This window comes from Micrococcus sp. 093350064-1 (genome assembly GCF_053627955.1).
In genome coordinates this window covers 167,887-223,555 of sequence record NZ_JBSEYU010000002.1, presented here as the reverse complement: position 1 = coordinate 223,555, position 55,669 = coordinate 167,887, and the positions used below count along the sequence as shown (strand labels likewise).

Sequence of the window (55,669 nt, the reverse complement as noted above, 5' to 3'; positions counted from 1 at the left end):
CGCCGAGGTCATGGGCCGCCACGTCGGCTGGATCGCCCTGCACTCGGGCATGGCCGCCGGCGCCCACGCGATCCTCATCCCCGAGGTCCGCACCCCGATGTCCCAGGTCGCCGAGTGGGTGCAGCAGGTCCACGACCGCGGTCGCTCCCCGCTGGTCGTGGTGGCGGAGGGCTTCGTCCCCGAGGGCCACGACGACCCGCTGGCCGAGGCCGGCGTCGAGGCGTCCGGCCGGCCGCGTCTGGGCGGCATCGGCGAGTGGGTGACCCGCGAGATCGAGGAGATGACGGGCATCGAGACGCGCAGCACCATCCTGGGCCACATCCAGCGCGGCGGCGCCCCCACCGCCACGGACCGCGTGCTCTCCACGCGCTTCGGCATGGGCGCCGTCGACCTCGTCGCGCAGCGCCGCTGGGGACAGATGGTGGCGGCCAACGGCACGGAGATCATCTCCATCCCCATGAGCGCCGCCCTCAAGGGCCTCAAGAAGGTGCCGGTCTCGCGCTACGACGAGGCGAAGATCCTGTTCGGCCGGTGAGACCCGACCACCCCGCCGTCGGCGTGCTGGCCCTCGGGCTGGCGCGTCGGCTCGGCCTGCCCGACACCGCGCTGCTGCCCGGCGACGCCCCGGCGGCGGGCGCCGAGCCGCGCCGCATCGAGGTGGTCCGGCCGGATGGGGCCGAGGCGGAGGTGCTGGCCCTGCCCTGGGCCACCGTCGTGGCGGGGCCGGCGTGGTTCACGCGTGCCTGCCGCGGCGTGCCCGCCGAGGCGCTGGGCGTGGAGTCGGCCCTGCTGCGGACGGCGGTGCGGGCCGCCGCCGGGGAGGCGGTGCGCTCGCGTGGCGAGTTCACGCTCTACGCGACCGAGGAACCGCCGCCGGTCGACCCCTCGCGCACCGTCGCCGTGTCCGACGACCCCGCCCACGTCCACGCCGTGGTCGCGCAGGCCCCCGCAGACGACATGGCCGAGGCGGGTGTCCCCTCCTGGGAGTCCTCGGTCGCGCTCGTTCCCGACGACGGCGCGGGACGGGCGATCGAAGCCGCGGTGGCGGCGGCGGGGCATCGCGTGACGGGCGGCGTGCTGGCCTCGCTGGGCACCCTCACCCCACCGCGGCTGCGCGGTCGTGGGCTCGGCCGCTACGCGGTGGCCGTGGCGATGGACCGGGCGGCGCTGGAGGGGCTGCTGCCGTTCGCCGAGGTGCTGGCGGGCCACACAGCCGCGCACCACGTGGCGATCGCCGTCGGGCTGGAGGCGGCGGGCACGCGGACCGTCCTCGCGCTGGACTGAGCCGGCGAGTCGGTCAGCGCAGGCGGCCCACGCCGCGCGGTCGGCCGACGACCTGCCCGGCGTCCGGGGACACGAGCGGCTCCTGGCTCGCGGCGATCCAGCCGCCCTCGGCGGCACCGTCCTCGCCGGGAGCGTCCTCGCGGACCAGCAGCTCGGCGTCCACGGGCACCGTGCGCTTGAGCAGCGCCAGGGCGACGGCGCCCGCCTCATGGTGCTGGGCCGCGGCGGTGACCGTCCCCACCGGACGGGCGGCGGCGCGGGCCTCGGGCGTGTCCTCGGCCGGCCGGAGGATCACGGGGGCACCGTGCTCGGGGAGCGCGTGGACGGAGCCGTCCAGGAGCAGGCGGGTGAGGCGGCGGGGCGGGCGGCCCAGGTTGTGCACGCGCGCCACGGTCTCCTGACCGCGGTAGCAGCCCTTCTCGAGGTGCACGGCGGTGCGCAGCAGGTCCAGCTCGTGCGGGATCGCGCGGTCGTCCACGTCGAGGGCCCGGCGGGGGCGGCCGGCCTCGATGCGCAGCGCCTCGGCCGCCGTCGTGCCCGCCAGGGACCAGCCCGCGAGCACGCCCGTGCCGAGCGCGCGGACGGTGGCCTCGAGGTCGGCCCGGGTGATGAGGTACTCGCGCCAGGACCAGTCCGCACCCGGGTGGGTCGCCGGATCCGGATCGGCCGTGTAGGCCCAGCCGCCCGCCCCGACGCGCGGCCACGGGTCCAGCCACACGGTGCGGTCCTCCCAGCCGGGCACGGGCGCGGTGGCGCCCACGACGGCGACCGCCCCGGTGTGGTCCCGCAGCGTGACGTCGTGGGAGAAGCGCATCGAGGTGAGCCACGCGGCCAGGCCCGGGCCGTCCTCGCGGTCCGTGACGAGCCAGGCCGCGGTACCGTCCTCGAGCAGGTGGGCGGCGTGCTCGATCCGCCCCTGCACGTCGAGGAAGAGGATCTCGGTGCTCGTGCCGGGGGGCAGCGTCTCGACGTGCTGCGTGCCGAGCGTGTGCAGCCAGCTCAGCCGGTCCGGGCCGGACACGGAGAGCACGGCCCGGTGGGAGAGGTCGACCAGGGCGCGGCCCCGGGCGAGGGCGCGCTGCTCTGGCAGGGGGCGACCGTAGTGCGCGGCGACGCCGGCGTCCGGGCCGCGGCCCTCGACGGCGCCGCCGGCCGGCCCCTGCGGCTCGGCCACGGCCAGGTCCAGCAGCGGGCTGCGGGAGGTCGTCACGACTGCTCCCCGCGAGCCCCGCGAGGACGCTCGGCCCCCGGAGCGAGCCGACCCTCGGCCGCGCTCGGCATGCGGTCCAGGATGGCGGAGGCGTGCGCCTCGAGCTCGGCGCCCGCGGCGTCCGCGACGTCCCAGCGCCAGAACAGCTGCCCGTTCACGAGACCGGCCATGCGGGTGGCCCGGTGGTACGGGCCGGCGGCGGAGCCACGCAGGACCGCGTCCGTGGCCAGCTGCAGCTGCGGGCCCTTGATGCGGCCGTAGTACAGCTCGGACAGCGAGCCCGGATGCGTGATGGTGGCGGTCAGGCCGAAGCCCTCGTCACCGGCGCGCAGCCGCTCGACGTCCTCGGCGGAGCGGAACGCGGGGACGATGTCCGCCGGGCGCATGCCGGGGCCGACGTCGCCGTCGCGCCGCGCCCGGTCCACCTGCCAGAAGCCGGACTCCACGGTCAGCGGACGCAGCAGCGTGCCGTCCGCCTCGCACAGCCACGACTCGGCGCGGTACTCCACGAACGGCAGACCGTGCTCGGTGAAGTCCACCCGCTGATAGAAGATCTCGGTCCCGGCGGAGCCGTCGCCGAGGCGGCCCTGGCCCTCCCAGCTGCCGATGAGCCAGGACAGGGGCGCGAGCTCGGGGGTGAGGTCGTACGGGAGTTCAGTCGCCATGGCAGATCACGGCGCGGCCCGACAGCGGGCCGCGCGTCCTCAGCGCTGGCCCTTGAAGAGGCCGCTGATGACGACCGCGGCGACGGCGGCCATGCCCAGGCCGGCCAGGACCACGAGGGCCAGGAAGAAGATCTCGAGCGCAAGAAGGGTATCCATGCGGGACATCCTACCGAGCGGGCCCGACCTGTCAGGCCAGGAAGCCCACCATGACGTGCGCCACCACGCCGGCCGCGCCCACGGGCGCCAACGCGAGGGCGTAACCCGCCCGGCGCGGGCGCAGGGTGGTGCCCACCGGCCGGTCCTCGGGTCGCGGCCGCGACGACGGCGCCGTGGCGGCGGTCAGGGACACCAGCACGGCCACCGCGAGCGCCGCGGCCGTGACGGCCGGCCGGTCCCGGGCGCCCACGCCGGCCAGCGCCGAGACGGGCCAGGCGAGCACCGTGCCGAGGGGGATGACGACGAGCGCCAGGACTCCCGGCCGGCCCTGCATCCACGGGGTGAGGCCGACGAGGGAGACCGCGGCCACCGTGACCGCCAGCGTGATGACCAGCCCGGCGACCGCAGGGGTGTCGGTCCAGCGTGAGACGGCCACCCAGCACGCCGTCACGACGGCCATGAACGCCCCGCCCATCGTGGCGACGGTGGACTCGAGGCGCAGCGGCCGGCCGGTCCCGCGCACCAGCTGGACGACGAACGAGGCCATGGTGCTCCAGGCGACGACGACGGCGAGCGGCTCGAAGAGCGTCCAGGCCCCGCTGTGGCCGTCCTCGAGCGGCGGCCACAGCAGCATGAGCAGCACCGCGATGCCCCCGGCGACGGCCAGGGTGACGCTGAGCGAGAGGCGCGCGGGCGCCCCCATCTGCCGCGGCCAGCCCCAGGCGATGACCAGGATCACGACGGCGGCGGCGAGGGCGGCGGGGACCGGGCCCAGCAACGCGGCACCGCCCAGGACGAGGGCGGCGACGGCCGCACTCAGGGCCATGGACAAGCGCATCACCTGCCCCATCCTGCCAGGTGCGCACCGGCTGGGCCCTGGGCGGGCGACGGCGGGGCGCACCTCGCGGGCCACCGTCCTCCTTCCGTAGGGTGGCCGGCATGGCCGAACACCCCACCCCCACGACCTCCGACGCCGACGGCATGCCGCGCGTCGTCACCCCGCGCCCGGAGGAGGCGAGCGCCGTCCTGGACCTGGCCGACCGTGCCGGGGCGGCGGACGGCCATCCCCCGCTCTCGGACCAGACGCGCGTGCTGCTCGCCCGCGGCGGGCAGCTCTGGTGGGGGGCCACCCGGGGCACGGACGGGGCGATCGACGGGGCGGCCGTGCTCGTGCCGGAGGGCGCGGCGGCCGTGCTCGAGCTCGTCGTCGATCCGACCGCACGCCGCACCGGACGGGGGACCGTCCTGGCCGACGCCGCGGCCGCCGCGGTCCGGGACCTGGCGCGGGAGGCGACCACGAGCGTCTGGGCCCACGGCATGCTCCCGGGGGCGGTCCGGCTCGCCCGGCGGCACGGCCTCGAGCCCGTCCGCGAGCTGCGCCGGATGCGCCTGTCGCACGCGGCGCTCGCCGCCCTGCCGGAGGTGCGGCTCGCCGACGGGGTGGCCCTGCGCGGCTTCGTCCCCGGCCAGGACGAGCAGGCCTGGCTGGACGTGAACGCCGCCGCCTTCGCGGACCACCCCGAACAGGGCAGCCTGACCCGCGCCGACCTCGACGACCGCATGGCGGAGGACTGGTTCGACGCCGACGGCCTCCTGCTCGCCGCCCGCGAGGCGGACGGGCGGCTGCTCGGCTTCCACTGGACGAAGGTGGAGCCGGATGCCGGAGCCGACGGCCCGCGCGTCGGGGAGGTGTACGCCGTGGGCGTCTCCCCCGACGCCCAGGGCCTCGGCCTCGGTCGGGCCCTGACGCTGGCGGGGCTGCACCGGATGGCGGAACAGGGAGTCGACGTCGTGGACCTGTACGTGGACGCGGACAACACGGCCGCCGTCGCGCTCTACGCGTCCCTCGGCTTCGAGCTGTTCGCCGCCGACGCCCAGTACCGCCGCCCCTGAGACCCTCGGGCGGGGGCCGGCCGGGCACATCCCGGCGGCCTCGTATCCTGGTGTGGCCGGCCCCCGCGGGGTCGGCCACGCCCCGTGCCCTGCCCCAGCAGTCGTCGCGGCCGCCGCACCCCGAGAGGAACCCGCCCCATGCCCTCGTCCCACGCCGACCGCGTCGCCCGCTGGTCCACGGAGGACCGTGTCTCGGAAGGCCCCCGCGCCGAGGTGCTGGCCGCCGGCATGCTGCCGTGGCGCCGCGTGCCCGGCGGCCTCGAGGTGATGGTGATCCACCGGCCCCGCTACGACGACTGGTCGTGGCCCAAGGGCAAGCTCGATCCGGGTGAGACCCTGCCGGAGTGCGCGGTGCGCGAGCTGCGCGAGGAGGTCGGCCTCGAGCTGCGGCCGGGCATCCCGCTGTGCGTGACGGCGTACGAGGTGCCCGGCAAGCGGGGCGCACGTCAGAGCAAGGAGGTCTGGTACTGGGCCGCCGAGGTCGACGGCCAGCGCGCCCTCCCCGACGGCGACGAGGTGGACGAGGTCCGCTGGGTCGGGCCGGACGAGGCCCGGCGGCTGCTGACGAACGACTCGGATCACGAACCGCTCGACCTGCTGCTGCGTGCCGCCTCCCGGGGGCGCCTGCGGACCGTGCCGCTGCTGGTGCTGCGCCACGCCAAGGCCAAGCCCCGCTCCTCGTGGTCCCGCGCCGAGCAGGAGCGCCCGCTGGCGGCGACGGGCCGGCGGCAGGCGCTCGCCGTCGAGGGCCTCGTGTCGGCCTGGCGGCCGGAGCGGCTGGTCTCCTCCCCGTGGCGCCGCTGCGTGGAGACGCTGGCCCCGCTCGTGAAGTCCAGCCGGCTGCCGCTGAAGACCAAGGGCGCGTTCACGGAGACCACGGCCCGGGAGAAGCCCAAGAAGACCCGCAAGGTGATGGCCGAGCTCATGGGCCGCTCCCGGCCGCTGGTCGTGTGCACGCACCGGCCGGTGCTGCCGACCCTGTTCGAGGTGGTCGAGGACGCGGCCGCCGGCCAGGCGGACCGCGTGCTGCGGGCCCTGCCGACCGAGGATCCGTGGCTGCGGCCCGGCGCTGTGCTGGTGGCGCACCGCGCGCTCGACCTCGACGGCGACGTGGTGGCCGTCGAGGTCTACGACCCCTGGGACGACTGAGCCGCCCGCGCCGGCCTCGGCCCGCACGACCGGGCCACCGTTGAGCGGGCCCGCCCCCGGCCCTAGGCTCGGGTCATGGAGAACACCGCCGCCCAGAGCCAGCCCGAGAAGATCGTCCACGAGCGCCTCACGGTGACCCGGGACCCGGACCGTCAGCGCTTCGAGCTGCGCCAGGACGGGACCTTCATCGGGTTCCTCGGCTACGACCAGGAGACCGTGCGCGGCGCGGACGGCGAGGACACCGTGGTCCTGCGCCTGCAGCACACCATCATCGACGAGCAGTTCGGCCGCCGCGGTTATGCCCGCGCCCTCGTGACCATGGTCCTGGACCGGCTGCGCGCGGAGGGTGACCGGATCGTGCCCGAGTGCTCCTACGTGGAGGACTACCTGCGCCGCTACCCCGAGTACCAGGACATGGTCTTCCACGGCTGACCGGGGGCGGGGCCCTGCCCTGCCGGTACCCGCCTCCGCCGGGCCGTCGACGACGCTCAGCGCGTCCGCTCGGATCGCTAGAGTGGGCCGGGTGAGCATCCCCACCCCCTACGAGGACCTCCTCGCCGACGTGATGGCCCACGGGGCCGTCAAGACGGACCGGACCGGCACGGGCACGCGCAGCGTGTTCGGCCGCCAGCTGCGCTTCGACCTGGCCGAGTCCTTCCCGCTGATCACGACCAAGCGCGTGCACTTCAAGTCGGTCGCGCTCGAGCTGCTGTGGTTCCTGCGCGGGGACTCGAACGTGCGGTGGCTCCAGGAGCGCGGCGTGCGGATCTGGAACGAGTGGGCGGACGAGGACGGCGAGCTCGGCCCCGTCTACGGCGTGCAGTGGCGCTCGTGGCCCACCCCGGACGGGGGCCACATCGACCAGATCGCCAAGGTCGTGGAGCAGATCCGGACGAACCCCGACTCGCGCCGGCACATCGTCACCGCGTGGAACCCCGCCGAGGTGGACGAGATGGCGTTGCCGCCGTGCCACGCGCTGTTCCAGTTCTACGTCTCCCCCGGTCAGGACGGCGCCCCCGGGCGGCTCTCATGCCAGCTCTACCAGCGCTCGGCGGACCTGTTCCTCGGCGTGCCGTTCAACATCGCCTCGTACGCGCTGCTCACGGTGATGGTCGCGCAGCAGACCGGGCTGACTCCCGGCGAGTTCGTGTGGACCGGCGGGGACGTGCACATCTACGCGAACCACGAGGAGCAGGTGCGCGAGCAGCTCTCCCGCGAGCCGTACCCGTACCCGCGGCTGCGGCTGCGGCGCACCCCCGCGTCGATCTTCGACTACGACTACGAGGACTTCGAGGTCCTCGACTACCGTCACCACCCCACCATCACGGCGCCGATCGCCGTCTGAGCCGAGGATGCGCAGCGACCCCATGAGCCGGGCCACCCGTCCCACCGAGCCCGTGATCGCCATGATCTGGGCCCAGACCCCCGAGCGCGTCATCGGTCGCGACGGCACCATGCCGTGGCACGTCCCGGAGGACCTCGCGCACTTCCGGGCCCACACGCACGGCCACCCCGTGATCATGGGCCGGCGCACGTGGGAGTCGTTCCCGGCGCGCTTCCGCCCGCTGCCCGGGCGCACGAACATCGTGGTCTCCCGCACCCTGACGGCCACCGAGGAGGCCGGCGCGGAGCTGCGGGCCGCGGGCGCCGTCGTCGTGCCGGACTTCGGGGCGGCCCTGGCCGCCGCGGCCGAGGCCGACGGCTGTGACACCGTGTGGGTGATCGGCGGGGCGACGCTCTACGAGCAGGCCCTCGACGTGGCCTCGCGCGCCGAGGTGACCGTGATCGACGCCGACGTCGACGGCGACACGCACGCCCCGCTGCTCGACGCCCGCTGGCGGCGCACCGCCGTCGAGCCCGCCCCCGACGCGTGGCTGGACTCCGCCTCCGGCCCGCGCCACCGCTTCGAACGATGGGAACGCGACTGACATGGCCCCGACCGACTCCGACCAGCGTCTGCTCTCCCCGCAGGCGGTCACGTTCCTCGCGCTCGTCGCCCTGCCCGTGCTGGCGTTCGTGTGCGCCGTGTTCGGGCTGATCCTCGTGCTGCAGGGCAAGACCATCGCCGGCCTGGTGTTCCTGCTCGTGCTGACCCAGGTGTTCGCCGTGGGCGGTCTCATCGCGTGGAACAAGCGGAAGCGCGCGCAGCAGGGCCGCTAGCCTGGAGGGCATGACTTCCGCTGCCCCCGCATCTGTGAACGCCCCCGACACGGCCGCCGTGCCCACCGTGGGCCTGGTCGGCTGGCGCGGCATGGTGGGGTCCGTCCTCCTGCAGCGCATGGTCGAGGAGGGTGACTTCGCCCGCGTCCATCCGGTCTTCTTCTCCACGTCCAACGCCGGCGGCCCCGCGCCCGTGCTCGAGGGCATGGCCGGCGACCCGGGCGTGCTCCAGGACGCGTACGACGTGGACGCGCTCACGGCCCTGCCCGTGATCCTCACCGCGCAGGGCGGGGACTACACGCAGGCCGTGTACCCGAAGCTGCGCGCCGCCGGCTGGGACGGCATCTGGATCGACGCCGCCTCCACCCTGCGCATGGCGGACACCTCCGTGATCGCGCTGGACCCCGTGAACCGCGACGTGATCGACGCCGCCCTGGCGAACGGGACGAAGGACTTCATCGGCGGCAACTGCACCGTCTCCTGCATGCTCATGGGCCTGGGGGGCCTGTTCAAGGCGGGCCTGGTCGAGTGGGGCACCGCCATGACCTATCAGGCGGCCTCCGGCGGCGGTGCCCGGCACATGCGCGAGCTGCTCACCCAGTACGCGGAGCTGGGCGGCGCGGTGCGGGCCGAGCTGGCCGATCCGGCGTCGGCGATCCTCGAGATCGACCGGAAGGTGATCGAGCTGCAGCGCGACGGCCTGGACTCGACGCAGTTCGGCGTGCCGCTGGGCGGCTCGCTGATCCCCTGGATCGACTCCGACCTGGGCGACGGCGTCTCCCGCGAGGAGCGCAAGGCCTACGACGAGACCAACAAGGTGCTCGGACTGACCGGGGCGGACCGGATCCCGTTCGACTCGCTGTGCGTGCGGATCGGCGCCATGCGCTCCCACTCGCAGGCCCTCACCCTCAAGCTCACCCAGGACGTGCCGCTGGACGAGGTCGCGCAGATCATCGCCGCGGACAACGAGTGGGTGCAGGTGGTGCCGAACACCAAGGAGGCCACGGTCACCGACCTGACCCCGATCGCCGCGACCGGCACCCTGCAAATCCCCGTCGGCCGGCTGCGCAAGCTCAACATGGGTCCCGAGTACCTCTCCGCGTTCACCGTCGGCGACCAGCTGCTGTGGGGTGCGGCCGAGCCCGTGCGCCGCATGCTGATGATCGCCACCGGCAACCTCTGAGCCGCGACGCCGGCGCCGAGGCGCCCACCCGGCCCCGCTCCGGCCCACGTTTTCGTTCGGGAAACGGCGGGTGTTCGGGCGTCGTCGTTCGGGAAACGGCGCCCGTCCCGCTGGCGGGCGCCGTTTCCCGAACGAAAACGCTCCTGGGGGCGCCGTTTCCCGAACGAAAGTGAGGGGTCAGAGGCTGGTGCCGATGATCATCGGCTCGGGGTGCAGCTCGACGCCGAAGCGTTCGCGCACGCCGTCGCGCACGGTGCGCGCGATCGTCAGGACGTCCTCGGTGGTCGCGTCGCCGCGGTTGGTCATGGCGAGGGTGTGCTTCGTGGACACCGACGCGCGGCCCCCGGCCAGGCCGGTGCCGTCGGCTCCGCGGCCGTCCGGCCCGCCCTCGCGGGGGGCGACCTCGGGCAGCCCGAAGCCCTTCGCGAAGCCCGCGCGATCGATCAGCCAGGCCGCCGAGAGCTTCACGAGCGGCGTCCCGTCCTCGGCCTCCCCGGCAGCGAACGCCGGGGCGCCCTCGGGCAGGGAAGCACGCATGGACGCGGGCACGATCGGGTTCGTGAAGTAGCTGCCCGTGGACCACGTGTCCGGGTCCGCCGGGTCGGACACCATCCCCTTGGCGGCGCGCAGGGCCAGCACCTCGCGGCGGACCACCGCGAGCGGGGCATGGGCGTCCTCCTCGACGTCGAGCGCGGCCGCCAGCTGCCCGTAGCGGACCGGCGCGGTCGGCTCGGCGTCGGAGGAGGCGCGGCGCAGCCGCAGGTCGATCGAGAGCACGATCCACCGGGGACTCGGCGCGCCGGTCTCCAGCATGGAGCGCTTGATGACGGAGTCGCGGTAGCCGAAGCGCAGGTCCGCCGGCGTCAGCTCGACGACGTCGCCCGCCTCCCGGTCCCACGCGCGCAGGGCGACGAGCACCTGCGAGACGTCCGCGCCGTAGGCGCCGACGTTCTGCACGGGCGTCGCGCCAGCCGAGCCCGGGATGCCCGAGAGCGCCTCGATCCCGCCGAGCCCGTGCGCCACGGTCCATGCGACGGCGTCGTCCCACGGGTGGCCCGCCGCGACCCGCACGACGACGGCCTCCCCCTCGTGGCCCGCGGGCCGGGCCCCGTCGCCGGCGGGCGGCGTCTCGCCCTCGCCGGGCACCGGCCCGTCCAGCAGGCGGATGCCCTCGAAGGCCAGCCGCACGACGGTGCCGGGGAAGCCGGCGTCCGCCATGAGGGTGTTGGAACCGCCGCCGAGGACGAACAGGGGCTCGCCCGCCGTGTCGGCGGCGCGCACGGCCTCGATCGCCTCGGCCTCGGTGCGCGCGGTGACCCACGCGCGCGCAGGCCCGCCGACGCGGGTGGTGGTGTGGTCCGCCAGCCGCTCGCTCACGCGCTCTCCCCCGCGGGGTCGGCCAGGCGCACCACGGCCTGCGCCTTGGTCAGCACGCGCGGCTTCGCCGCGTCCGGGTTGGTGACGTTCAGGTCGATCCGCACCGTCCCGGCGGCCTCGTCCACGACGCCGACCGTGCCGACGACCTCGAGCGTCGCGCCGGGGACGGGCGCGCCGTCGTCGTCCGTGCGCCCCGTGGTGTCCGCGACGGGCACCATGCCGGTGAAGCGGGTCTGGTAGTCGACGACGGCCCCCGGGTCGCCCGCCCAGTCCGAGACGAGCTGCACGGCCGCGCCCATGGTGAGCATCCCGTGGGCGATGACGCCGGGCAGGCCGACGTGCTCGGCGAACGTCGGGGACCAGTGGATCGGGTTGCGGTCGCCGGAGGCGCCCGCGTAGGCGACGAGGTCGGCGCGGGTGAACGTGACGGTGCGCGTGCCGACCACCTCGCCCCGGGCGAGGTCGGACAGGCGGGGGGCGGTGCTCATCAGGACTCCTCTCCCCGGACCAGCAGGGTGGACGTGACGGTGGAGACGGCCGCGCCGTCCAGATCCGCGATCTCGGTGACGGTGGTGACCATGCGGTTGCCGCCGAGGGACTTCACGGCCTCGACCCGCACGGTCGCCACGACCTCGTCCCCGGCCACCAGCGGCCGGTGGTGGACGAAGCGCTCGTCCGCGTGGACCACACGCGAGAAGTCGATCCCCAGCTCGGGATCGGCGACGACGGCGGCCTCGGCGCGCTGGGCGATGACGACGGCGAAGGTCGGTGGGGCGACCAGGTCGGCGTACCCCAGGGCCCGGGCGGCCGCGACGTCGTGGTGCGCGGGATGCTGGGCCTGCACGGCCTCGGCGAAGGCGCGGACCGCCTCCCGGCCGACCTGGAAGGGGGGCGCGGGCGGATAGCTCCGCCCGACGACGTCGGGGTTCACGCTCAACTCGGGCCTCCTGCGGGACGGTTCTCGACTGCCGTCCAGCCTAACGGCCGGGGCGCCGCTCCCCCTGCCGGCGGGCGGCCTGGCGGAAGCGCACGAGCTGGGCGGACAGGTGCACGGCGACGCCCGCGCCGAGCACGCCCAGGGCGGTGCCGGAGACGGCGAGGCGTCCGGTGGTCCCGCCGACGACCGCCAGCACGATGCCGACGAGGAACAGCGCGGAGCCGGTCAGCACGAGGGTCCGGTACAGCCGGGAGCCGTGCTCCCACGGGGAGACGAAGCCGCGGGGCGCGGTGGTGCCGCGGGCGGGCTGGCGGGCGGGGCGACGCGTGGACATGCCCGCCAGGCTACCGGGGCGACGGACGGGCCCCGGAACGCGAAAGGACCCGGCCCCTCCGAGGAGGTGACCGGGTCCGTCCGATTCCGTAGCGGCGGGGGGACTCGATCCCCCGACCTCACGATTATGAGTCGTGCGCTCTAACCAGCTGAGCTACGCCGCCACGACACGAGAACGCCCGCACTCACGGTTTTCACGCCGCGAGGGCGGGCTCTCATGTCAGAGCCCCGACCGGGAATCGATCCCGGGACCTCCATCTTACCAAGATGGCGCTCTACCACTGAGCTATCGGGGCAACGAGGTGAGACTCTACCAGGGCCCCGGGGCCCATGCAAAATCGGCCCCGGTCACGGCCTCCGGCGGGGTCCGCACCCCGGCCGGATCAGCGGCGGGCGCCCCGATCCGAGCGCTCCTGGGCGCCCCAGCGGGGCTTGCGGCCGCCGGGGCGTCCCCCGCGGTCGCCGCGGAAGCCGCGGTCGTCCCGGTCCTTGCGGAAGCCGCCACGATCCTCGCGGGAGCCGCGGTCGTCCCGGTCCTTGCGGTACCCGCCGCGCTGGCCGCCGTCGCGGTCCCCGCGGAAGCCGCCGCGCTCGCCGCGCTCGCCGCGGTCCTTGCAGAAGCCGCCGCGGCGCTCACCGCGGTCCTCGCCGTCGCGCTCGGCGCGGGTCGGGCGGCCGGTGTCCTTGCGCAGGCCGAGGCGACGGCCGTTGATCTCGGCGTTGGCCGCGGCCTCGAGCTGGGCCGAGGTCAGGTCTGCCGGCAGCTCGACGAGCGAGTGGTTGCCACGCAGGTCGATCGCGCCGATGGCCGAGGCGGGCAGGCCCACCTCGTTCGCCAGCGCGCCCACGATGTTGCCCGGCCGCACACGGTCCTGGTGGCCGACGGCGATCCAGTACGTCGCGTTGCCGGCCGCGGGCTCCCGGGCCGGGCCACGCGAGCCGCGGCCGTCGCTCGCGCCGCGCTCACGGCCGCCGTCGCGCCCACCCTCGCGACCGCCGTCGCGGTCCTTGCGGCCCCGGCCGCCGCCGGACGGGATCTCCTGTTCGCGGGCCAGCAGCGGGCGGCCGCCCTGGGCCATCATGCCCAGCGCGGCGGCCACACGCGCCGGCTCGACCTCGTGCTCGTCGACGTACGCGGCGACGATCTCACCGAACACCGCCAGCTCCTCCTCCGAGGCGCGCTCGAGGGTGCGGGTGATGCCGTCGGCGAAGCGGCGCTTGCGGGCCGCGTTGACGTCGGCGACGGAGGGCACGGCCATCTCCTCGACCTGCTGGCGGGTGGTCCGCTCGATCTGCTTGAGCAGGAAGCGCTCGCGCGGGGTCATGAAGAGCACGGCGTCGCCCTGCCGGCCGGCGCGGCCGGTGCGGCCGATGCGGTGCACGTAGGACTCCGCGTCCTGCGGAATGTCGTAGTTGACCACGAGCGAGATGCGCTCGACGTCGAGGCCGCGGGCGGCGACGTCGGTGGCCACGAGGATGTCCACGCGGCCGGCCTTCAGGTCCTCGACGGTCTTCTCGCGCTGCTTCTGGGCGATGTCACCGGAGATGGCCACGGCCTTGAACCCGGCGCGCGTGAGCTTCTGGGCGAGCTCCTCGGTGCCGGCACGGGTGCGCACGAAGGCGATCACGCCCTCGTGGTCCTCGGTCTCGAGGATGCGGGTCATGGCCTCGAGCTTGTACTGGTGGCCCACCTGCAGGTAGCGCTGGCGGATGGTGGCGGACGTCGTGGACTGGCGGGACACGGCCACCTCCTCCGGGGAGTTCAGGTACTGCGCGGAGATGCGGCGGATGGCCGGCGGCATGGTGGCCGAGAACAGCGCGGTCTGCTTCGTGTCCGGGGTGGAGGCGAGGATGCGGTCCACCTCCTCCGCGAAGCCCATGCGCAGCATCTCGTCCGCCTCGTCCAGCACGAGGGTCTGCAGGTCGGAGAGGTCCAGCGAGCCGCGCTCGAGGTGGTCGATCACGCGGCCCGGCGTGCCGACGACGACCTGCGCGCCCCGCCGCAGTCCGGCCAGCTGCGGGCCGTACGGGGAGCCGCCGTAGACCGCGAGCACGGAGACGTCGTCGAGATGCTTGGCGTAGCTGTCGAAGGCGTCGGCCACCTGGAGGGCGAGCTCGCGGGTCGGGGCGAGCGCGAGCACCTGCGGGGTGTCCGCGCGCCCGGTCACGTCCGTGGTCTCGGCGAGGCGGGACAGGGCCGGCAGCGCGAACGCGCCGGTCTTGCCGGTGCCGGTCTGGGCCAGGCCCACGACGTCGCGGCCGTCCAGCAGCAGCGGGATGGTCGCCTCCTGGATCGGCGAGGGGCGGGTGTAGCCCAGGTCCTCGACGGCGGCCAGCACGCGGGCGTCCAGGCCGAGGTCCAGGAAGGTGGGGCCGGCGGGCTCGGCCGGGGCCTCGGGGGCGGCGGGCTCGGCGGCGTCGACCTGCGGGACGGTCCCGGTGGCCTCCAGCTCCGCCCCGGCGAGCTCGGGGGCGACCTCGGCGGTGGTCTGGGGATCGAGGATGTCGGACATGGGTCCTCCTGTGGGGATGCGCGGGCGCACGCCGGAGGACGTCGGTCGCGGGTCGACGTCGTGGGGCGCAGGGGCCAGCTGGGTCAGATGATTCCGTCCACCCGGCAGCCCCCGAGGGCCACGACGTTCGTGACCCGCACACACATCTGCACAGACATCTGCAGTCCGGCGTGGCACACGCGTCCACGCTCATTCATCACAGGGGGAGAGACCGGATCCGGTCCGCCCAGTCTACGCCACCGGATCCCGGGCCGGGCTGTGCCCTCGGACACCCCGGTCGCTCACCGGCCGGGGCGATAGGCTCGGCAGGTGCCCCAGAACAGCGAAGACCGCCCCCTCGCCCGCGGGCTCGGCCGGGCCGCCGGCCGCGCCGCCCAGTCCTTCCGGGAGAATCAGCGGGCCGACGACGCACGGCTGCGCGCCGAGCGCGCCCGCCTCACCGCCGAGGACGAGGAGCGCCTGGAACGGCGCCGCGCGGACCGCGAGCGCGACCTGGTCGCGCGGGACGCGGCCGAGTCCGACGCCGGCCTCGTCCACCCGCTCCTGAAGGTCGCGCGCCTCTACTGGCTCGCGGTCACCGTGGTGCTGATCGGCATCGCGGGCGCGTTCCTCTGGAACGGGGCCCGCGCACAGGACAGCGGCGAGCCCGTCATCGATCCGCTCACCGGCATGGAGTCGGTGGGCGTGCTGGGCGGCGCGACGGGGCAGTTCACGATGGGCACCGCCGTCGCCCTGCTGGCCGCGGCGTCCCTGTGGGGCTGGATCGGTCTGCTGCGCCGCCGTCGTTCGGCGATCGGGACCCTGACGTTCATCGCCGTCCTGCTGGCCGCCCCCGCGTTCCTGCGGGCCAACGGCCTGCTGATCATCCTCGCCGTCGTGATGCTCCTGGGCGCCGCGCTCGTCTGGCTGCCGCCCGTGCGCTCGCGCGTGCGGCGCTGAGCCCGCGCGTCCCGCCCCCGCCGCCGGGCGGCGGCGCCGCTCAGTCCTCCACGGGACGGGCGGAGGCGACGACGGGCCGGGCCGTGGCGAGGTCGTACTCCATGACCTGACGGCCGCCGATCCACACGCGCAGGGCCCGCTGCATGACATCGAGCGGGTCGCCGGACCAGAGCACCAGGTCGGCATCCTTGCCCACCTCGAGGGAGCCGATGCGGTCGTCCAGCCCCAGCACGCGCGCGGGATGCAGGGTGATGGCGCGCAGGGCGGTCTCCCGGTCCAGGCCCTCCTTCACCGACAGCGCCGCCTGGTAGACGAGGAAGTCGATGGGCACCACCGGGTGGTCGGTGATGATGCTGATCTCGACGCCGGCCCGCGCCAGACGGCCCGGGTTGCGCATCGAGCGGCCCCGCAGCTCCGGCTTGGACTTGGTGGTGAACAGCGGGCCGATCAGCACCGGCACGCCGCGGGCCGCGAGCTGGTCGGCCAGCGGGTGCGCCTCGGTGCCGTGGTCCAGGACGAGGTCGTAGCCGAACTCGTCGGCCAGGCGCAGGGCGGTGGCGACTCCGTCGGTGCGGTGGCAGTGCTGGCGCCAGGGGATCGTGCGCTCCAGGACGAGGGCGAGGGCGTCGAGGTGGGGGTCGCGGGTGAAGGGCTTGTCCTCGCGCTCGGCCTCCGCGCGGCGGGCCATGTAGCCCTGCGCCCGCAGGAACGCCTCGCGGATCACGAGGGCGGTGCCCAGCCGCGTGGACGGGGTGCGGCCCTTCTCCTTGTAGACGTTCTTGGGGTTCTCGCCGAGGGCGGACTTCACGCCCGAGGGACTGCGCAGCACCATCTCGTCCACGGTGCGTCCGTGGGTGTGCAGCGCCACCGCCTGGCCGCCGATCGGGTTGCCCGAGCCGGGGTTCACGTTCACGGTGGTCACCCCGCCGGCCAGGGCGTCCTTCCAGCCCGGCTCGTTCGGGTCGACGGCGTCGATCGCCCGCACCCCGGCCATCACCGGGTCCGTCATCTCGTTGACGTCCGCGGTCGCCCCGACCTCGCCCTCGGCATGCATGCCGAGGTGGACGTGGGCGTCCACGAAGCCGGGCAGCAGCCAGCGTCCCTCGCAGTCCACGACGTCGGCGCCGTCGGGCGCCTCGACGTCGGGGCCGAGCGCGGTGATCCGGCCGTCCTCGACGAGCAGGGCGCCGTCGAACGGCTCGGCGGCGACGGGGACGACATGGGCGTTGACGAAGGCGGTGAGGGTCATGCCCGTCACACTACGCCGCCGGGTGCTCCCCACCCGTGCGCTAGACCTCTGACGGACGTCGGCGGGTCAGAGGCTGTCCAGAGCCCGCTCCAGGTCCGCCACGAGGTCCTCGGCGTCCTCGATGCCCACCGACAGGCGCAGCAGGTCGTCCGGGACGGCCAGCTCCGTGCCGGCCACGGACGCGTGGGTCATCTCCGCCGGGTAGTTCATCAGCGACTCGATGCCGCCCAGGGACTCGGCGAGCTGGAACAGGCGGGTCGACTCGGCCACGCGGCGGGCCGCCTCGGCGCCGCCGGCCAGGCGCAGCGAGACCATGCCGCCGAAACCGCGCATCTGCCGCTGCGCGAGCTCATGGCCGGGGTGGTCCGGCAGCCCCGGGTAGAGCACCTGGGAGACCGCGGCGCGGCCGGTGAGCGACTCGGCGACCGCCTGGGCGTTGGCCTGGTGACGGTCCATGCGCACCCCGAGCGTCTTGAGGCCGCGCGTGGTCAGGTACGCGTCCAGGGGTCCGTTCACGGCCCCCGCCGCGAACTGCTGGAACTTCACCTGCTCGGCGAGTGCGGCGTCCGGGATCACGAGCGCCCCGCCGATCACGTCCGAGTGGCCCCCGATGTACTTCGTGGTGGAGTGCACCACCACGTCCGCGCCGAGGGCGATCGGGGACTGCAGGTACGGCGTCGCGAAGGTGTTGTCCACCACGAGCAGGGCGCCGTGCGCGTGGGCCGCCTCGGCGACCGCGGCGACGTCGGAGATCTTCATCATCGGGTTGGACGGGGTCTCCAGCCACACCATGACCGGCCCCGCGGCGGCGGCGCGCTCGACGGCGGCGGCGACCTGCTCGGCGTCCCCCATGTCCACGACGACGTGCTCCACGCCCCACGGGGCGAGCACGCGGGAGATGAGGCGGTAGGAGCCGCCGTACACGTCGTTGCCGAGCACGATCGTCATGCCCGGCCGGCCCGCGCCCATGATCAGCGCGGTCTCCGCGGCCAGGCCGGAGGCGAACGTGAGGCCGGTGGCCCGGGGGGCGCCGGACTCGTCGACGCCGGCCTCGAGCGCGGCCAGCTGCTCCTGCAGCGCGTCCCGGGTGGGGTTGGTGCCGCGGCCGTAGTCGTAGCCGCGCCGCAGCTCGCCGACGGCCGTGGGCGCGTAGGTGCTCGAGAGGTGGATCGGCGGGACGACGGCGCCGAACACCTCGTCCAGGTGCTGGCCCGCGTGCACGGCGCGCGTGCCGAAGCCTCCCCCCTGGGGGTGGGCGGCGGCGTCTTCGGCGCCGGTGTCGGGGGTGGTGGCGTGCGGGTCCTCGTGGACGTTCTGCTCGGTCATCTCGGGAGCCTCCTCGGAGAGATCGGGTCGGGTGGGGCGGGCGCGGCCGGTGCGGCCGGCCTCAGGCGGTGACGTGGGCGAGGACGTCGTGCAGGGTGACGACGCCCTGGACGCGGCCGGCCTCGAGCACCAGCAGCACGGGGTCCTGGGCGAGGCGCCGGGCCACGGCGCGCAGCGGGGTGCGCGCCCCCAGGCAGGGCAGCACGGGGCCCATGACGTCGGCCACGGGGGTCTGCGCGGTGGCCCGCCCCTCAGCGAGGGCGTCCGCGAGCGCGGCGGAGGAGACGGTGCCGCGGACCTCGCCGATCCGCAGGTCGTGCCGGGGCTCGAGGATCACGGGCAGGGCGTCGACGCCGTACCGGTTCATGGTCGCCACGGCGTCCGCCACCGAGGTGGTCGGGGCCGCGGTGACGAGGGTGGGCACGGAGCCCGGGAACAGGTCGGCCTTCTCGGTCAGCAGCTCCCCCGCCGTCGCGGACCAGCGGTCGGCCTCGGCGGGGGCGCCCGCGCGGGTCGCCGGCTCGGCGTCGGCGTGCTCGAGCACCTCGACGGGCGTGCCGGCCCCGCCGGCGGCCCCCGTGGCGCCGTCGTCGTCCATCTGCGGGACCGCCGAGCGGGTGCGCCCGCGCGCCCACGCCGGCAGCACGGTCTCGCGGACGTCGTAGTCGAAGCCGCGCTCGTCCATCCACGGGTCGTTGAAGATCTTGGCGAGGTAGCCGCGGCCCGAGTCGGGCAGCACGATCACCATGACGTCCTCCGGGCCGAGCTCGCGGGCGGCGCGCAGGCCGGCGACGACGGCCAGGCCGGAGGAGCCGCCCACGAGCAGGCCCTCCTCGGCGGCGAGGCGGCGGGTCATGGCCAGGGCCTCGGCGTCCTCGACGGCGATGACCTCGTCCGGGACCGCGGGGTCGTAGTTGTCCACCCACATGTCCTCGCCGACGCCCTCGACGAAGTAGGGCCGGCCGGCGCCGCCGGAGTACACCGAGCCGCTGGGGTCCGCGCCGATCACGCGGACCGGACCGGACGGGCGGTCCGCCGAGACCTCCTTGAGGTAGCGGCCGGTGCCCGTGATGGTGCCGCCCGTGCCGGCGCCCATCACGACGTGGGTGACGCGGCCGGCCGTGTCCTCCCAGATCTCGGGGCCGGTGGTCTCGTAGTGGGAGGCCGGGGCGGCGGGGTTGAAGAACTGGTTGGGCTGATAGGCCCCGGGGATCTCCCGCACGAGGCGGTCGGCGACCCCGTAGTAGGACTCCTCGGACGTCGGGTCCACGGCGGTGGGCGTGACGACGAGCTCGGCGCCGTACGCGCTGAGCACGTCCCGCTTCTCCTGACCCACCTTGTCCGGGGTGACGAACACGGTGCGGTAGCCCTTGAGCTGCGAGACCAGGGCCAGCCCCACGCCCGTGTTGCCCGAGGTGGGCTCCACGACGGTGCCGCCCGGGCCGAGCAGGCCCTCGCGCTCGGCCTCCTCGATCATCTTCAGCGCGATGCGGTCCTTCACGGAGCCGCCGGGGTTCAGGTACTCGACCTTCACCAGGACGGTGGCCTCGATGCCCTCCGTCACGGAGTGCAGCTTCACGAGCGGGGTGTGCCCGATCAGCTCGAGGACGTTCTCGGCGTACTGCATGGGCTGCGCAGGGGTGGGCGCGGGGGTCTTTTCACTCACGCACCCCACGCTACGCCAGGGGCCGGACGCCGAAGGAGGGCTCCGGACACGCGGGGCAACGCCCGGCGTGCGCGCCGTCACGGCCGACGTCGTCCTGTCCGGGCCCGGGTGTACGGTGCGGGCATGACCGCCCCGGACGCCGAGCGCCGCGTGCGCGTGCCCGTCCCCGTGGACGTCGCGCTCACCCTGCGCCCCCTGCAGCGCGGTGCGGCCGACCCCACGGTCCGCGCCACACCGCAGGGCGTCTGGCTCACTCTGCGCTCCCCCGCCCCGGACGTGGCGTCGGACGGCCCGGGCCGGCCGACGTCGTTGCTGGTCTCCGGCGTCCGGGAGGCCGCAGGGGGCGGCACCGCGGTGACGGCCCGCGCGTGGGGCGCGGGCGCGAGCGCCGCCGTCGCCGGCGTGGAACGCCTGCTCGGCCTGCACGACGACGGCTGGGAAGCCTTCGACGCCCTGCTGCGGCCGGACTCCGGCGCGCCCGCGCTGCCGCCGCACGTGCGCGAGGCGCGGCGGATGCGGGCCGGGCTGCGGCTGCCGGCGGCGGGCGCGCTGTCCCGGCAGCTGCTCACCGCCGTGCTCGAGCAGAAGGTCACCCACGACCAGGCGCGGCACGGCTGGCGCACCCTCGTGCGGCTGGCCGCCCGGATCGACGACGACGGGCCCGCCCCCGGCCCGGTGCCGCCGGGGATGCTGCCGCCGCCGACCCCGGCCGCCGTCCTGCGGATCCCCTCGTGGGACTGGCATGCGCGGGCCTGGGTGCAGCCCTCCCAGTCGCGGACCATGCTGGAGGTCGCCCGGCGGGCCGCGAGCATCGACCGGCTCGGCGACGCGGTCGCCCCCGGGGACACGGCCGGGGTGGCCGCGCTGGCCCGGCGCCTGGAGTCGGTGCCCGGGATCGGGCCGTGGACCACGGCCGAGGCGCTGCAGCGCAGCCACGGGGCGGCGGACCTCGTCTCCGTGGGCGACTACCACCTGGCGCAGTACGTGGGGCAGGTCCTCACGGGACGCCGGACCGACGACGCCGGGATGCTCCGCCTGCTCGCGCCATGGGCCGGGCACCGGCAGCGGGTGGTGCGGATGATCGGGCTCTCCGGAGAGCGCAAGCAGGCGTTCGGGCCCAAGCTCGCCCCGGCCGACCACCGCGCCCACTGACGCGACGCCGGGCCGGCCGAGGCCGTGCCGGCGCGTCCGCGCGACCCCTCCGCTCCTGCACAGGCCGCTGCTCCCGGCGTGTCCTCCCCAGCCCCGGCCGGGTCCGGCCGGCCGCCCGCCCCGGGTTCCTAGCGTGGGCGATGCCGCTCCGACCGGTGCGGCGCCGCCGGGACCCTGATGAGTCCCCACCCGGGAGGAGACCGCCATGACCACCGCCTTCGAGCCCCGCCCGCACACCGCCGCCGCCCCGCGCGAACCCGACCCGCACGGCCCCGGCACGCCCGGCTCCCTGCGTCCGGGCGAGCGCGGCTCCGTGCTCATCGTGACCCGCCACCCCGACCCGGACGAGGCCATGCGGCACGCGATGGCCTGGATCACCGCCTTCGAGGAGGACTGCGGCCTCGTGCTGGACACGGACGAGACCGCGCTCTACGCCGTCGGCCGGGCGGGCGACCTGGGCGAGGCCCTGCGTCGCGGCCCCCTGGTCCACGAGGACGGCAGCCCCGCCGACACCTCCGCATTCGTGGACGCGGTGCTCACGGACGGCACGTGGCGCCTGCGCGACGCCGACCCGCGGGCGTGGTCGACCACGTACCGTGCCGCCATCCTGGGCGCCGCCCCCGAGGCGGTCTGCACCATCTGGGACGTGTTCCCGCTGCCCGCCGCCTGAGGGTGACGGCCGCCGTCAGCCCACGCTCTGGGCCTGGGCCTGGGCCTGGGCCTGGGCCTGGGCCTGGGCCTGGACGACCGTCGCGCCCTCCTCGCGCAGCTCGACCTTGCGGACCTTGCCGGAGACGGTCATGGGGAAGGCGTCGAGCACGCGGACGTGGGCCGGGATCTTGAAGTGTGCGATCCGGCCCGCGGCGAACTCGCGGACGGCGTCCACCGTGAGCGGCTCGACGCCGTCCTTCATGATCACGCAGGCCATGAGCTGCTCGCCGTACTTCTCGTCCGGCACGCCCACCACCTGGACGTCCTGGATGTCCGGGTGGGTGTAGAGGAACTCCTCCACCTCGCGCGGGGAGATGTTCTCGCCACCGCGGATCACGAGGTCCTTGATGCGGCCCTCGATGCGCACGGAGCCGTCCTCGTCCATGGAGGCGAGGTCGCCGGAGTGCATCCAGCCGTCGGCGTCCAGCACCTCGGCGGTCTTCTCGGGGGCGTCCCAGTAGCCGAGCATCACGGAGTAGCCGCGAGTGCACAGCTCGCCCGTGGCCCCGCGGGGCACGATGTCGCCGGTGACGGGGTCCACGATCTTCGTCTCCACGTGCGGCATGGTCCGGCCGACCGTCTGGGTGCGCACCTCCAGGGAGTCGTCGCGGCGGGTCATGGTGGACACGGGCGCGGTCTCCGTCATGCCGTAGCAGATGGCCACCTCGGACATGTGGAACCGGTCGATCACCTTCTTCATCACCTCGACGGGGCACGTGGAGCCGGCCATCACGCCGGTGCGCAGCGTGGACAGGTCCAACGCGTCCGCCTCAGGCCGGGCGAGCATGGCGATGAACATCGCCGGCACGCCGTACAGGCTCGTCGCACCGGTGGCGGCCACCGCCCGCAGCGCCGAGACCGGCTCGAAGCTGCGCGCCGGGATGACGGCGAGCGAGCCGTGGGAGACGGTGGCGATCACGCCGATCACCATGCCGAAGCAGTGGAAGAAGGGCACCGGGATCACCACGGTGTCCTCCTCCGTGTAGCCCAGCAGCTCACCGATGTGGAAGCCGTTGTTCAGCACGTTGCGATGCGTCAGCGTGACGCCCTTGGGGAAGCCGGTGGTGCCCGAGGTGTACTGCAGGTTCACGGGGTCCGCCGGCCGGGTGGCGGCCTCGCGCACGGCCAGGTCCTCGTCCGAGACCCGCGCGGCCCCGGCCAGGAAGTCGGCCCACGTGCCCTCGGCCACGGGATCTGCGGCGTGCCGGCCGGCCACGTCGCCGGCCTGCACGTGCGCGTAGGCGTCCTCGCCGCTCCCGGCCGGCAGCATGATCAGCTGCCGCAGGTGCGGCGCCGACTCACGGGCCACGGCGCGTGCGGTGGCGGGCGGGTCCATGCGTGCGTCCGCACAGGCCACCACCAGCCCGCGCATGTCGCACTGCTCGACCACGTAGGTCAGCTCGTGGGCGCGGTACGCCGGGTTGAGGTTCACGAGGATGACGCCGGCACGCGCCGCGCCGTAGAGCAGCGAGACCCACTCGGCGACGTTGGGGCTCCACATGCCGATCCGGTCCCCCGCCTCGTAGCCCGCGGCCATGAGCGCCTTGGCCACCGTCACGGACTCCTCACGCAGCTGCCTGTAGGTCCAGGTGCGGCCGGTGGCCGGGTCCCCGTCCGGTCCACACTCCAGGAGCGCGGCGCGGTCGGCGAACCGGCGGGCGGTGTCGTCGAGGTTGTGGGCCAGAGTCTGCTCGAGCAGCTCGACGTCGGTCGGTCCCTGGGTGAAGGACTCGGGGGCGGTGGACTCGGTCATCGGGCGCTCCTCGCGGACGTTCGGGCGACGCCGCACGGCGTCACGATGCACGACCGTGCCGCCGCCGGACCGCAGAGGGCATTGGATGTGACACGGACCACAGGCAGGCTACGTCGCCGGGCGGGAGGCCGCCACCTCCCGGGGCGGGGACACGGGGGGCGCCCCGGCCCGGGCCCCGGACGGCAGAAGACCCCGGGACCGTGTGGTCCCGGGGTCTTCGTTCCGGTGGCAGATACTGGATTCGAACCAGTGAAGGCAGTGCCAGCTGATTTACAGTCAGCCCCCTTTGGCCGCTCGGGAAATCTGCCGTGCCACCCGGCGGCTGCTGGGCGTCTCGAGGACGACCGCACCGGTCGGGCGAGAGTCGACTGTACAGCATCCCCGCGCCACGCCGCCAATCGGCCCGGGACCGCGTCCGCCGTCCCCGGTAGGCTGGCCCGCAGAGCGCCCCGCGCGGCCCCGCAGTGGCCGTCGTCGACGGGCGCACCCCGTCCGCAGACCCTGAAGGAGAGCACCCGTGGCCAGCGATTCCACGTTCGACGTCGTCAGCAAGGTGGACAGCCAGGAGGTGTCCAACGCCCTGAACCAGGCGCAGAAGGAGATCGCCCAGCGCTACGACTTCAAGGGCGTCGGCGCCGAGATCGACTTCTCCGGCGAGAAGATCCTCATGAAGGCCTCCTCCGAGGAGCGCGTCAAGGCCGTCAAGGACGTGTTCGAGTCCAAGCTCGTCAAGCGCGGCATCTCCCTCAAGTCCCTCGACGCCGGCGCCCCGTTCGCCTCCGGCAAGGAGTACCGCATCGAGGCGACCATGAAGGAGGGCATCGACCAGCCCACCGCGAAGAAGATCACGAAGCTGATCCGCGACGAGAGCCCCAAGTCCGTCAAGGCCCAGATCCAGGGGGACGAGCTGCGCGTGTCCTCCAAGTCCCGCGACGACCTGCAGTCGGTCATCGCGATGCTCAAGGACTTCGAGGACGCGGACCTGCAGTTCGTGAACTTCCGCTGATCCGCACGCCGCCTCCCCTCCGATCCCACCAGGAGTCCCCATGCTGTACCTGATCGACCCTCGCGGGGCCGTGTGGTCCGCCGACACCACGATCGGCCGGGCGCGGGCCCGGGCCCGCGTGGACGGCCGCCCGGTCGACGACCTGAAGTTCACCAAGGCCGCCATGCTCCTGACCTTCGACGACCATGTGGACCTCGCGCTGCGTCACGGCGTCGCCGCCCCGCGCGGCCTCCTCCTCGACCACGGGTTCGTGGCCCAGGTGCTCGCCCCCGCGAACCTGAAGGCCCAGCGCGCCAACCAGGACGCGATCGCCGAGCAGCTCGCGGTGGTGGAGCGTCGCACGGAGGACGTCGGATCGCTGCGCTCCCACCGGCACGCGGCCGCCTACGAGGGCGCGGACCAGAGTCTGGAGCGCCGCATCAAGAAGGCGGAGGAGGCGGCCCGCGAGACGCTCCAGGCGGCCCCGGACGAGGACCTCGTCCGCCACTGGACGCGCCTGGGTGGCGCGGTCCCGGCCACGCTCCAGGCCGACCGCGACCGCTGACCCGCCGGCCGCCGTCGTCGTGGTGGCTCCCGTGGACGGCGGCTCAGGCTGCCGCGAGCCAGACGTTTCGGCGGTTTCGCGGCCCGATCTGCAGCAGAATCATCTGGCTCACGGGCAGAAACGTCTGGCTCGGCGCTCCTCGGCGGTCGCGGGCTCGCAGCCTCCCGCCACGGAACCCCGCGCCCGCTCAGGGTGTGGGGTTCCGCGCGTCGTAGCGCAGGAAGCCGGGCTCCCACCGCATCAGCGCGGTCACGCCGAGCATGCACAGCACACCGCCGGCCAGCAGGGTCGGCCCCTCCCCCAGGCCCACGGAGGCGCCGCCGGTGAGCAGCTCGCCCAGGCGCGGCCCGCCCGCCACCACGACGACGAACACGCCCTGCAGCCGGCCGCGCAGGTGGTCCGGGGTCGCGGACTGCAGGATCGAGCCGCGGAAGACGCCGGAGAGCGAATCCGCGGCCCCGCCCACCGCCATGCACAGCGCGGCGAGGGCGAACGCGAGCGTGAGGCGGGGATCGCCGTCGGGCAGGGACTGCGCCCACCACACCACGCCGCCGAACGCGGCCACCGCCGCGCCCCACACGAGGATCGAGACGTACACGCCCCAGCCCTGCGCATGCAGGCGTGTGAACGGCGCGGAGAACAGCCCCGCGAGGAACGCGCCCGCCGCCATCGCGGCCAGCAGCACCCCGACGGCGGCCTCACCGCCGCCGAGCACCACGGCGCCGATGGCGGGCAGCAGGGCGCGCGGGAACGCCGTCGTCATGGCCACGATGTCCGCGAGGAAGGTCATCCGCAGGTTCGGTCGCGAGCCGAGGAAGCGCAGGCCCTCGACCACCGAGGCCAGGCCCCCGCGCGCCCCCGAGGCGGCCGCGGCCTCGCCCCGCTGCGGCGGCAGGGACGGCAGCCGCCACACGGCGTACAGGGCGGCCAGGAAGGTGACGACGTCGATCGAGTAGGTCCATGCGTAGCCGACCGCCCCCACGAGCACCCCGCCCAGCATGGGGCCGACCATCAGGGCCACGGAGAACGTCATCATGTTCAGCGCGTTCGCCGCCGGCACGAGCGGCAGGCCCACGAGCGCGGGGATGATCGCGCCGCGGGTGGGCTGGTTGATGCCGGATGCGCCGGAGTGCAGGGCCACGAGGGCGTACAGCACCGGCACCGACTCGAGCCCGGCCCAGGCCTGCGCGGCGATGCCGACCGTGGTCAGCCACATGACGGCCGACGAGGTCAGCGCGACGCGGCGGCGGTCGTGCCGGTCCGCGATCGCGCCGCCGTACAGGCCCGCGACCACGAGGGGCACGAGCGCGGCCAGGCCGAGCAGGCCCACCGCGAACGAGGAGCCGGTCAGGGCGAACACCTCGAGGGACACCGCCACGAGCGTGAGCTGCGTGCCCACATACGAGAGCGTGTTGCCGAGCCACAGCCGCCGGTAGGCGGGTGAGACCCGCAGCGGGGTGATGTCGACGAGGAGGCGGGCCACCCCGGAAGCCTAGCGCCGGGGCGGCCAGGGCCCGCCCCGGATCAGACGGTCGGGACGGAGGCCCCGTCGCGGGAGATGCGGGTCATCTCCTCCCGGTCCACGACCTTCACCCGCTCCCGCGCCACCGGACCGGCCTCCGTGGCCTGCGCACCCAAGGACTTCTCATGGTCATCCAGGGCATGCCAGCCAGCCCACGTGGTGTACGGGACCTCACGGGACTCGAGCAGCTCGATCACCGACTCCTCCGACGGCTCCTGGGCCGTCCACAGCCCCGGCTCGTCCTCGATCAGATGCGTGATCGTCTCCAGGGAGTCACCCTTGGTGTGGCCGATCAGGCCCACCGGGCCCCGCTTGATCCAGCCCGAGGCGTACAGGCCCGGCACCGGAGCGCCGTCCGCGTCCAGCACACGACCCTCCGCGTTCGGGATCACCCCGCGCACCTCATCGAACTCCACCCCCTCCACCGGGGACCCGAAATACCCCACGGCCCGGTAGACCGCCTGCACGGGATAGTCCACGGTCTCCTGGCTCGGGCGGACCCCACCGGAACCGTCGAGCTCCATCCGACGCATCCGCAGACCGTCCACCCGGCCGTCCCCGTCCTCGTCCAGGAACTCCTCCGGAGCCTGCAGGAAGTGCAGGTGCAGCCGACGCGAGGCACTCTGCTGACGGTCCTCCTGCTCCATCAGCCAGTTCGTCAACGTGCCCACCATGGTGCGGACCTGGTTGTTCTCCTCGATCGCCTTCTCCGAGGCCTCATCGAAGTCGAAGTCCTCCTCGTACAGCACGATGTCCACATCCCGGGAGTGCGCCAGCTCCCGCAGCTCCAACGGGGTGAACTTCACCTGCGCCGGCCCGCGCCGACCGAACACGTGCACATCCGTGACCGGGGAGGCGGCCAGGTCCCGGTACACGTTGTCCGGGATCTCGGTGGGCAGCAGGTCCTCGGCATGCTTGGACAGGATCCGGGCCACATCCAGGGCCACGTTCCCGTTGCCGATCACCGCCACCTGCGTGGCCTCCAACGGCCAATGCCGCGGCACGTCCGGGTGCCCGTCATACCAGGACGCGAAGTCCGCGCCACCGAACGAGCCGGCCAACTCCACCCCCGGCACATCCAGGGCCGCGTCCCGCACCGCCCCGGTGGAGAACACGATCGCGTCATAGTGCCGACGCAGATCCGCCAGGCTCAGGTCCGTGCCGTAGTCCACGTTCCCCAGGAAACGGATGTCCCCGCGGTCCATGACCTTGTGCAGGGCGGTCACGATGCCCTTGATGCGCGGATGGTCCGGGGCCACCCCGTAACGGATCAGACCGAACGGGGCCGGGTACCGGTCGAACAGGTCGATGCTGACCCGGAAGTCCCGCTCCTCCTTGGTCAGGATGTCCGCCGTGTACACCCCGGCGGGTCCGGCACCGATGATGGCGATGCGCAACGGGCGGTCAGGGCGAACGGTCACGGCGGGTGGGTCCTTTTCGACGACGGCGGGGCACGCCGGCGGAGTGCGGGGCGAGGCCCGGCACCGGCGCGCGGGATCGACCTCCCAGTCTACCGCCGTGACCGGGAGGAACCTGGGTGAGAGTGCTCACCCGGACCGTACAGTGGTCCGCGTGAGCCCCTCCCCCTCCCCGCGCCCCGGCGTGCCCGCCTCGGCCGCCGCCCCGGACACCGGCGCCCTGCCGATCCTCTCCCCGGCCCCGGCCGACGACCCGCGCGGGCTGGCCCTCGGCTTCACCGCCTACTTCGTGTGGGGCCTGCTGCCGCTCTACATGGCGGTGCTCGCGCCCGCCGGGGCCCTGGAGATCGTGGTGGTGCGCATCGGCTTCGCCCTGATCTTCTGCCTGCTGCTGCTGACCGTGATGCGTCGCCTGCGCGAGCTGGGGACGGCGCTGGCCACGCCCGGCCGCTGGGGCACCACGGGTCTGGCCGCCGGGATCATCGCGGTGAACTGGCTGCTGTACGCGGTCTCGGTCACCACGGGCAACGTGCTCCAGGCGTCGCTGGGCTACTTCATGAACCCGCTGGTGAACGTCCTGCTCGGCGTGCTGTTCCTCGGGGAGCGGCTGCGGCGGGGCCAGTGGGTGGCCGTCGGGATCGCGGTGGCCGCCGTCGTCGTGATGTCCGCGGCGATGGGGCAGGTGCCGTGGATCGCGCTCGGGCTGGCCACCTCGTTCGGGCTCTACGGCTTCGTGAAGAAGCGCTTCCCCTCCCCCGTGCACGCGGTGACCGCGATGACCGCCGAGACCGTGGTGCTGATCCCCGTGTTCGTGGTGGGCAGCGTGCTCCTGGCGCAGGCCGGGCTGCTCACCACCGTCACCGAGGGGCCCGGCCACTTCTGGCTCATGGCCGGGCTCGGCGTGCTCACCGCCGTGCCGCTCATCCTGTTCTCGGCGGCGGCCCGCTCCCTGACGCTGACCACGCTCGGGATGCTGCAGTACACAGCGCCCATCCTGCAGTTCCTCGTGGCGGTCACGGTCCTCGGCGAGCAGATGCCCGCGGCCCGCTGGGCGGGCTTCGGGCTCATCTGGCTCTCGCTGGCGGTCTTCACCCTCGACCAGCTGCACGCCTCCCGCCTGCAGCGTCGGGCGGTCCGGGCCGGGCAGGGCGCGCACGCCTAGATGTAGGAGGGCATGACGTTGTTGACTCGGGCCGGGGCCAACGAGGCCGGAGGAGCGTCCCCGCAGGAGGTATGAGGCCGATGGTAGTTGTAGTGGTTCACCCACACGGCCAGCGCCTCACGCCGAGCTGTCTCTGAGGTATACGGGCGGGCGTAGAGGACCTCATCGACCATCAGCCGGTTGTACCGTTCGACCTTCCCGTTATGGCGCGGGGTGTAGGGGCGGATCCGGTGGTGCCGGCCCCCGAGCGAGACCACCTTGGCGGTGAAGTCCACGGCCCGGTAGTTGTTCCCGTTGTCCGTGACCACCCGGTCCACGGTGATGCCGTGGGCGGCGAAGAACGCCCGCGCCCGGCAGAAGAACCCGATCGTGGTCACCGCCTTCTCGTCCTCCAACGCCTCGGTGTACGCCAGGCGGGTGTACCCGTCGATCGCCGAGTGCAGGTAGGTGTAGCCGACCCGCCGGCCAGGCCCGCGCTTGGAAGCACGGCCTGCTTCACTGTCACGTCCGTGAGCACGCCAGCCGCCCCCGTCTGGGATCTTCCCGATCTTCTTCACATCCAGGTGCACCATGTGCCCCGGGCCGCGGGCGGTGATCTTCTGGGGTCGTTGGCGCAGGTCTTCTCCGGCCGGGGTCAGGTCCCGTAGGCGGGAGATCCCGAGTCGGTGCAGCCACCGTCCCACGGTACGAAGACACACCCGGTGGCCCTCGGAGACGAGGTGGTGATGGATGCGCCGTGCGGACCACTTGCGCTCCCGCCGCAGGGCGTGGATCCGGGCGACCAAGACCGGATCGAGCTGGGCAGGTGAACGGTGCGGCCGGCTGGGCAGGTCCTGAAGGCCGGCTTCTCCCTGGGCGCGGTAGCGGGCGACCCAAGTGGCCACCGTGGGCCGGCTCACCCGGAACTCGGCGGCCACGTGTGCCTGCGGGATCCCGTCGTGCAGGTGGCGGTGGACCATCCTGAGTCGGCCGGTGGGGGTCAGGGGTGCGTTAGCGTGAGTCATGAGTGGGTCTCTTCTGGCAGGTGGGTTGTTGAGGAACTTCCATCCTGCGGGAGAGGCCCACTCGTCTCATCTCAGCCGGCGCCTCGTGGCAAGAACCTCATGACCCACAACACCTAGACTGGCGGCATGCCCGCCAAGCCCCCCGCCCCCGTGTACCTCCCGGCCTTCCAGCGGCTCGTCCCGGACCTGCTGGGCGACGCCTGGGCCGAGGACGACGGCCTCGCCCCCGCCGACGTCGACGCCCGGCTGGCCCAGTCCCCCGCGGCGGAGCAGCTCGGCGCCGGGCTCATGATCCCGGCCGCGCTCCGCGAGTTCTACCTCGCCCTGGGCAACTGCGGCGACCTCATGGAGACGGACCACTACGTGTGGGACCCCGAGGACCTCGAGGTGCGGGACGGCTTCCTCATGTTCCTGGAGGACGCGGACGAGACGGTCGTGTGGGGCCTGCCGGTGGACAACCTGGCGTTGCCGGACCCGCTGGTGTGGCGGCGCTCCGCCGGCGCCGACGCCCCCGAGGGTGACTGGCAGGACGAGGGCGGCACCTTCAGCGAGTTCCTGACGGACCTGCTCGCGTGGACCTTCGAGGACCCCGAGGACGACGACGAGGGGCCGGCCCGGTGACCGCGCCCGCCCCGGTCTCCCACGCCCCGGACGGCTACGTCTGCCCGTTCTGCGGGCTCGTGGCCGGCGACGTCTCCGACCCGGGCAACCGCTGCGAGCTCGGGGACACCGTCTACCAGGACGAGGACCTGCTCGTGCTGATCGCCGTGGACGGGTTCGGCGACCACGAGGGCCACGCCATGGTCTGCCCGGCCGAGCACTACGAGAACCTCTACGACCTGCCCCCGCGCGTGCTGCAGCGCATCGCCCTGATGGCCCAGCAGGTGGCGCTGGCCATGAAGCGCGCGTGGGCCCCGGAGGGGGTCTCCACGCGCCAGCACAACGAGCCCGCCGGCAACCAGCACGTGTGGCACTACCACCTGCACGTGTTCCCGCGCTTCGAGGGGGACATGCTCTACCGGCAGCTGCGCCACCCGGTGGCCCCGGAGGTCCGCGCCCTCAAGGCCCGGGAGCTCGCGGCCGCGCTGGACCCCGCCCCGACCCGCCTGGACTGAGCGGCCGCCCCGGATCGGGGCGGCGACGCCCCGGACCGCGGCGTCAGGCCGAACGCCCCACCACGTAGTCGGCGAACGCCTCGAGCGCCGTCTTCACGGCGGAGTCCGGCAACGGGGCGAGCGCCTGCTTGGCCTGCTCCGCCCAGTCGCGGGTGATCGCCCACGCCTCGTCGATGGCGGGGTGGCCCGTGAGCGCGGCGACGGCGGCGGCCAGCTGCTCGTCGGTGTCGAGCGGCCCGTCCACGAGCGCGCGCACCCGGCGGGCGTCCTCCGCCTCCGGCCCCTCGCCCTGCGCCGCGCGGGCCAGCAGCAGCGTGGTCAGGGTGGGCACGCGCTCGCGCAGGTCCGTGCCGGGGACCTTGCCAATCCGCTCGGCGTCGCCGGTGAGGTCGATCAGGTCGTCGGCGAGCTGGAAGGCCAGGCCCACCTTCTCGCCGTACGCGCGCATCACCTGGACGGCGGCCTCGTCGGCCCCGCCCAGCAGCGCGCCGAGCATGCCGGCCGCGGCGATCAGCGAGCCGGTCTTGCCGGAGAGCACGGCGTAGTAGTGCTCGATCGGGTCCGCACCCTCGGCCGGGCCGCGAGTCTCCCACAGCTGGCCCTGCACGAGGCGTTCGAAGGTGTCCGCCTGGATCTGCACGGGCCGCGGGCCGAGCTCGGCCATGAGCTGGGAGGCGCGGGCGAAGATCAGGTCGCCGGCCAGGATCGCCGCCGAGTTGCCCCACAGCCGGTGGGCGGCGGGGGCGCCGCGGCGCACGGGAGCCTCGTCCATCACGTCGTCGTGGTACAGCGTGGCCAGGTGCGTCAGCTCCATCACGACGGCGGCCTGGCGGGCGGGCGCGTCCACGTCGGCGACCTCGCCCGAGGCCAGGGCGGGATCGCCCAGGAGGGAGGCGAGCACCGTCAGGACCGGACGGACCCGCTTGCCGCCGGCGGCCATCAGGTGGTGGGCGGCGGTGTCGGAGAACAGGTCGTCGAAGCCGAGGGCGCTGTCCAGCTGCTCCTCGACCTGCTCGAGCGCGGTGAGCACGACCTCCAGGACACGGCCGTGCTCGGCGAGGGGTTCGAAGCCGGAGGGCAGGGCGAAGCCGGGGTCTGCGGTGGTCACCGGGCAAGCCTACCCAACGGCGCGCCGCCCGCGGTCGTCAGCGCGGGGGTGAGCGCCTCGAGCACGCGGACGGCCCGGTCGACGGCGTCGCCGCCCCGCGCGTCCACCGTGTTGCCCATGACCTTCACCGCGGCCCGCAGCAGCGGGGGCGCGGCCATCCCGGCGCCCAGCGCCGCCTTCATCACCCGCGGATCGCCGATCAGGCGGGCGAACCGGGCGCCGAGGGCGAAGTGTCGGCCCCACAGATGCTGGGTGATCACCGGGTAACGGGACAGGATCGCGTCCGCGGCGCCGTCGGTCCCGGCCGCGTGCGCCTGCACCGCCAGGTCCGCGGCGAGGCGGGCCGCTTCCATCGCGAATCCGATGCCCTCGCCGTTGAACGGGGAGACCATGCCGGCCGCGTCGCCCACCAGGAGCATGCCCGGCACGTGCTGGGGGGTGCGGTTGAACGCCATGGGCAGGGCCGCGCCGAGGATCCGCGAGGTGCGCGTCTGCTCGGCGATCCCCCAGTCCGCGGTGAGCGCCCCGGTCCAGGACTTCAGCAGCCCGCGGTAGTCCAGCTTCCCGAACTGCGGGGAGGTGTCCAGGATGCCCAGGCCCACGTTCACGGTGCCGTCCGCGAGCGGGAACAGCCAGCCGTAGCCGGGCAGCGGGTTGCCCTCGGCATCCGGCAGGCGCAGCCAGGACTCCATCCACTCCCCCCGGTCGCCGGGCGGGGCGGGGATCGCCCCGTCGACGGCGGCGCCGGCGGTGTAGTAGGCCCGCACGGCCACGCCCATGGGCCGGTCCTCGCGGCGGTGCAGGCCCGCGGAGACGGCGGCGCGGGCGGAGACGCCGTCGCACGCGAGCACGATCGGTGCGGTGAAGCGGGCGGTCTCCCCGGTCTTGCGGCCGTTCGGCGCGATCAGCTCCGCGTCCAGCCCGACCACGCGTCCGGCCTCGTCCCGCACGACGCCGGTGACGGCGTGCCGCTCGCGGACCTCGGCGCCGCGGGTGCGCGCCAGGTCCGCCAGGAGGGCGTCGAAGTCCCGGCGGGTGCGGGTGAGCGCGTAGTCCGGCCAGGTCTGGGTGGGCGCCCACGGCACGTCCACGCTGCGCTCGCCCGCGCGCAGCCGCAGGCCGCGGATGACGCGCCAGCCGCCGTCGTCGCCGGGCTCGCCCCGGTGGGGCACCCCGAGCAGCTGCAGCTCCCGGACCGCCTGCGGGGTGAGGCCGTCGCCGCAGACCTTCTCGCGCGGGTGCGCGGTCTTCTCGAGCACCACCACGTCCAGCCCCGCCGCGGCGAGGTGGGCGGCGGCGGTGGCGCCGGCGGGACCGCAGCCAGAGATCAGCACGTCGGCACGGCGCACGACGGCGGGGGTCGAGTCGGGCGCGGGCGACGTCGGCGTGTCGGTCACTGGGGGGCCTCCTCGGCGGCGAGCTCGGCGGCGAGCTCGGCGGTGGGCGGGGCGGGGGCCGGGCCGGCGTCCGGCGCGGGGTCCGGGACGGGGCACGCGGGCGGGAACGTGGCGCGCACCGCCGCGGCCAGGGCGGCGGCGACGCGCGGGCGGTCGGCGCGGTCACAGCGGACCTCGAGCAGGCGCCGGCCGCGCACCGGGTCGGACAGGGCCCGGACGAGGTCGACGCGGTCGGTGACCCGCGTGTGCGGGACGCCGTACGCGGCGGCCAGGGCGGCCAGGTCCACGCCGTGCGGGGTGCCGAAGAGCCGCTCGACGGGCTCCGCCATGCCGGGCGCCTCGGCCACGGCCCCGTGTTCGAGGCTCGCGAAGATCGCCCCGCCGTCGTCGTTGACGACCACGAGGTCGAGGTCCGGCTCGGTTTCGGTGGGGCCCACCAGCAGGCCGCCCGCCTCGTGCAGGGCGGTGAGGTCGCCGAGCAGGGCCACGGTCCGCCGTCCGCGCGCCAGTGCGACACCCGCGGCCGTGGAGACGGTCCCGTCGATCCCGGCGAGCCCGCGGTTGGCGTACACCTCCGCGTCCGGCGCCGAGGGGGGCCGCCAGGTCAGGTCCACGTCCCGGATCACCGAGGACGAGCCCAGCACGAGCGGGCCCCGGACCGTGGCGGCGCTCACGTGCGCCACCGTCTGCGGGCTGAGCCGGTCGCCGGCGTCGGTGGCCACGAGCACGTCCTCCACGGCGGCCTGGGCGCGCATCGAGGCGTGCTGCCACGCGGCGAGCCAGCCGGGCTCGCCCTGCCCGGCGAAGGCAGCGAGCTCCTCGAGGGTCTCCACGGGCGTCTCCCGGCGCCGGCCCGGCTCGAACCACGGTGCGGGCTCGGGGGCGTGCAGGGCCGTGGCGACGTCGGGGCGGGCCAGCAGCGCGTTGACCGTCCGGGTGAGCGTGGGCCGACCGAACAGCACGACCCGTTCGATGTGGGCGGCCAGGGGGTGCGCGTCCGAGCCGCGCCCGCCGGCCGCGCCCAGCAGGAGCGGATAGGCAGCGATGGCGTTGGCGGAGAACCGCGCGTTCGACGACGGCTCGGCCAGCAGGGGCAGGCCCAGGGACAGCGCGAAGGCCGCAGCCACGGGGCCGGCGCCGTGGCAGGCCAGCACGACGGTGCGCCGCTGGTCCAGGCGGGCGACGTCCAGCTCGGGCAGGCCCGAGAGCACCGCCCCGGGCGCCCGGTAGGTCGACGCGGCGGCGGCCGGGCTCGGGCCGGTCGGGGCCACGGCCGGAACAGGGACGTGCGGCGCCGCGGCGGCACCCACGGCGGCCGCCTCCTCAGGGCTCGGCACGAGCGGGTCGCGGAAGTGCAGGTTCAGGTGGACGGGCCCGGCCGGGGCCTCTGCCATCGTCACCGGACCGGGCGCGCCGTCGTCGGAACCGGCCTCGGCGACGACCCCCTCGGCCGCCAGCAGGGCCCGGCGCACGGTGGCCCGCACGTGGCGCAGATGGTGCTCGGCGTCCACGCCGTCGGCCGCGTCGCAGCCGAGGGAGGCAGCATGGCGGACGTGCGTGCCGAACACGTCCCTCTGGTCCGTGGTCTGGTTCGCGCCGGTGCCGTGCAGCTCGGGCGGACGATCCGCGGTCAGCGCGATCACGCGCGTGCCGGCGTGGAAGGACTCCATCAGGGCGGGCAGCAGGTTCCCGACGGCGGTGCCCGAGGTGGTCAGCACGCCCACCGGGCGCCCCGAGGCCAGCGAGAGCCCGTGGGCGAGGAAGCCGGCCGAACGCTCGTCCACCCGCACGTGCAGGCGGACCTCGCCGGCGTGCTCGAGGGCCGCGAGCGCGTAGGCCAGCGGGGCGGAGCGGGAGCCGGGGCAGACCACCGCGTCCCGCATGCCGGCGTCGATCAGGGCGGTGGCGACGGCGCGCGCCACGGAGAGGGAGTCGACGGAGGTCATGGTGGCCACCAGTCTAGGCCCGGGCGCGGACGGGCCCCGGACGCGGCGAGGCCGCCACGGTGACGCGGTGGCGCCGACCGTGACGGCCTCGTCGAGGGTCCTCGCGGAGGCGGGGGTCAGCCCTTCGGGCCCTTGCCGTTGCCGTTGCCGTTGCCCTTGCCCTTGCCGTTGTTGCCCTTGCCCTTGTTGCCCTTCTCCTTGCCGGCGCCCTTGCCGATGCCGTTGTTGCCGGTGGCGTTGAACACCTGGACGACGCACGGACGCGGGGCTGCGACCTTGTCGCCCACCTGGACCGGGCCGGCCGGGCTCAGGAAGTCCGGGAAGTAGGAGGTGTGCGCGCCCCAGGTGCCGTCCTCGCCCGGGTGCTGGACGTTGACGAACACGGAGTTGTCGCGGTCGTGGATCACGGGGCCGCAGGTCTCGGCGTCGCGCGGGACGGCGAGGAACTGCTGGACGCGGCCGCGCTCGGCGCCGTCGAGGGTGACCTTGTGCAGCGCGTCGGCGTAGCCGATGGTGCCGGGCTGGCCGTCGGTGGAGATCCAGAGGTTGCCCTCGGAGTCGAACGCCAGGTTGTCCGGGCAGGAGATCGGGGAGACCTTCTCCTTCGGGTAGCCGGCGAAGTAGGCCGAGGAGGAGACCGCCGGGTCGCCGGCGAGCAGCAGGATGACCCAGGTGAAGGCGGTGGAGGTGTGATCCCCGCCCTGCTCGGTGATCTCGATGACGTGGCCGTCGCGGTTGCCGATGACCGGGTTGGCCTCGTCCACGGCGGTGCGCTTGGTGTTGTTGGTCAGGGCCGCGTAGACCTTGCCGGTGACCGGGTTGGTCTCGACGTCCTCCGGGCGGTCCATCTTGGTGGCACCCATCTTGTCTGCCGCGAGGCGGGTGTAGACGAGGACCTCGGCCAGGGACATGCCCGGGACGAAGGACGTCTTCTCGTCGGCCAGGGCGATCCACTCTCCGGAGCCGTCGAAGGCGCCATCCGAGGGCAGGGTGCCCCTGCCGTCGATCTGGGCGGCCGGGGAGTCGCCGGAGAACTTGGCCACGTAGAGGGTGCCCTTGTCCATCAGGCGCATGTTGTGCTTCTTGTCGCCCTCGCGGACCTTCTCGGCGGAGACGAACTTGTACAGGTAGTCGTGGCGCTCGTCGTCGCCGGAGTAGACCACGGCGTGGCCGGACGGGGCGATCACGGCGGTGCCGGCCTCGTGCTTGAAGCGGCCCAGGAGGGTGTGCTTCACGGGCGTGGAGGTCGGGTCCTCGGGGTCGATCTCGACGACCCAGCCGAAGCGGTTGGCCTCGTTCTCGTAGCCGGGCTTGGTCAGGTCGAAGCGGTCGTGGACCTTCTCCCAGCCGCGGCTGGTGGCGGAGGCGGAGATGCCGTAGCGCTTCTCCTCGGCGGTGCCGCGACCCTTGAAGTACTGGTTGAAGTTCTCCTCGCCGGAGAGCACGGTGCCCCACGGGGTGGTGCCGCCGGAGCAGTTGTTCAGGGTGCCCAGCACGCGGGTGCCGGTCGGGTCCTCGACGGTCGTGAGCAGCGCGTGGCCGGCGGCCGGGCCGCGGACCTCGAACTCGGTGGTGCCGGTGATGCGGCGGTTGCGGCGGCCGCCGCGGACGTACTCCCACTGCGCGCCGCGCTTGGCGCGCTTGAGGTCCACGATCGACAGGCCGTGGGCCTGGAGGCCGACGTTGACGACGTCCTCGAAGTTCGAGGCGATGTACTCCGGGGAGAACATGATGTTCTCGTTGGTGTACTCGTGGTTGGAGACGAGGTAGCCGGAGCGGTCGTTGCCGCCGTCGGTGATGATGTTCAGGTAGTCGTTGTTGTAGCCGAACTGGGCGGCCTGCGACGCACCGGTCTGGTGCTCGATGTCGAACTCCGGGGAGTCGGCGAACAGCGGGTCGCCCCAGCGGATCACGGTGCCCCAGTCGTAGCCCTCCGGCACGGTCATGGTGTCCACGGTGCGGGTCACCGGCGCGATGGGCTCGAAGGGGAGCTTGCCGCCGCCGGTCGGACGCCGGCCGTTGTCCGCGAGCGCCTCGGGGGCCTGGGCCACCTGGGAGCCGATGACGACGGCGGCGGCGAGGCCGGTGCCGCCGACCAGGGCGGAGCGGCGGGAGATGGCGGTCTCCGCGATCTGCTGGAAGGTCGGGTTCGCCGAGGTGTTGGGCACCGGGTGGGCGCACGCGTTGCCGCACTTGAGCTCGCACGTGACGGCGGAGCGGTTGCCACGGGTGTGGCCGGCCATGGGGAGGAGGCGCTTCAGCATGACGGGGTCCTTCGCGTCGTGGGGATGGTTCGGGCTCCGGTGCCGGGCCGGAGGCGACCCCGGGGGTGAGACCGGCCGGGGCCGCCATCACCTTGGCCCCTCGCTCCGAGCGGCGAGCCACGCCCAGGTGGCCGCGAGTTGAACTCTTCCCGGCCACCGGATTTCGTCCCGTCGACGTGCTGTAATCCGGTTCACCTTCCCCGCGCCGACGGGGACCGGGCGGGCCCGTCAGCCCTGCGCGGCCAGCACCGCGTGGGCCGCGCGCACGCGGTCGGCCCACCACGCCTGCCGCGCCCCGTCCGCCCGGACGCGGTCGAGCAGCTCCGGGTCGGGGGCGGGTGCCCGCTCCCCCGGCGCCGGGAGGGCCCCCGCGCGCGGGCGCCAGGCCGGGGCGACGACGTCGTGCTCGAAGAGGGCCGCGGTGCCGAGCCCGCACGCGTGCGGCAGGGACGGCAGGCAGGCGGCGAGCGCGGCGCCGCCGGCGATGCCCACGGAGGTGTCCAGCGCGGAGGAGACCACCGCGGGCAGCCCCGCGGCCGCCACGATCGCCGCGGCGCGGCGCACGCCCCCGAGCGGCTGGACCTTCACCACGATCAGGTCCGCGGCCCCGGCGGCCGCGACGGCGAGCGGGTCCTCGGCCTTGCGGACCGCCTCGTCCGCGGCGATCAGGGTGGGGACGCCCCGGGCACGCAGCTCCGCGCGGACCTCCGCGAGGGCGGTGATGCCGGGCACGGGCTGCTCGGCGTACTCGAGGCCGACGTCGGCCAGCGCGGTGAGCACGTCGACGGCCTCGGCGGGCGTCCAGCCGGCGTTGGCGTCGACGCGGATCTGCGCGTGGGGCAGCAGCGCGCGCACCCGCCGCACTCGGGCCAGGTCGGCCTCGCGGCTGCCGGGGACGAGTCCGCCCTCGGGGCCGTGCTCGGCCACCTTGACCTTGACCGCGGTGATGCCGTCGCCGTAGCGGGCCAGGACGGCCTCGACGTCGGCCGCGTCCACCGCGGGCACGGTGGCGTTGACGGGGACCGTCTCGCGGACCGGGGTGGGCCAACCCTGCCAGCCGGCCTCGATCGCGGCGGCCAGCCACGCGGCGCACTCGTGCGGACCGTACTCCGGGAACGGGGAGAACTCGGCCCAGCCCGCCGGACCGCGCAGCAGCAGGGCGTGGCGCAGGTCCGTGCCGCGGAACCGCACGCGCATCGGCAGGGCGACCGCGACGGCGTCGGCCAGCAGCTCCTCGACGCTCGGCAGGGCGGGACCGCCCGGCGCGCCGGGCAGCGGGGGCAGGGCGGGGGCGGTGCTCATGCGGCCAGTGTAGGAAGGGCGCTCGGCTCCCGTTCCGACGGGCGCCGGCGGGGTGGGACTGTCTGTGTCGGCGCCGACGCTCAGACGGCGCCGAGGTAGCCGAGGGCACGGGCCAGGTCCACGGCGCGGTCGTGGGCGCCGAGCACCCCCTCCAGGCCGGCGACGACGGCGGCCGTCACCTCCTCGGTGAGGTGCCAGTCGGCGGTGAACGGGTCGTCGAAGCGCGCCCACGCCGTGCCCACGGCCGCGAGCGCGCGGGTCATCTCGGTGAGGTCGCGGAAGACCGGTCGCGGCTCGTCCAGGCGGTCCTCCCAGCCCTCGTCTCCCGGGGCCATGAGCACCTGGCCGGTGGAGGCCGCGTGGATGAACGGGTCGGCGCCCTGCTTGGCCACCACGGTCCAGTCGTCGTTCCAGTCCACCAGCAGCGCACCGGTTCGGGGGTTCCACCGGTAGCCGGCCTGCTCGTCCCACAGGCGGTCCAGCGGGAAGAACATCACGGGCAGGCCGAGGGTGTCGATCTCCAGCCACTCCGGTCCCACGTAGCGGTAGAAGTCGGCCAGGTCCGGGGCGAGGGGCTCCTCGGCGGCCCACTCGATGGGCTCCTGCCGGCTCAGCCGGCCGAAGGGGGCCAGGGCGTCCCGGGCGGCCAGCAGGTCCTCGGCCGAGAGACGGGGCCGGGCGCCCGGCTCGACGCCCGGGCCGTGAGCCGAGCCGGTGGAGTCGCGGAGGGCCGGGCGATGTCCGTGGGCGGGGGGCACGCGGGTCATGGCCCCAGGCTAGGCAGGCGGCTCAGGGGCGCGGAGGACGGGACGGCGACGGGGGCGTGACCGTCCGATGAAGCCTGCATGACGGCTGCGCGTCCGACACAATGGAACCCATGCCCCCCACCGCCCGCGCCCCCCGCCGCCTCCCCTCGTGGACGTGGTGGCTGGCGCTGGCCGCGTGCGTGGCCGGCGTCGTGCTGGTCTACGCCGCCCTGGTGTGGTCCTCCGCCGGCCAGGTGCTCGAGTACCAGGTGTTCCGCGCCGTCGAGGAGCGCTACGCGGACACCGTGCCGGACGTGACCTCCCAGGTGGTGCGGATCCTGCCGCTCGCGTTGGCGGTCGGCATGGCGCTGGCCTCGCTCGGCGCGCTCGCCGTGGCCCGGTGGCGGCGGCGGGGGCTGCTCGCCCTCCTCGTGCTGGCCGGGTCCAACCTCACCACGCAGCTGCTCAAGGCGGCGCTTCCGCGGCCCGAGCACGCCGACGGGGTCCCGTGGTCCGGCGGCAACTCACTGCCCTCGGGCCACATGACGCTCGCGACGGGCGCCGCGGTGGCCGCGCTGCTGCTCGTGCCCGCCCGGTGGCGACCTCTCACCACCGTCCTCGGCGCCGTGGTGAGCTCCTGCACCGGCGCCGTCGCCTACACGGAGGCCTGGCACCGGCCGTCGGACATGGCCGCCGCGGCGCTCGTGTCCGCCGCCTGGGGCCTGCTCGCCGTGCCGTTCGCCCGGTACGACGGCGCACCGCGGCCCGCACCGCGCGGCGCCCGCGGCGTGGAGGCCACGCTCTGGTCCCTGGGCGTCGCGGGCCTGGCGGCCGGGCTGACGCTGCTGGCCCTCACCCTCGACACCCCCGCGACCAGCGGCGCCGGCCCCCACCCGGCGGCCGAGCCGGCCGGGATCCTGCTCAGCACCTCCCCCGCGGTCCTGCTGTGGGGCGCACTCGGCACGGCCTTCCGCCGCGGCCGCGCGGACTGACCCCTCCCCGCACGCTCACCGCACCCCCACCAGACGACGAGCCCTGCGATGTGGCGGCCATCCGCGAGGAATGGCCGCCACATCGCAGGGCTCGTCAGGGGTCGAGGCGGGCCGGGATCGTCCGGATCAGATCCGGGCGAGGGCCGCCGTCGGGTCGTGGAGGCAGTCCGCCACGAACGTGAGGAACGCGCTCGCGGTGGCGCCGTCGGTGACGCGGTGGTCGAAGGTCACGGTCATCTCGGTGACCTTGCGGACCACGATCTCCCCGTCCACGACCCACGGGCGGTCGATGATCCGGCCGATGCCGAGCATCCCGGCCTCGGGCACGTTGATGATCGGCGTGGCGCCGTCCGTGCCCAGCGGGCCGTAGTTGTTCAGCGTGAACGTGCCGCGGGTGAGCTCGGCCGGGGCGGCCCTGCCCGCGCGGGCGCGGCTGACGGTGTCGTTGATCGCGGCGGTGAGCTCGTCCGCGGACAGCTTCTCCGCGTGCTCGACGGACGGCACCATGAGGCCGCGGTCGGTCTGCACGGCCAGGCCGAGGTGGACGCCGTCGACCTCCACGATCTCGTCCTGGCCGTCCGCCCCGGCCTCGATGCGCGCGTTCATCACCGGGTACCGGCGCAGGCCGGCCAGGGTGAAGCGGGCAATCAGGCCGAGCAGCGAGGGCGCGTTCTCCGGGTCCTTCGCCTTGAGCGCGGCCCGCAGCTCGAGCAGGGCGGTGACGTCGACGTCCAGCCACGCCGTGACCTCCGGGACCTCGCGGCGCGAGCGGGAGAGCTGGTCCGCGATCACCTTGCGCACCCCCGAGATCGGGGTGCGGGCGACGACGGCCAGGCCGGTCCGCCCGTCCACGGCGCCCGGCTGCGCGGTGGCCGCGGCCGCCGGGGCGGCGGCCGACGGGGCCGGGGTCGGGGCGGTCTGCGGCGCGGAGCCCTCGGCCGCGGCGAGCACGTCGGCGCGGGTGATCAGGCCGTCCGGGCCCGTGCCGGTCAGCGCGGCCACGTCCACGCCCTTCTCGCGGGCGAGCTTGCGGACGATCGGGGAGGTCACGCGCGGGGCGCCGGCCCCGGCCGTGGGGGCCGGTGTCGGGCGGGCGGCGCCGCGGCCGCGCTTGGACGGACGGCTGCGGGAGGTGGCCCTGTGGCCGGAGGTGCCGTAGCCGATGAGCACGGCGCCGGAGGCCTCGTCGTCGGAGCCGGCGACGTCGCCGTCGCCGCCGCGGGCCTTGTCCGGCTTCGGCTGGACGCCGGCCATCTCCTCCTCGCGGTAGCTCAGCGCGCCCGGGCGGGCGGCCTCGGCCGCCGCCGCACCGGTCGACGGCGGGACGGCGAGGGTCTCGGTGCCGGCGACGGGCGCGGAGCCCTCACCGGACTCGCCGGCCGCGCCGATGGTGATCAGCGGGCTGCCGACGTCCATGGTCTCGCCCTCGGCGCCGTGCAGGGTCAGCACGGTGCCGGCGTACGGGCTCGGCACCTCGACGAGGGCCTTGGCGGTCTCGACCTCGACCATGGGCTGGTCGACGGCCACGGTGTCGCCCTCGGCGACGAGCCAGCGGACGATGTCGGCCTCGGTCAGGCCCTCGCCCAGGTCGGGCAGCAGGAAGGTGTTGCTCATGCGCGGGCCTCCTCGGCGTCCAGGTCCCAGTTCAGGTCGTCGATCGCGTCCAGGTCCCAGTTCAGGTCGTCGATCGCGTCCAGGATGCGGTCGATGTTCGGCAGGTGGTGCTCCTCGAGCTTCGGCGCGGGGAACGGGATGTCGAAGCCGGTCACGCGGCCCACGGGCGCCGCCAGCGAGTGGAAGCAGCGCTGCTGGATCCGGGCCACCAGCTCGGAGGCCACGGACGCGAAGCCCTGCGGCTCGGCGACGACGACGGCGCGGCCGGTCTTGGCGACCGAGGCGGCCATCGTGTCCTCGTCCAGCGGGTTCACGGTGCGCAGGTCCACGACCTCCACCGAGAGCCCCTCCTCCGCGGCCGCGTGGGCGGCGGCGAGGCAGGTGGGGACGGAGGGGCCGTAGGAGACGAGGGTGACGTCCGTGCCCTCGCGGACGACGGCGGCGCGCGCCCAGGCCTCACCGTGCTCCTTCTTGTCCTCGACGCGGGCCCAGCCCTCCTCGAACTCGGCGCGCAGCTGATCGAGGTCGAGCTCGGCCTTGGTCCAGTACATCTTCTTGGGCTCCATGAAGACCACCGGGTCGTCCAGGCGGATGGCCGAGCGCAGCATCATGTACGCGTCCTTCACCGAGGCCGGGGTGTACACCTTCAGGCCCGGGGTGTGCGCGTAGTAGGACTCGGAGGAGTCGCAGTGGTGCTCCACGCCGCCGATGCCGCCGCCGTAGGGGATGCGGAGGGTGATCGGCATGGGCGTGGCGCCCTTGGTGCGGTTGCGCATCTTGGCCACGTGCGAGGCGATCTGCTCGAAGGCCGGGTACGCGAACGCGTCGAACTGCATCTCGATCACGGGGCGGGCGCCGCCGAGGGCCATGCCCACGGCCATGCCCGCGATGCCGGACTCGGCCAGCGGGGTGTCGAAGCAGCGCTCCTCGCCGAAGCGCGCGGTCAGCCCGTCCGTGATGCGGAAGACGCCGCCGAGGGTGCCGACGTCCTCGCCGAACACCACCACCATGTCGTCGGCGGCCATCTCGTCGGCCAGCGCCGCGTTGAGCGCGGCGGCGAAGGTCAGGGTCGCCATGCTCAGGCCTCCTGGTTCTCGGAACGGGACAGCTCCTCGGCCAGCTGCGCGCGCTGGGCGGCGAGCTGCGGGGTCTGCACGGAGTAGACGTGGTCGAACAGCTCGAGCGGATCGAGCTCCGTCTCGGCGTTCATGGCGTCACGCAGCTGCTGCGCGACGTCCTCGGCGTCGCGGGCGATCTGGGCCGAGACCTCCTCGGTGAGGGCACCGGTGGACTCGAGGTAGGCGGTCATGCGGCGCAGCGGGTCGCGCGCCTCCCACTCCTTCACCTCGGCCTCGTCGCGGTAGCGCGAGGGGTCGTCCGTGTTGGTGTGCGCCTGCATGCGGTAGGTGTCCGCCTCCACGAGGAAGGGGCCCTGGCCCTGCCGGCACAGCTCCACGGCGCGGCCCAGCACGGCCAGCAGGGCGCCGAGGTCGTTGCCGTCCACGCGCTCGCCGGCCAGGCCGTAGCCCACGGCCTTGTGGGCCAGGGACGGGGCGGCCGACTGCTTGGCGAACGGCACGGAGATGGCGAACTTGTTGTTCTGCACGAAGAAGATCACCGGCAGCTTGAACACGGCCGCGAAGTTCAGCGCCTCGTGGAAGTCGCCCTCGGAGGTGCCGCCGTCGCCGACCATGGCCAGGCACACGACCTCCTCGCCGCGCAGGCGGGCGGCCTTGGCCATCCCGACGGCGTGCAGCATCTGGGTGGTCAGGGGCGTGGACTGGATGGAGACGTGGTGCTTCTGGGGGTCGTAGCCCTGATGCCAGGTGCCCTGGTAGGCCACCATCACCTCGAGCGGCGGGACGCCGCGGGCGATCACGGCCACGGTGTCGCGGTAGGTCGGGAACAGCCAGTCGTCCTCGCCCAGGCAGACGGCGGCGGCGACCTCGGAGGCCTCCTGGCCATGCGAGGAGGGATAGACGGCCATGCGACCCTGGCGCACCAGGGCGTAGGCCTGGTCGTTGACGCGGCGGCCGATGACGAGGTGGCGGTAGGCGGCCAGCAGCTCCTCGTCGGAGGGCAGGGGATACTCGTGGCCGGGCTCGGTGCCCTGCTCCTCCGGGGCCAGCAGAGTGCCGTCCTCGCCGATCAGCTGGATGCGGCGGGCGGCGGGGAGCAGGTACTCCTCGAGGGAGATGCCGAAGGCGGCGCCGGCGTTCGGGCGGGTCTCGGCCTCGTCGGTCCGGACGGCCCCGGGCACGGCGGGGGTGGGGTCACTCATGGCGGGTCCTCTCGATCTGTGGCCTTCAGTGTGCCCAAGAGGATCAATGTGTCGCGCGCTCGCCCGTGATCACGAGACAATCGGGTGCAAACCAGGCACTCCATCGGACGAACTGCTATTGTGACTCGTGCCACGTAGACGGTCCGCCGCCGCGTGGCCGACCCCGTCCGCCCCGCCCCAGGAGGAGCCATGGCCGCCGAGCCGCTGGACCGCGTGGACCGCGCGATCGTCCGCGAACTGACGCAGGACGGGCGGATGTCCGTCGCGGCCCTGGCCGAGCGCGTGCACATCTCCCGCGCGCACTGCTACTCGCGTCTGAACCGCCTGCAGGACGCGGGCGTGATCACAGGCTTCACCGTGCGGGTCGACCCCGTCAAGGTCGGCTTCGGGGCCTCCGCCCACGTGACCATGAAGCTGCGTCAGCACGACTGGCGAGAGCTGCGCGCCACGCTTCTGGCCATCCCCGAGGTCTCCCACGTCTCCCTCGTGGGCGGGAACATGGACGTGATCCTGCTGGTCCGCGCGCGGGACCCCGCCGACCTGCGCCGTGTGATCTTCGACGAACTGCAGACCCTGCCGAGCGTCGTCGACACGCAGACGTACATGGTCTTCGACGACCAGGCCTCCGGGCAGACCATCCCCCCGGACGAGACCGCCGACTGAGCCGACGGTCCGGCGCCCCCGGTCAGCGGGAGCGCCCGACGACGGGCGGCGGGTCCGCCACGGCCCCCGGCCCGCGCGGCAGCACCGCGGCGAACACGACCGCTCCGACCCCGCAGACGACCGCGAGGGAGCCGACGCCGACGGCCAGCCCGGCCGCGGCGGTCGCCCCGGAGAGCAGCAGCGGCCCGGCGAGCATCCCCGCGTCGGACATCGAGCGCCACAGACCGAGGAACTGGGCGCGCGCGTTCGGCGGCGAGTGGTCCGCCCCGAGGGTCATCACGATCCCCGCGCCGAAGCCGTTGCCGATGCCCAGCAGCACCGCCGCCGCCGCGAACGCCGTCGGATCCCGGGTGAGGCTGATCGCCAGGAATCCCGCCCCCAGCAGGGTCAGGCACGGCACCGCCACGGCGCGCCGGCCGAAGCGGTCCATGAGCCGGCCCGAGGGGTAGAAGAGCAGCAGGTCCGCCGCGCCGGCCAGGCCGAAGACGAGCGACGCCGTCGCCGCGTCCAGGCCCAGGTGCGTGGCCCACAGCGGGATGACGGCGTTGCGCGCCGCGCGGGCGGCGGAGACGGCCACGACACCGAAGCCGGCCGTGAGCAGCGCCCCGCGCCGGGCGCGCGCCACGTCCAGCAGCCGGGGTCGACCGGCCGGGCCGGGCTCCTCCCCCGCCGCCGGACCGGACGCCGGCACCGGCAGATCCCGGATCCGCAGGCACAGCAGGGCGCCGACGGCCATGGCCGCGGCGGCCGCGGCGAACGCGCCGTCCAGCCCGAGCGGGGCCTGCGCGGCGGCACCCAGGAACGGGCCCAGGAACGTCCCGATCCGCACGGTCCCGCCGAGCGTGGACATCGCGCGGGCCCGGTGCGTGGCCGGCACCGCCACCGCCAGGTACGCCTGCCGGGCCAGGTTGAACCCGGCCCCGGCCATGCCCACGGCGAGCACCGCGGCCAGGAACAGCGCCAGCCGCCCCGGCTCGGCCACCCCCGCCGCCGACGGCCCGGAGGACACCCCGGCCGTCGTCGCCCAGGCCAGGCCCGCGCCGGCCGTGCCGAGCACGGCGGAGACGACCATGGTGACCCGCTCCCCCGCCCGGGCCGCGAGCGCCGAGGCCGGCCCGTTGGCCACGAGCGAGCCGAGCCCCACCAGCAGCACGACGGCGGCCGCCCGCGCCGCGTCCAGGCCGAGGGCCAGCGCCGCCACCGCGAGCGCGGGCGTCATGGCGCCCAGGCCGACGGCGTAGACGGTGGAGGGGGCGTAGATCTGCACGGCGCCGCGCAGCGCCTCCCGGGTGCGGGCGGCGGAGGCGGAGCGGGGACGCATGCCCGCGAGCGTAGCGGGACGGCACGCGCGCGATCGTCGTGGGACCGGGTCACTACGCTGGTGCCATGGCCTCCCGCACCGCCTCTCCACCGCCCTCGCCCGCCCCGTCGCCCGCCGCTCCCCGCGGCGCCCTGGACCGGTATTTCCGCATCACCGAGCGCGGCTCGTCGGTGGGCCAGGAGTTCCGCGGCGGCCTCGCCACGTTCCTGGCGATGAGCTACATCGTGGTGCTGAACCCGCTGATCCTGTCCGGGCCCGACTCGGCCGGGAACACCCTGGGCATCCCCGCCGTGGCCGCCGTGACTGCGCTCGTGGCGGGCGTCATGACCATCGTCATGGGCGTGTGGGCGCGGCACCCGTTCGCGGTGGCCGCGGGCCTGGGCGTCTCCGCGTTCGTCTCCATCACCATCGCCACGACGCCGGGACTCACCTGGCCCCAGCTGATGGGCCTCGTCACCCTCGCCGGTCTCGTGATGCTGGTGCTCGTGGTGACCGGCTTCCGCCGCGCCGTGTTCGACGCGGTCCCGGAGGCGCTGAAGTCCGGCATCGTGGTGGGCATCGGCCTGTTCATCGCGCTGATCGGCCTCGTCAACGCCGGGTTCGTGCGTCGGCTGCCGGACGCCGCCGACACCACGGTCCCGGTGGGCCTGGGCACGGGCGGCGAGCTCGAGGGCTGGCCCGTGCTGGTCTTCGTCGTCGGGCTGCTGCTGACCGCGGTCCTCGTGATCCGCAAGGTGCGCGGCGCCATCCTGATCGGCATCGTCGTGGCGACGATCCTCGCCAACGTGCTGGAGGCCGTGTTCCACATCGGCCCCTCCGTGGACGCCGACGGGAACGCCGTGCCCACCGGCTGGTCCCTGATCGCCCCCTCCCTGCCCGAGTGGACCGCCCCGGACCTGCACCTGCTCGGCAGCGTGGACCTGTTCGGCGCCTTCACCTCCGTGGGCGGGCTGATGGCCTCCCTGCTCGTGTTCGCGATCCTGCTCTCCGTGTTCTTCGACGCGATGGGCGTCTCCGTGGGCCTGGCCCGCGAGGCCGGCACCGTGAACCCGGACGGCTCCATCCCCGACCTGAACCGGGTGCTCGCCGCGGACGCGCTCGCGGTCGCCGTGGGCGGCGGCGCCTCCGGCTCGGCGCACCAGATCTTCGTGGAGTCCGGCACCGGCATCGGCGAGGGCGCCCGGACCGGCCTGGCCTCCGTGTTCACGGGCCTGTTCTTCCTCGCGGCCGTGTTCCTCTCCCCGCTCATCCACCTCGTGCCGTTCGAGGCCGTGGCCCCCGCGCTCGTGGTGGTCGGGTTCATGATGTGCCAGCACGTGGTGCAGATCGACTGGTCCGACCCGGGCGCGGCCTTCCCGGCGTTCCTCACGTTCATCCTCATGCCGTTCACCTACTCGATCGTCAACGGCATCGGCGCCGGCGTGGTGGCCTACGCGGTGATCCGCACGGGCCAGGGCCGCGGCCGCGAGGTGCACCCGCTGCTGTGGTTCGTGGCGCTCGCGTTCGTCGCGTACTTCGGGCTCGGCGTGGTCCGGGCGGCCCTCGGCCTGAACTGACCCGCCACCCCCGACGGCGGCGCACCGGCCCGGTGCGCCGCCGTCGTCGTGTGCGGCGCGGGGTGTCGGCCCCGCCCCGCGCGGCGTGATGGGATGGGCCGCATGCCCCAGACCACTTCGCACGCCCCCGTCCCGCCGCCCGTCTCCGCCGAGCCCGTGACCCGCCGCCACCACGGCCACACGTTCCAGGACGACTTCGAGTGGCTGCGCGGCAAGGCGGAGCCCCGCGTGCTCGAGCACCTGGCCGCCGAGAACGCGTACACCGAGGCCGTGACCGCGGAGCAGGCGCCGCTGCGCGAGGCGATCGTCGGCGAGATCAAGGCCCGCACGGTGGAGACGGACCGCTCCGTGCCCGCCCGCCGGGACGGCTGGTGGTACTTCGTGCGCACCCGCGAGGGCGCCGAGTACCCGATCCACTGCCGCGTGCCCGCACGCGACACCGGCGACCTCGAGGCCGACTGGACCCCGCCCGTCATCACCCCGGACGCCGCCCTGCCGGGCGAGCAGGTGATTCTGGACGGCAACGCCGAGGCCGAGGGTCACCCGTTCTTCGCGCTCGGCGGCCTGCACATCAGCCCGGACGCCACCCGGGTGGCCTACGCCGTGGACCACACCGGCGACGAGCGCTTCACCCTGCGCGTGCGTGAGATCGCCACGGGCGAGGACCTGCCGGACGCGGTCGAGAACGTGGCCCACGGCGTCCGCTTCGACCGCTCGGGCACCCGCGTGTTCTACACCGTGTGGGACGACTCGTGGCGGCCGTACCAGGTCAAGGCCCACGTGCTCGGCGCCGACCCGGCCGAGGACGTGCTCCTGCACGAGGAGGCCGATCCGGGCATGTGGACCGGCTTCGAGGGCGTCGCCGACCGCACCCAGCTGCTGATCGGCGTCGGCAACTCGGAGGTCTCCGAGACCCTCGTGGTCGACCTGCCGGAGGACCCTGCCACGCCCCTGCCCGCCCCGCGTGTGCTGATCCCCCGCGCGTGGCGGATGCTCGCCGACGTCGAGCCCGTCACCGACGCCGACGGCGTCCGCCGGCTGCTCGTGGTCCACGACCGCGCCCTGGACGACGACGGCGCCCCCGTCTCCGCGCCCAACGGGATGCTCTCGGTGGTCGCCGAGGCGGACGTCGCCGACCGGGGCGCCTGGCGCACCGTCGTGCCGCACCGCGAGGACGTGAAGGTCGACGGCGTCATGGTCACCCTGACCCACGCCGCCCTGGCCGTGCGCCGGGAGACGACCCCGCGCGTCGTCGTCGCCGGGCTGGACGCCGTGCTGGCCGGGCAGGCCGCGCACTGGCGCGAGCCCGCGTTCGACGAGGAGCTCTACGCGTGCCACCTGTCCGCGACGGCGGCCGAGTCCCCGTTCCTGCGGCTGGCCTACACGTCCTGGATCACGCCCGCGCGCGTGCTGGACGTCTCGGCGGCGACCGGCGAGGTGCACCGGCGCCGCGAGACGGAGGTGCCCGGCTACGACCCGGCCGACTACGTGGCCGAGCGCGTGTGGGCGCCGGCGTCCGAGCCGTCGTCGGTGACCGGGGAGGACGTGCGGATCCCCGTCACCGTGATCCGGCGCCGCGACGTGAAGCCGGACGGGACGGCCCCGTGCGTGGTGTACGGCTACGGCTCCTACGAGATGTCCATGGACCCCGTGCTGGGTGTGGCCCGGCTGTCCATGCTGGACCGGGGCGTGGTGTTCGCGGTCGCGCACGTGCGCGGCGGCGGCGAACTGGGCCGGCGCTGGTACGAGGACGGCAAGAAGCTGGCCAAGCGGCACTCCTTCACAGACTTCGTGGACGCCACCCGGCACCTCGTGGACCTCGGCTGGGCGGACCCGGCGCGCGTGGCCTGCATGGGCGGCTCGGCCGGCGGCCTGCTCATGGGCGCGGTGCTGAACCTCGCGCCGGAGCTGTACCGGGCGTGCCTGGCGGTGGTGCCGTTCGTGGATGCGCTCACCACGATCCTCGACCCGGAGCTGCCGCTGTCCGCGCTCGAGTGGGAGGAGTGGGGCAACCCGATCGAGGACGCGGCCGTGTATGAGGCCATGCGCGCCTACACCCCGTACGAGAACGTGCGGGCGGTGGACTACCCGGCGATCGCGGCCGTGACGAGCCTGAACGACACCCGCGTGCACTACGTGGAGCCGGCCAAGTGGGTGGCCCAGCTGCGGCGGACGGTGACGAGCGACCAGGCCACGCCCCTGGCCGAGGGCGGCGCCCCGATCCTGCTGCGCACCGAGATGGACGGCGGCCACGGCGGCGCGTCCGGCCGGTACCAGGGCTGGGAGGACACCGCGTGGGAGTACGCGTTCCTTCTGACGGCGCTGGGGGCGACGGCGCGGGTGGACTGACCGGCCCGCCCGGCGATCCGGCCCCTCTCTCCGGGGAGCTGCAGCCCTCACCGATTATCGAGGATGCCAGCGATACCCCTATGCTTTGAAGCACCGTGAATCGAACGCTGCGCTGACGCTGGGCAACCTGCCCGCCGGGCGGCTCCCCTACCATCGGAGAAACCCATGTCCTTCACGGACCCTCAGTCACCCGCCTCGCCCCCTTCCCTGTCCCGCCGTACCGTGGCCCACGGACTGGCCTGGACTGTTCCGGCCGTGGCAGCCGCCGCCGCAGCCCCGGCTTTCGCCGTCTCATGCGCGAACCCGGCCGCGTTCACGGGCAGGTTCACCCAGGCCAACGTTTATGGGACGCCCCCGTCCACCTACACGTGGTCAGCCGCAGGCCGCACTCCCATCACCCTGTCCCTGAACACCGTCGCCGACAGCGGCAAGTCTCTGACGCCCAACAACCTCACCTCGGCCGGCGGCATCAACCAGGGCTACAACGGACTCGGAGACCTGAGGGCGGACGGTCTGCTGCTCCAGCAGTCCGGCTCTGGCGGGCAGAGACTCACGATCACGTTCAGCCGCCCCGTGACCAACCTCCAGTTCACGATTGCCGACGTCGACTGGCTGCGCAGTCGGTACCGTGACGCCATCGTGCTCGACCCCGAACCCACCAGCGTGACCAACGGCCCCCCCCTGCAGGGCAACGGGACGACCGGATCGCCCGTGAGCGCCGTGTCAGCCGGTGAGGTCACGTCCGACACCGTGGCGAACCGGTCCAGGGTCACCTACGCCGGCCCGATCAACTCCTTCACTCTGTACTTCGCGTCCACCGATGGAACGACGGCCCAGCAGATCTTCCTCACCGGCCTGACCTTTTTTGCCTGCTGAGGTCGTCCGATTCAGGGAGGAGACCCCAGCCGCCCTCGCGCCTCTGGTACACAAGCTGGCCGATTGCCTGTTGCCACACGAGCACTTGGTCGGCTTCGCGCACCCGGGCGCTTAGTCAATTTCCCCTCGAGCCCCGATTCTATTTGGGAACTGGGAATTTCCCAGAACACTTTCATTCGGGAAACGGGTGCTTTAAAGGGCAGGTTGAAGTGGTGGATGCGACAGGATTTGATGAAATAATATGGAAAAGCATGCTGCGTTTCTCTCCTGAGTTCGCCCAGACGTTTTGAGCGAGGAGCCCACGGCGGCGCCCGCCCGCGTTCGGGCACCGTCGCCGGCCCCCGTCCCCCACGGTGACACACATCACCTCGAGCGGTGGGGGTCCGGGGGGACACCTAGACTCGATGCCATGACCCCACACAGCCCCGAGCACCCGGACCGCGACCGGCTTCCGGACAAGGTCTCCGACATCTTCGACCCCACGCGCTGGCGCGTGGTCGAGGGCTTCGACTTCGAGGACCTGACCTACCACCGCCAGGTGGAGCGCGACGCCGACGGCCGCTGGGTGGGCGACCTGCCGACGGTGCGCATCGCCTTCGACCGCCCCGAGGTCCGCAACGCGTTCCGCCCCGGCACCGTGGACGAGCTCTACCGCGCCCTCGACCACGCCCGCATGACCCCGGACGTCGGCACGGTGCTGCTCACCGGCAACGGCCCCTCCCCCAAGGACGGCGGCCACGCGTTCTGCTCGGGCGGGGACCAGCGCATCCGCGGCCGCGACGGCTACCGCTACGCCGAGGGGGAGACGGCCGAGACCATCGACCCGGCCCGCGCCGGACGCCTCCACATCCTCGAGGTTCAGCGCCTGATGCGCACCTCCCCCAAGGCGATCATCGCCGTCGTGAACGGCTGGGCGGCCGGCGGCGGTCATTCGCTCCACGTGGTCGCGGACCTCACCCTGGCCTCCCGCGAGCACGGGAAGTTCAAGCAGACGGACGCCACCGTGGGCTCCTTCGACGCCGGCTACGGCTCGGCCCTGCTCGCCCGGCAGGTGGGCCAGAAGCGCGCCCGGGAGATCTTCTTCACGGCGCGCGAGTACTCGGCCGAGGAGATGGTGGCCATGGGCGCGGTGAATGAGGCGGTGGACCACGAGCGCCTCGAGGAGGTCGCCCTCGAGTACGCCGCGGACATCAACCGTCAGTCCCCGCAGGCCCTGCGCATGCTCAAGTTCGCGTTCAACCTTCCCGACGACGGCATGGCCGGCCAGCAGGTCTTCGCCGGCGAGGCCACGCGCATGGCCTACATGACGGACGAGGCCGTGGAGGGCCGGGACGCGTTCCTGCAGAAGCGCGACCCGGACTGGTCCGCCTTCCCGTACCACTTCTGACCGACCACCACGGCAGGACGGAGACCCGCCCATGCTCGCGCTGCTCAACGACCAGCCCATCCTCGTCCTCATGGCCACCGTCGCCCTGGGCGCCGCCGTCGGCACCATCCCCCTGGGCAAGATCCGCCTCGGCGCCTCGGGAGCACTGTTCGTGGGCCTGCTCGTCGGGGCGGTGCTGCCCGACGTCGGCGACCGGCTGGCCCTGTTCCAGAGCTTCGGCCTGGCCCTGTTCGCCTACCTGATCGGGCTCGGCGCCGGCAAGGTGTTCTTCCGGGACCTGCGCCGCAACCTGCCCCTGATGCTGGCCGCCGTCGTCGTGGTGGTCCTCACCGCCTTCACGGTGCACCCGCTGGCCGCGCTGCTGCACATGGACCTGCCGACGGCGATCGGCGTGTGGACGGGTTCGCTCACCGCGACGCCGGCGATGGCGCTGGCGAACCAGCTCACCGGCGGGCAGGCCCCGGCCGTGGGCTACGGGCTGTCCTACCTGGTGGGCGTGGTCGGCACCATCATCGCGATCACCCTGCTCGCCGCCCGCCCGTGGGGCAGCTCCCCGCGCGATCCGGCGCCGGTGACCGACGGCAAGCTGCGCTTCACCGCCGCGGCCGCCACCTCCGCCCTCGCCGTGCGGGAGATCCCGGGGATCTCCGACGGGCTGGTGCGCGTGGTGGCGCTGCGCCACGGCGGCGTGGCCCGGATCGCCGGCTCCGCCGACCGGATCGAACCCGGGGACGAGGTCGTCCTGGACGGCACGGAGAAGAACATCGACGCGGCCGTGGAGGCCTTCGGCCGCCGCACCGACGCCGACCCGGCGCAGGTGATGAACCCGCTGCAGACCTCCATGGTCATCGTCACGGCCCGCGCCCTGGCCGATCGCCGCCTGGGCACGCTGTCCCTGCGCGAGCGCTTCGGCACCGACGTCGCCCGGCTGCGGCGCGACGACGTCGAGTCGCTGGCCACCCCGCAGACCGAGCTCAAGGTCGGCGACCGGGTGCTCATCGTGACCACCGCGCCGCGGATGGAGGCGGTGCGCGACTTCTTCGGCAACTCGACCCGGGGGCTCTCGAACCTGGACTGGATCTCCCTGGGCACGGGCATGGCGCTGGGCTACCTGCTGGGCATGGTGACGATCCCGCTTCCGGGCGGGGCCTCCTTCTCCCTCGGCCCGGCGGCCGGGTGCATCCTCGTCGGCCTCGCCCTCGGGGCGATCGGCCGAACGGGACCCACGGTGTGGGAGCCGTCCACGGAGATCGCGCTGACGCTGCGGCAGTTCGGCCTCATGCTCTTCCTGGGCGTGGTGGGCCTGGCCGCCGGCCCGGCGTTCCTCGAGACGGTGTTCACCCGGGTCGGCGGGCTGGCCATCCTGATGTCCGCCGTGCTCACCGCGCTGACCGCGGCCCTGCTCATCGCCGCGGCACGGCTGCTGGGGCAGTCCGTGGATCGCACGTTCGGGGCGCTGGCGGGCATCACGGGCCAGCCGGCGATCCTGGACTACGCGCTCTCCCGGTCCACCGACGCCCGCGTGACCGAGGGGTACGCCCAGCTGTTCGCGCTGATCATGGTGGTCAAGATCGCCACCGTGCCGTTCCTGCTCTGACCGGGCGGGCGGATCCGGTCCGCCGGGCGGGTCCGTTCGACCGCCGGGCCTCCTACACTCGGGGCCATGCCCGCCACCGCCGACGCCCTCGCCCGCGCCACGGACGCCCTCGCCGCGGCCTTCGACGGCGGCGCCCCCGTCGAGCTGACCGCCGACGGCGCCGCGCTCCCCCGGCCCGAGGCCCGCGACCCGCGCCGCTGCGGGGACCCGGACGCTGTCGCCGTGGTGCGCACCTCCGGGTCCACGGGCACGCCGAAGCAGATCGTCCTGACCGGCGCGGCCCTGCGCGCCTCGGCCGCGGCCACGGCCCGGCGGCTCGGGGGCGAGGGGGCGTGGCTGCTGGCCCTCGGCGTGCACTACGTGGCCGGGCTCGCCGTGCTCTCCCGCTCGATCGCGGCCGGGACCGCACCCGTGGCCCTGCCACCGGGCCCCTTCACGCCCGCGGCGTTCGCCACCGGGGCGGCCGCCCTGCCCGACGACGCCGGCCCCCGACTCGTCTCGCTCGTCCCCACCCAGCTCGCCCGCCTCCTCGCGGCCGACGCCGACCCGGCCGGGCGGGCGGCCCTGCGCTCCTTCGACCGTGTGCTCGTGGGCGGCGCCCGGCTCGATCCCGCGCTGCGGGCCGCGGCCGAGGCGGCGGGGGTGCGTCTCACCGCCACCTACGGCATGGCCGAGACGTGCGGCGGCTGCGTCTACGACGGCGTGCCGCTGCCCGGCGTCGCCGTCGCGGTGGCCCCGGACGACCCCGACGCCCCGCCGCGCGTGCGCCTGGCCGGGCCCATGGTGGCGGCCGGCTACCTCGACGACCCCGCCCGCACCGCCGCCCACTTCGTCCCCGCCGCG

The 55,669-nt window shown here is 74.4% G+C and carries 50 protein-coding genes and 3 tRNA genes (2 of these 53 running past the window's edge); 25 read left to right on the top strand and 28 right to left on the bottom strand.

The annotated features are described in order from the left end of the window. A protein-coding gene (locus tag ACUW6W_RS03095; RefSeq protein WP_036317733.1) for a 6-phosphofructokinase crosses the window boundary here: on the top strand, nt 1-535 show its 3' portion. The gene continues 497 nt to the left of window position 1, outside the view; only the last 535 of its 1,032 coding nucleotides appear in the window; its start codon lies beyond the left edge, outside the window; it ends in the stop codon at nt 533-535. Further along, a complete protein-coding gene (locus ACUW6W_RS03090) occupies nt 532-1,284 on the top strand; it encodes a GNAT family N-acetyltransferase (protein ID WP_041103564.1) in 753 nt (250 codons plus the stop codon). The genes ACUW6W_RS03095 and ACUW6W_RS03090 overlap by 4 nt, the downstream gene beginning before the upstream one ends. Before the next feature lie 13 nt (nt 1,285-1,297). Here ACUW6W_RS03090 and ygfZ read toward each other — a convergent pair whose 3' ends face one another. The 3 genes from ygfZ to ACUW6W_RS03075 all read right to left on the bottom strand — a co-directional run bounded on the left by ygfZ (nt 1,298) and on the right by ACUW6W_RS03075 (nt 4,153). Next, the gene (gene ygfZ, locus ACUW6W_RS03085) at nt 1,298-2,494 is read right to left on the bottom strand and encodes a CAF17-like 4Fe-4S cluster assembly/insertion protein YgfZ (protein WP_041103565.1); all 1,197 of its coding nucleotides are present in this window, start codon (nt 2,492-2,494) and stop codon (nt 1,298-1,300) included. Further along, nucleotides 2,491-3,159 carry a nitrobindin family protein gene (locus tag ACUW6W_RS03080; RefSeq protein WP_036337900.1) on the bottom strand — a complete coding sequence of 223 codons (669 nt, stop codon included), beginning with the start codon at nt 3,157-3,159 and terminating at the stop codon, nt 2,491-2,493. Before ACUW6W_RS03080 ends, ygfZ begins: the two co-directional genes overlap by 4 nt. Before the next feature lie 187 nt (nt 3,160-3,346). Next, complete coding sequence (locus ACUW6W_RS03075; RefSeq protein ID WP_225941368.1) at nt 3,347-4,153, bottom strand: hypothetical protein; 807 nt, start codon at nt 4,151-4,153, stop codon at nt 3,347-3,349. Nucleotides 4,154-4,254: 101 nt separating this feature from the next. Between ACUW6W_RS03075 and mshD the strand changes: the two genes are divergently transcribed. The 7 genes from mshD to asd all read left to right on the top strand — a co-directional run bounded on the left by mshD (nt 4,255) and on the right by asd (nt 9,700). After that, the gene (gene mshD, locus ACUW6W_RS03070) at nt 4,255-5,208 is read left to right on the top strand and encodes a mycothiol synthase (protein ID WP_041103567.1); all 954 of its coding nucleotides are present in this window, start codon (nt 4,255-4,257) and stop codon (nt 5,206-5,208) included. Nucleotides 5,209-5,346: 138 nt separating this feature from the next. Next, on the top strand, nt 5,347-6,357 hold the full coding sequence (locus ACUW6W_RS03065; protein WP_041103568.1) for an NUDIX hydrolase: 1,011 nt from the start codon (nt 5,347-5,349) through the stop codon (nt 6,355-6,357). Nucleotides 6,358-6,432: 75 nt separating this feature from the next. Continuing rightward, nucleotides 6,433-6,789 (top strand): GNAT family N-acetyltransferase, encoded by a 357-nt coding sequence (locus tag ACUW6W_RS03060; protein WP_041103569.1) that lies wholly within the window; start codon nt 6,433-6,435, stop codon nt 6,787-6,789. 82 nt (nt 6,790-6,871) lie between these two features. Beyond that, complete coding sequence (locus ACUW6W_RS03055; protein ID WP_002854751.1) at nt 6,872-7,702, top strand: thymidylate synthase; 831 nt, start codon at nt 6,872-6,874, stop codon at nt 7,700-7,702. A gap of 22 nt (nt 7,703-7,724) precedes the next feature. After that, a complete protein-coding gene (locus ACUW6W_RS03050) occupies nt 7,725-8,285 on the top strand; it encodes a dihydrofolate reductase (RefSeq protein WP_044659551.1) in 561 nt (186 codons plus the stop codon). 1 nt (nt 8,286) lies between these two features. Continuing rightward, nucleotides 8,287-8,517 (top strand): NF038396 family protein, encoded by a 231-nt coding sequence (locus ACUW6W_RS03045; RefSeq protein WP_060775029.1) that lies wholly within the window; start codon nt 8,287-8,289, stop codon nt 8,515-8,517. 10 nt (nt 8,518-8,527) lie between these two features. Further along, on the top strand, nt 8,528-9,700 hold the full coding sequence (gene asd, locus ACUW6W_RS03040; protein WP_454179792.1) for an aspartate-semialdehyde dehydrogenase: 1,173 nt from the start codon (nt 8,528-8,530) through the stop codon (nt 9,698-9,700). A gap of 177 nt (nt 9,701-9,877) precedes the next feature. Here asd and ACUW6W_RS03035 read toward each other — a convergent pair whose 3' ends face one another. The 7 genes from ACUW6W_RS03035 to ACUW6W_RS03005 all read right to left on the bottom strand — a co-directional run bounded on the left by ACUW6W_RS03035 (nt 9,878) and on the right by ACUW6W_RS03005 (nt 14,860). Further along, entirely contained in the window at nt 9,878-11,077 is a 1,200-nt protein-coding gene (locus tag ACUW6W_RS03035; RefSeq protein WP_387100115.1) for a UDP-N-acetylmuramate dehydrogenase, read from the bottom strand. Beyond that, complete coding sequence (locus tag ACUW6W_RS03030; RefSeq protein WP_065573571.1) at nt 11,074-11,565, bottom strand: MaoC/PaaZ C-terminal domain-containing protein; 492 nt, start codon at nt 11,563-11,565, stop codon at nt 11,074-11,076. The genes ACUW6W_RS03035 and ACUW6W_RS03030 overlap by 4 nt, the downstream gene beginning before the upstream one ends. Next, nucleotides 11,565-12,014 (bottom strand): FAS1-like dehydratase domain-containing protein, encoded by a 450-nt coding sequence (locus ACUW6W_RS03025; RefSeq protein ID WP_454179789.1) that lies wholly within the window; start codon nt 12,012-12,014, stop codon nt 11,565-11,567. Before ACUW6W_RS03025 ends, ACUW6W_RS03030 begins: the two co-directional genes overlap by 1 nt. Before the next feature lie 40 nt (nt 12,015-12,054). Next, the gene (locus ACUW6W_RS03020) at nt 12,055-12,348 is read right to left on the bottom strand and encodes a hypothetical protein (RefSeq protein ID WP_144819826.1); all 294 of its coding nucleotides are present in this window, start codon (nt 12,346-12,348) and stop codon (nt 12,055-12,057) included. 89 nt (nt 12,349-12,437) lie between these two features. Continuing rightward, nucleotides 12,438-12,511, bottom strand: a tRNA-Met gene (locus ACUW6W_RS03015). Between the two features lie 60 nt (nt 12,512-12,571). Next, nucleotides 12,572-12,643: transfer RNA gene (locus ACUW6W_RS03010), tRNA-Thr, on the bottom strand. 87 nt (nt 12,644-12,730) lie between these two features. Then, entirely contained in the window at nt 12,731-14,860 is a 2,130-nt protein-coding gene (locus ACUW6W_RS03005) for a DEAD/DEAH box helicase (protein WP_144819825.1), read from the bottom strand. Between the two features lie 309 nt (nt 14,861-15,169). Here ACUW6W_RS03005 and ACUW6W_RS03000 point away from each other — a divergent pair, with 309 nt between their 5' ends. Further along, complete coding sequence (locus ACUW6W_RS03000; protein ID WP_060974118.1) at nt 15,170-15,799, top strand: hypothetical protein; 630 nt, start codon at nt 15,170-15,172, stop codon at nt 15,797-15,799. Nucleotides 15,800-15,839: 40 nt separating this feature from the next. On the opposite strand, the gene ACUW6W_RS02995 is transcribed toward ACUW6W_RS03000, so the two are convergent. The 3 genes from ACUW6W_RS02995 to ACUW6W_RS02985 form a co-directional block, all read right to left on the bottom strand. Next, complete coding sequence (locus ACUW6W_RS02995) at nt 15,840-17,048, bottom strand: amidohydrolase (RefSeq protein WP_144819824.1); 1,209 nt, start codon at nt 17,046-17,048, stop codon at nt 15,840-15,842. A gap of 66 nt (nt 17,049-17,114) precedes the next feature. Continuing rightward, nucleotides 17,115-18,374 (bottom strand): cystathionine gamma-synthase, encoded by a 1,260-nt coding sequence (locus tag ACUW6W_RS02990; RefSeq protein ID WP_144819823.1) that lies wholly within the window; start codon nt 18,372-18,374, stop codon nt 17,115-17,117. Between the two features lie 61 nt (nt 18,375-18,435). After that, a complete protein-coding gene (locus ACUW6W_RS02985; protein WP_036317690.1) occupies nt 18,436-20,001 on the bottom strand; it encodes a pyridoxal-phosphate dependent enzyme in 1,566 nt (521 codons plus the stop codon). 162 nt (nt 20,002-20,163) lie between these two features. Here ACUW6W_RS02985 and ACUW6W_RS02980 point away from each other — a divergent pair, with 162 nt between their 5' ends. Both ACUW6W_RS02980 and ACUW6W_RS02975 read left to right on the top strand, forming a co-directional pair. After that, the gene (locus tag ACUW6W_RS02980; protein WP_102708520.1) at nt 20,164-21,192 is read left to right on the top strand and encodes a DNA-3-methyladenine glycosylase family protein; all 1,029 of its coding nucleotides are present in this window, start codon (nt 20,164-20,166) and stop codon (nt 21,190-21,192) included. A 205-nt stretch (nt 21,193-21,397) separates the two neighbouring features. Continuing rightward, nucleotides 21,398-21,862 (top strand): hypothetical protein, encoded by a 465-nt coding sequence (locus tag ACUW6W_RS02975; protein ID WP_144819821.1) that lies wholly within the window; start codon nt 21,398-21,400, stop codon nt 21,860-21,862. A gap of 15 nt (nt 21,863-21,877) precedes the next feature. Here the strand turns inward: ACUW6W_RS02975 and ACUW6W_RS02970 are convergent, their stop codons facing one another. Further along, nucleotides 21,878-23,656, bottom strand: a complete 1,779-nt coding sequence (locus tag ACUW6W_RS02970; RefSeq protein ID WP_454179785.1) for an AMP-binding protein — start codon at nt 23,654-23,656, stop codon at nt 21,878-21,880. Between the two features lie 226 nt (nt 23,657-23,882). Continuing rightward, a tRNA-Tyr gene (locus ACUW6W_RS02965) sits at nt 23,883-23,964 on the bottom strand. Nucleotides 23,965-24,173: 209 nt separating this feature from the next. Between ACUW6W_RS02965 and ACUW6W_RS02960 the strand changes: the two genes are divergently transcribed. Both ACUW6W_RS02960 and ACUW6W_RS02955 read left to right on the top strand, forming a co-directional pair. Beyond that, nucleotides 24,174-24,662, top strand: a complete 489-nt coding sequence (locus ACUW6W_RS02960; protein ID WP_454179783.1) for a YajQ family cyclic di-GMP-binding protein — start codon at nt 24,174-24,176, stop codon at nt 24,660-24,662. A 40-nt stretch (nt 24,663-24,702) separates the two neighbouring features. Continuing rightward, the gene (locus tag ACUW6W_RS02955; RefSeq protein WP_065573576.1) at nt 24,703-25,206 is read left to right on the top strand and encodes a hypothetical protein; all 504 of its coding nucleotides are present in this window, start codon (nt 24,703-24,705) and stop codon (nt 25,204-25,206) included. Between the two features lie 187 nt (nt 25,207-25,393). On the opposite strand, the gene ACUW6W_RS02950 is transcribed toward ACUW6W_RS02955, so the two are convergent. Continuing rightward, entirely contained in the window at nt 25,394-26,689 is a 1,296-nt protein-coding gene (locus ACUW6W_RS02950) for an MFS transporter (protein WP_454179781.1), read from the bottom strand. 41 nt (nt 26,690-26,730) lie between these two features. Beyond that, nucleotides 26,731-28,149: an FAD-dependent oxidoreductase gene (locus ACUW6W_RS02945; protein ID WP_454179779.1), complete on the bottom strand. Its 1,419-nt coding sequence runs from the start codon at nt 28,147-28,149 to the stop codon at nt 26,731-26,733. A gap of 142 nt (nt 28,150-28,291) precedes the next feature. Here ACUW6W_RS02945 and rarD point away from each other — a divergent pair, with 142 nt between their 5' ends. Continuing rightward, entirely contained in the window at nt 28,292-29,308 is a 1,017-nt protein-coding gene (rarD, locus tag ACUW6W_RS02940; protein WP_454179836.1) for an EamA family transporter RarD, read from the top strand. Here the strand turns inward: rarD and ACUW6W_RS02935 are convergent. Next, nucleotides 29,305-30,312, bottom strand: a complete 1,008-nt coding sequence (locus ACUW6W_RS02935) for an IS481 family transposase (protein ID WP_101967401.1) — start codon at nt 30,310-30,312, stop codon at nt 29,305-29,307. The two genes, rarD and ACUW6W_RS02935, sit on opposite strands and share 4 nt — an antisense overlap. Before the next feature lie 126 nt (nt 30,313-30,438). Here ACUW6W_RS02935 and ACUW6W_RS02930 point away from each other — a divergent pair, with 126 nt between their 5' ends. Both ACUW6W_RS02930 and ACUW6W_RS02925 read left to right on the top strand, forming a co-directional pair. After that, the gene (locus tag ACUW6W_RS02930) at nt 30,439-30,933 is read left to right on the top strand and encodes a hypothetical protein (RefSeq protein ID WP_363738357.1); all 495 of its coding nucleotides are present in this window, start codon (nt 30,439-30,441) and stop codon (nt 30,931-30,933) included. Further along, entirely contained in the window at nt 30,930-31,427 is a 498-nt protein-coding gene (locus ACUW6W_RS02925) for an HIT family protein (protein WP_159833425.1), read from the top strand. The genes ACUW6W_RS02930 and ACUW6W_RS02925 overlap by 4 nt, the downstream gene beginning before the upstream one ends. 43 nt (nt 31,428-31,470) lie before the next feature. Here the strand turns inward: ACUW6W_RS02925 and ACUW6W_RS02920 are convergent, their stop codons facing one another. The 6 genes from ACUW6W_RS02920 to ACUW6W_RS02895 form a co-directional block, all read right to left on the bottom strand. After that, entirely contained in the window at nt 31,471-32,535 is a 1,065-nt protein-coding gene (locus ACUW6W_RS02920) for a polyprenyl synthetase family protein (RefSeq protein ID WP_363738360.1), read from the bottom strand. Continuing rightward, a complete protein-coding gene (locus ACUW6W_RS02915; protein WP_095346300.1) occupies nt 32,532-33,932 on the bottom strand; it encodes a geranylgeranyl reductase family protein in 1,401 nt (466 codons plus the stop codon). Before ACUW6W_RS02915 ends, ACUW6W_RS02920 begins: the two co-directional genes overlap by 4 nt. Continuing rightward, entirely contained in the window at nt 33,929-35,878 is a 1,950-nt protein-coding gene (gene menD, locus ACUW6W_RS02910; protein WP_454179776.1) for a 2-succinyl-5-enolpyruvyl-6-hydroxy-3-cyclohexene-1-carboxylic-acid synthase, read from the bottom strand. Before menD ends, ACUW6W_RS02915 begins: the two co-directional genes overlap by 4 nt. A gap of 116 nt (nt 35,879-35,994) precedes the next feature. Beyond that, nucleotides 35,995-38,142, bottom strand: coding sequence for a PhoX family protein (locus ACUW6W_RS02905; RefSeq protein WP_454179775.1), 2,148 nt, complete (start codon nt 38,140-38,142; stop codon nt 35,995-35,997). 228 nt (nt 38,143-38,370) lie between these two features. Next, the gene (locus ACUW6W_RS02900) at nt 38,371-39,444 is read right to left on the bottom strand and encodes an o-succinylbenzoate synthase (protein WP_363738366.1); all 1,074 of its coding nucleotides are present in this window, start codon (nt 39,442-39,444) and stop codon (nt 38,371-38,373) included. A gap of 80 nt (nt 39,445-39,524) precedes the next feature. Continuing rightward, nucleotides 39,525-40,211, bottom strand: a complete 687-nt coding sequence (locus ACUW6W_RS02895; protein ID WP_078025953.1) for a hypothetical protein — start codon at nt 40,209-40,211, stop codon at nt 39,525-39,527. A gap of 110 nt (nt 40,212-40,321) precedes the next feature. Here ACUW6W_RS02895 and ACUW6W_RS02890 point away from each other — a divergent pair, with 110 nt between their 5' ends. Then, nucleotides 40,322-41,182 (top strand): phosphatase PAP2 family protein, encoded by an 861-nt coding sequence (locus tag ACUW6W_RS02890; RefSeq protein WP_454179773.1) that lies wholly within the window; start codon nt 40,322-40,324, stop codon nt 41,180-41,182. Between the two features lie 126 nt (nt 41,183-41,308). Here the strand turns inward: ACUW6W_RS02890 and ACUW6W_RS02885 are convergent, their stop codons facing one another. Genes ACUW6W_RS02885 through ACUW6W_RS02875 form a run of 3 tightly spaced genes read right to left on the bottom strand, consistent with a single transcriptional unit; the run spans nt 41,309 to nt 45,077 of the window. After that, nucleotides 41,309-42,796 (bottom strand): dihydrolipoamide acetyltransferase family protein, encoded by a 1,488-nt coding sequence (locus tag ACUW6W_RS02885; protein ID WP_134415777.1) that lies wholly within the window; start codon nt 42,794-42,796, stop codon nt 41,309-41,311. Then, the gene (locus ACUW6W_RS02880) at nt 42,793-43,872 is read right to left on the bottom strand and encodes an alpha-ketoacid dehydrogenase subunit beta (protein ID WP_454179771.1); all 1,080 of its coding nucleotides are present in this window, start codon (nt 43,870-43,872) and stop codon (nt 42,793-42,795) included. The genes ACUW6W_RS02885 and ACUW6W_RS02880 overlap by 4 nt, the downstream gene beginning before the upstream one ends. 2 nt (nt 43,873-43,874) lie before the next feature. Then, nucleotides 43,875-45,077 carry a thiamine pyrophosphate-dependent enzyme gene (locus ACUW6W_RS02875; RefSeq protein WP_144861952.1) on the bottom strand — a complete coding sequence of 401 codons (1,203 nt, stop codon included), beginning with the start codon at nt 45,075-45,077 and terminating at the stop codon, nt 43,875-43,877. Nucleotides 45,078-45,266: 189 nt separating this feature from the next. Here ACUW6W_RS02875 and ACUW6W_RS02870 point away from each other — a divergent pair, with 189 nt between their 5' ends. Further along, a complete protein-coding gene (locus ACUW6W_RS02870) occupies nt 45,267-45,740 on the top strand; it encodes an Lrp/AsnC family transcriptional regulator (protein ID WP_060974097.1) in 474 nt (157 codons plus the stop codon). A gap of 22 nt (nt 45,741-45,762) precedes the next feature. On the opposite strand, the gene ACUW6W_RS02865 is transcribed toward ACUW6W_RS02870, so the two are convergent. Beyond that, nucleotides 45,763-47,061 carry an MFS transporter gene (locus ACUW6W_RS02865; protein ID WP_454179769.1) on the bottom strand — a complete coding sequence of 433 codons (1,299 nt, stop codon included), beginning with the start codon at nt 47,059-47,061 and terminating at the stop codon, nt 45,763-45,765. Between the two features lie 65 nt (nt 47,062-47,126). On the opposite strand from ACUW6W_RS02865, the gene ACUW6W_RS02860 reads away from it, so the two are divergent. From ACUW6W_RS02860 to ACUW6W_RS02835, 6 genes are all read left to right on the top strand, one after another. Further along, nucleotides 47,127-48,617 carry an NCS2 family permease gene (locus ACUW6W_RS02860; protein ID WP_148408350.1) on the top strand — a complete coding sequence of 497 codons (1,491 nt, stop codon included), beginning with the start codon at nt 47,127-47,129 and terminating at the stop codon, nt 48,615-48,617. A gap of 102 nt (nt 48,618-48,719) precedes the next feature. Continuing rightward, a complete protein-coding gene (locus tag ACUW6W_RS02855; protein WP_454179767.1) occupies nt 48,720-50,966 on the top strand; it encodes a S9 family peptidase in 2,247 nt (748 codons plus the stop codon). Between the two features lie 255 nt (nt 50,967-51,221). Further along, the gene (locus ACUW6W_RS02850; protein WP_206452070.1) at nt 51,222-51,842 is read left to right on the top strand and encodes a hypothetical protein; all 621 of its coding nucleotides are present in this window, start codon (nt 51,222-51,224) and stop codon (nt 51,840-51,842) included. A gap of 409 nt (nt 51,843-52,251) precedes the next feature. After that, entirely contained in the window at nt 52,252-53,229 is a 978-nt protein-coding gene (locus tag ACUW6W_RS02845) for a 1,4-dihydroxy-2-naphthoyl-CoA synthase (protein ID WP_206452071.1), read from the top strand. Between the two features lie 31 nt (nt 53,230-53,260). After that, the gene (locus ACUW6W_RS02840) at nt 53,261-54,826 is read left to right on the top strand and encodes an aspartate-alanine antiporter-like transporter (protein WP_206452072.1); all 1,566 of its coding nucleotides are present in this window, start codon (nt 53,261-53,263) and stop codon (nt 54,824-54,826) included. Nucleotides 54,827-54,892: 66 nt separating this feature from the next. Then, nucleotides 54,893-55,669: the 5' portion of an AMP-binding protein gene (locus ACUW6W_RS02835; protein WP_206452073.1), read on the top strand. 405 nt of this gene lie beyond the right edge of the window; only the first 777 of its 1,182 coding nucleotides appear in the window; its start codon is at nt 54,893-54,895; its stop codon lies off the right edge, out of view.

What these genes read in the sequence shown, in the direction of transcription:
- ACUW6W_RS02860 (WP_148408350.1), top strand. Translation starts at nt 47,127, where the DNA reads ATGGCCTCCCGCACCGCCTCTCCACCGCCCTCGCCCGCCCCGTCGCCC.
- ACUW6W_RS02935 (WP_101967401.1), bottom strand. Translation starts at nt 30,312, where the DNA reads ATGACTCACGCTAACGCACCCCTGACCCCCACCGGCCGACTCAGGATG.
- ACUW6W_RS02870 (WP_060974097.1), top strand. Translation starts at nt 45,267, where the DNA reads ATGGCCGCCGAGCCGCTGGACCGCGTGGACCGCGCGATCGTCCGCGAA.
- ACUW6W_RS03080 (WP_036337900.1), bottom strand. Translation starts at nt 3,159, where the DNA reads ATGGCGACTGAACTCCCGTACGACCTCACCCCCGAGCTCGCGCCCCTG.
- ACUW6W_RS02875 (WP_144861952.1), bottom strand. Translation starts at nt 45,077, where the DNA reads ATGAGTGACCCCACCCCCGCCGTGCCCGGGGCCGTCCGGACCGACGAG.
- ACUW6W_RS02900 (WP_363738366.1), bottom strand. Translation starts at nt 39,444, where the DNA reads ATGAGCACCGCCCCCGCCCTGCCCCCGCTGCCCGGCGCGCCGGGCGGT.
- asd (WP_454179792.1), top strand. Translation starts at nt 8,528, where the DNA reads ATGACTTCCGCTGCCCCCGCATCTGTGAACGCCCCCGACACGGCCGCC.
- ACUW6W_RS02990 (WP_144819823.1), bottom strand. Translation starts at nt 18,374, where the DNA reads ATGACCGAGCAGAACGTCCACGAGGACCCGCACGCCACCACCCCCGAC.
- ACUW6W_RS03045 (WP_060775029.1), top strand. Translation starts at nt 8,287, where the DNA reads ATGGCCCCGACCGACTCCGACCAGCGTCTGCTCTCCCCGCAGGCGGTC.
- ACUW6W_RS02885 (WP_134415777.1), bottom strand. Translation starts at nt 42,796, where the DNA reads ATGAGCAACACCTTCCTGCTGCCCGACCTGGGCGAGGGCCTGACCGAG.
- menD (WP_454179776.1), bottom strand. Translation starts at nt 35,878, where the DNA reads ATGACCTCCGTCGACTCCCTCTCCGTGGCGCGCGCCGTCGCCACCGCC.
- ACUW6W_RS03065 (WP_041103568.1), top strand. Translation starts at nt 5,347, where the DNA reads ATGCCCTCGTCCCACGCCGACCGCGTCGCCCGCTGGTCCACGGAGGAC.
- ACUW6W_RS02955 (WP_065573576.1), top strand. Translation starts at nt 24,703, where the DNA reads ATGCTGTACCTGATCGACCCTCGCGGGGCCGTGTGGTCCGCCGACACC.
- ACUW6W_RS03075 (WP_225941368.1), bottom strand. Translation starts at nt 4,153, where the DNA reads ATGCGCTTGTCCATGGCCCTGAGTGCGGCCGTCGCCGCCCTCGTCCTG.
- ACUW6W_RS02865 (WP_454179769.1), bottom strand. Translation starts at nt 47,061, where the DNA reads ATGCGTCCCCGCTCCGCCTCCGCCGCCCGCACCCGGGAGGCGCTGCGC.
- ACUW6W_RS02895 (WP_078025953.1), bottom strand. Translation starts at nt 40,211, where the DNA reads ATGACCCGCGTGCCCCCCGCCCACGGACATCGCCCGGCCCTCCGCGAC.
- ACUW6W_RS02845 (WP_206452071.1), top strand. Translation starts at nt 52,252, where the DNA reads ATGACCCCACACAGCCCCGAGCACCCGGACCGCGACCGGCTTCCGGAC.
- ACUW6W_RS02890 (WP_454179773.1), top strand. Translation starts at nt 40,322, where the DNA reads ATGCCCCCCACCGCCCGCGCCCCCCGCCGCCTCCCCTCGTGGACGTGG.
- ACUW6W_RS02985 (WP_036317690.1), bottom strand. Translation starts at nt 20,001, where the DNA reads ATGCAGTACGCCGAGAACGTCCTCGAGCTGATCGGGCACACCCCGCTC.
- ACUW6W_RS02855 (WP_454179767.1), top strand. Translation starts at nt 48,720, where the DNA reads ATGCCCCAGACCACTTCGCACGCCCCCGTCCCGCCGCCCGTCTCCGCC.
- ACUW6W_RS03030 (WP_065573571.1), bottom strand. Translation starts at nt 11,565, where the DNA reads ATGAGCACCGCCCCCCGCCTGTCCGACCTCGCCCGGGGCGAGGTGGTC.
- ACUW6W_RS02975 (WP_144819821.1), top strand. Translation starts at nt 21,398, where the DNA reads ATGACCACCGCCTTCGAGCCCCGCCCGCACACCGCCGCCGCCCCGCGC.
- ACUW6W_RS03005 (WP_144819825.1), bottom strand. Translation starts at nt 14,860, where the DNA reads ATGTCCGACATCCTCGATCCCCAGACCACCGCCGAGGTCGCCCCCGAG.
- ACUW6W_RS02995 (WP_144819824.1), bottom strand. Translation starts at nt 17,048, where the DNA reads ATGACCCTCACCGCCTTCGTCAACGCCCATGTCGTCCCCGTCGCCGCC.
- ACUW6W_RS02970 (WP_454179785.1), bottom strand. Translation starts at nt 23,656, where the DNA reads ATGACCGAGTCCACCGCCCCCGAGTCCTTCACCCAGGGACCGACCGAC.
- ACUW6W_RS03060 (WP_041103569.1), top strand. Translation starts at nt 6,433, where the DNA reads ATGGAGAACACCGCCGCCCAGAGCCAGCCCGAGAAGATCGTCCACGAG.
- ACUW6W_RS03050 (WP_044659551.1), top strand. Translation starts at nt 7,725, where the DNA reads ATGAGCCGGGCCACCCGTCCCACCGAGCCCGTGATCGCCATGATCTGG.
- mshD (WP_041103567.1), top strand. Translation starts at nt 4,255, where the DNA reads ATGGCCGAACACCCCACCCCCACGACCTCCGACGCCGACGGCATGCCG.
- ACUW6W_RS02980 (WP_102708520.1), top strand. Translation starts at nt 20,164, where the DNA reads ATGACCGCCCCGGACGCCGAGCGCCGCGTGCGCGTGCCCGTCCCCGTG.
- ACUW6W_RS02840 (WP_206452072.1), top strand. Translation starts at nt 53,261, where the DNA reads ATGCTCGCGCTGCTCAACGACCAGCCCATCCTCGTCCTCATGGCCACC.
- ACUW6W_RS03020 (WP_144819826.1), bottom strand. Translation starts at nt 12,348, where the DNA reads ATGTCCACGCGTCGCCCCGCCCGCCAGCCCGCCCGCGGCACCACCGCG.
- ACUW6W_RS02905 (WP_454179775.1), bottom strand. Translation starts at nt 38,142, where the DNA reads ATGCTGAAGCGCCTCCTCCCCATGGCCGGCCACACCCGTGGCAACCGC.
- ACUW6W_RS02880 (WP_454179771.1), bottom strand. Translation starts at nt 43,872, where the DNA reads ATGGCGACCCTGACCTTCGCCGCCGCGCTCAACGCGGCGCTGGCCGAC.
- ACUW6W_RS02930 (WP_363738357.1), top strand. Translation starts at nt 30,439, where the DNA reads ATGCCCGCCAAGCCCCCCGCCCCCGTGTACCTCCCGGCCTTCCAGCGG.